Raw genomic sequence first — 56,264 nt, 5'->3', positions numbered from 1 at the left:
AACTAGATGTTGATTACGAGATTATCGAATAAATTTTCTTCAATATTTTATTTTTATTAAAGCTGATTATAAAGGGTTTTTAAATTAGGTGTGTTTATTTTTTATTTAATAGGTCAACGGTAATTTCTTTTTTGATACTATTGACAAATCAATTAATATGTGGTGTTTCTTTTAGAGAAACGCAACATAAAATGTAACGAATGAATCTTTTTCTACATGCATCATTTCTAATCTGGATCTTAGTTACCTTGCTCTGGATCTGGAGCGTGCTTATAAAAAATGTAAGTATTGTAGACATTTTTTGGGGTTTTGGTTTTGTGGTTGTAAACACCTTTTATGTTTTCAATTTAGAGAGTATCAATCTAAGAAATTTAGTGCTTTTAATTCTTGTCTCAATCTGGGGTTTGCGTTTAACAATTTATTTAGCAATCAGAAATATTGGGAAAGGTGAAGATTATAGATATCAACAATTCAGAAAAGAATATGGCGCTAAACGGTATTGGTGGTTTAGTTATTTCCAAGTTTTTTTATTACAAGGAGCTTTAATTTTGATTGTTTCTTTACCTTTATTAGGTGTGCATTTAAGTGCCGCTTCAGGTGATTTAATTTGGTTAGATTATGTGGCTATTTTGGTTTGGATTATTGGCTTTGGTTTTGAAGCTGGTGGCGATTATCAGCTATATAAATTTAATAAAAATCCAAATAATAGAGGAAAAGTACTAAACTCAGGTTTTTGGAAATATACTAGACATCCTAACTATTTTGGAGACGCAGCTGTTTGGTGGTCTTACGCATTGCTTAGCATTGCCGCAGGCGGTTATTGGCAAATTATCGGAGCTGTAATTATGACTTTATTAATTATAAAAGTATCAGGCGTTGCGTTACTTGAAAAAACATTAAATACCACAAAACCAAAGTACAAAGACTATATAGCAAGAACTAATTCCTTTTTTCCTTGGTTTCCTAAAAAATAAGTATGGTTGAGTTTCTAAAAGAACATAGTTGGTTTATTCTATTTGCCATTTGGGGTTTTCCTTTAAGTTTTTACAGAAGTAAATTCAGAAAAATTGTCTATCAAACAGATAGCTGGACAATCAATATAAAACCCTTTTTCATCAAAGAAATAAAAGGGCTGTTTGGTAATTTATATCCTGATAATAAAGAGTATTTAAAACAACGTAATTTCTATAGATTCTATCTGGGTATCTACACTATTTTATTGCTGCTTTATTTAAAATATAGCTAATTATACTTTACTTTTCTAATTATACGAATCGTCTCTTTATATTTGATATAGGTGGTTTTATCTTCTAAATTTCGCATATAATTCTTTGCTTTTTGTAGTTGTTCCGAGGCGTCTAAAAATCCATTTAAAAAACAGATTAAATAATTGGTGGGTAATCTAAAAACATCTTCATATTCTAAAACAGAAAGTGGTGTTTTATTTATAATTTTTGAAATAATTTTGTTGCTATTCGTATAAATATGATTGATAATTGTTTCATTATATTTTGGTGGCTGAAACAAAAATTCAGTAATAATGTCATGTTTGCCATTATCTTTAAAGTTGATGATCGTTTTTTCTAAAGGATAATACTTTTCGCTGGCTTCAATACCTAACAATATATATTCTGTAATAATAAAGGAATGACTGTTATAAGTGATTTGAACATCATCTAAAGCAGAAAAAAATAATCGAACTTGTTCGTTAATCAATTCAATATCCACTCTAGAAAAATATTCTTCTTGGTTGATAATTTTCTTCTCTCCTGCCCAACACAGCACAAACTGTTCATTAAAAACTTTGTATTGCGGATTATTCTCTGGTTTATGATTATTGATAAAGTCGAACACACCATCTAAAGTGAGTTCAATATTATTTCTTGCGTTATTTTCTACGGATTCTACTATTGATTTGTTAGTGTTTTTTAGTTCAAAAAGAGTACCCAAAAAAGGCATTGAATTACTTCCTTTTCTGTGAAAAATTGTTCCCTTTTTATATTTCCAAGTATTTTTTAAAAAGGAGGTTATTTGATTATTTGGATGAATAGTGACCAAACCAATGACTTTATGTCTTGGTAAACGTGGAAAAGGTACGTTTTCATATTGAATTTTTGGTGGATTAATCAAATACGCATTTACCAAATTTTGGATTTTACTATCATCATAGAAATCGACACCAAGAATTTTATTTTCTTCATCTTCCACACCAATTACGATATAAGAATTGTTTTCTGGGTTTGAGTTTGAAAGTGCACAAATATGTTTTAAAAACTTTGCTTTGCCTTCTTTATTACTTAGAGATAGTTTTTGCTTTTTATCATAAAAGCTATTCTCATCATTTTGAGAAAGTAAATTTTTGATTAAAAGTCTTTTGTTAATCACTAATTATTATTATTATTTATTGGCATCCGTTTCATTCAAACTTTGTATTTTTTTATCCAAATTTTTCAGGTAATTTATAAATTTAGATTGTTGATCTATTAATTTACTCGCATCCAAATCTAGTTTTTGAAAAAGTTCTTTGGAAATATGATTTCTATTTTAAGCTCTCAAAATCTGTGCCTTACTTTCACAATACGAACCTCTTGAATAACTTAAAAACAGGATAAATTCTTTTATTACCGTCGCTACCAAAATCTTCAATACTAGTATCCATTGCTGCACCATAAGAACCTATGGCTCTATCGGTTTATAATTTTTAGATAAAGTAGTATTTATAATAATTTCCCGTATTTTGTTACAAAAAATGACTATCTTCTTATATACTTTTAAACTTTCAAATGATGTATAATGGGCCATCATAAAAAATAAAAATAATTAATAGGTATCTTTTTTGATAATTGTCGCACTTGCTTGCGCCGAAGGATACACTACTAAATCTTCAATATTTACATGATAAGGCCTTGTGATTACAAAGTGAATAATATCTGCAATATCTTCTGGTTGTAAAGCTTTATAATCCGCATAAACTATTTTTGCTCTCTCTGTATCACCTTTAAAACGGACTTCGGAAAACTCGGTTTCTACTGCCCCAGGATGAATTGCCGAAACACGAATGTTGTGTTTGTTTAAATCAATCCTCATTGCTTTATTTAGAGCGTCTACAGCATGTTTTGACGCACAATATACATTTCCATTAGGATACACTTCTTTAGCGGCAATTGAACCAATATTTACAATAAATCCGTTGTTATTTTTAATCATTTTTGGAATGATTGCTTTTGAGACATAGAGCAAACCTTTTACATTAATGTCTAACATGGCATCCCAATCATCTAAATCGCCATCTTGAATGCTAGCTAATCCATGCGCGTTTCCCGCGTTGTTGATCAAAATATCTATGTTTTTAAAATTTTCTGGAAGTGATTCAATTGCAGCAGCTACTTCGTCTCTTTTGGATACATCAAACTGTAAAGTGGTTACTTCTGTTAGGTCACTCAGTAACTCTTGTAGTTTATCTAATCTTTCTGCTCTTCGGCCACAAAGAATCAATCGGATATTATTTTTAGCAAATAATTCTGCAGTTGCTTTGCCAATTCCCGAAGTTGCGCCCGTTATAAATGCTGTTTTCTTCATTTGTTTTTATTAATAATTTATGATGAATTTCCTTTTTCCTAAATCAGTTTAGTGTAAACTTTAGTGAAATGTCAATATTGTCATAAAAGTATAAAAACAACTTGTTTTATTTTAAGAAAGAGGATAGTATTTTCAACAAATAGTAACAAAGAAAAAACCGCCCTCCTCAGGGCGGTTCCTCTTTCAATTGGTTATTGAGAAATAACCAACCAAAAATCAACTAACCAAACTTATTTTAAATTTCTTCTATTCTTTATTTTTCTTACTACTTTAGTACGTTTTCTGTTGTTATTCCTTACAGTTGGTGTTGCGGTTTTAACATTTTTTTCACTTTTTAAATACTGTACAAATCCCTTTGCAGAAAAATCATACGTGGTGTTTGACTTTATATGATACAGACGAATGTTACTGTCATTGATAACGCTTAATTCGAATTCTTCTATCTCTCCAACGTCATAATTAAGTGTTAAAACTTTAAGGTCTTCATAACCCGTAACATCAAACACCTTATAACCCCCTGTATAGTTCCAATTAATATGTTCAATTTGTGTGCCAAAATAGTCTTTAGAACTATAAAATGTTGTTAAATTTTCTGGCGTAAAAGCTAAATAATTTTCATCATCAAAAGCATTTGGAGTTCCTCCAGAAGTAGTTGATTTTCCCCAAGCAATGTATTCTTGTAAAAAATATTCTATATTTTCGTAAAATAATTTATCATAATCAAAATTGTTAGTGCTATAGCCAATTAAATAGTAATTTACGTTTTGTCTGCGGTTATATAATCTAATTTCATTGTTAGATAAAATTGTAACTTCAAAGTCGTTGGCGCCATCTATATCGTGGTTGGTTTCTAGTAAACCATTAAAAGTATTATAAGTTCCAACAGCTATTCCTAAACCATTTCCTGTTCTGCCGATATCTACAATGTTGTTATTTGCATATAAAACGCCATTTATAAAAGATAAGGTAAAAGCTCTTGAAACATAAGGAATATCTCCATTTCCGAGTGTTCTATGATAATCTACATACCATAAATCGTACTCAGAAACTACTTCTTCTAAAGTTGGCTGATACTCATAAAAAGAATCTTGGTAAACTGTAGTGCAGGAATTTAGAAGAGTGCCTGCAATAATAATCGCGAAAAGTAATCTTAGAGTTTTCATAAGCTTTCAGGTTTAAGGCAATGCTTATGTATATTCAAATTATGTGCCAAAAAATAATCCCTTTCAAAATAGTATATAAACTATCTGATTTCTTTTTCTTTAGGTGCTTTAGGATAAAATACGGATTTCCCTTTTTTAATTGATTTTACTTTGAAGTATTTTGTCTTTCCTTTTAGGATGTAACTAATAATTGCATCATTTTGATTGAGTTTAAAAGGGAATTTTTTAATTTCAGGAACTGTATTATTTATTTCTTTGGATGAATTTAGGTCTAGGGTGATATCTTGTTTTACAGCGGAAACAAAATTAGCTATAATGATTTTTTCTCTTTTGTTTTTGTGTGCTCTAGTTTCATTATTTTTTAAAAAAATAGATGCTATCAAATTTTACGGGATACAAGGAGGTATAGTTGATAGTTACATTTATTCCGCTATTGCCAGGTTGTCCTCCAGACCAATTATTATAAATAGCTGATGTAATCGCAAATGGCGGATTCTCTTCGAACTTTGCACTTGCACATTGGGTAAGTAGTTGGATAGTTATGAGTATAGCAAAAATTTTTATGGTCTTCATTTTTTAAGGTTTCTATAAGAATTTCAATTGTTGTGACAAGATAAAAAAAAAGAGCTTATCAAATTTTGATAAGCTCTTTATACTTTGTAATATGCTGTAAATCGAAAATAATTTTTAATGCTTTTGTCTTTAAAATTTGACTTCGCTAAATGCTAAATCTAATTTTTTAGTGCTTCCGCACCACCAACAATTTCTAAAATTTCGTTTGTAATTGCTGCTTGACGTGCTTTGTTATATGTTAACAATAAACCGTCTCTTAAATCTTTTGCATTGTCTGTTGCTTTGTGCATTGCGGTCATACGAGCGCCATGTTCTGAAGCGAAACTATCTCTAATAGCTTTAAACAACTGTGTTTTTAAAGACTTAGGAATTAATGCTAAAACAATTTCTTCTTTTGATGGTTCAAAAATATAATCAGCGTCTGAAGTTTGTTCTCCTCCGTCAATTGGTTTTATAGGCAAAAACTGCTCTACTTGTGTAATTTGAGTAGCTGCGTTTTTAAATTGATTGTAGACTAATTCAATTTTATCATACGTTCTATTGGTATATAAAACCATTAGCTCTTCTGCAATGGCTGCAACATTATCAAAAGTTAAATCATCGTAAATATCGTTTCTTTTTTCTACAACGCTCACTTTCTTAGCTAAAACATCGCCTCCTTTTTTACCAATTGAAAATATATCAACTGTAACATCGCTATATTTTTCCTGAATAGTTCTCATTACACCTTTTGTAATTGATGAGTTAAAACCACCACATAAACCTCTATTAGAAGTTATTGCTACGATTAAAACTTTAGAAACTTCTCTTGGTTTAGAATATTCACTACTAGCATCACTATCTAAACTTGCACTTAAATTTTGCAACAATTCACTTAATTTAGATGAATACGGTCTCATTGCCGTAATTGCATCTTGCGCTTTTTTCAACTTTGCAGCAGATACCATTTTCATGGCAGATGTAATTTGCATTGTCGATTTAATAGAGGTTATTCTATTACGTATTTCTTTTAAATTTGCCATATTTTAGTTAATAGTTGTTAGTTATTAGTTATCAGTAGAAAGAAAAAAATCTTACTACTAAACACTAACTACTTCTAATTAAAATGAGTAGAAATTTCTTTAGCTGCCGCTTCTAATACAGCAATTGCTTCATCTGTTAATTTACCAGACTTTAAAGAATCTAAAGTATCTCTATGTTTTGCATTTAAATAATCTAAATAATCCTTTTCGAATTTCTTAACCATTTTTACAGGAACTTCCTTTAACAAGTTTTTTGAACCTGCATAAATAATGGCAACTTGATCTTCTACTGTAAAAGGATCGTTTTGAGCTTGTTTTAAGATTTCAACATTACGTTGTCCTTTAGAAATAACATTCATGGTAGCTGCGTCTAAATCAGATCCAAACTTAGCAAATGCTTCTAGTTCTCTATACTGAGCTTGATCTAATTTTAAAGTACCAGATACCTTTTTCATCGCTTTAATCTGTGCATTACCACCTACACGAGATACAGAAATACCTACGTTAATTGCGGGTCTTACACCTGAGTTAAATAAATCTCCATCTAAGAAAATCTGACCATCCGTAATCGAAATTACGTTTGTTGGTATATATGCTGATACGTCTCCTGCTTGTGTTTCAATAATTGGCAATGCAGTTAATGAGCCTCCACCTTTTACAATTTCTCTTAAAGAATCTGGTAAATCGTTCATTTCACTAGCAATTTTATCATCATTGATAATTTTTGCAGCTCGTTCTAGTAATCTTGAGTGTAAATAAAATACATCTCCAGGATATGCCTCACGTCCTGGTGGTCTTCTTAATAATAAAGAAATTTCACGGTAAGCAACTGCTTGTTTCGATAAATCATCAAAAACAATTAAAGCGGGTCTTCCAGAATCTCTAAAAAATTCTCCAATCGCAGCTCCAGCAAATGGTGCATACACTTGCATTGCTGCAGGATCTGATGCGTTTGCTGCTACGATGGTTGTATACGCCATCGCCCCTTTTTCTTCTAACATGTTTGCAATAGCTGCAACCGTAGAAGCTTTTTGACCAATAGCTACATATATACAGTATACTGGGTTACCAGCATCATAAAATTCTTTTTGATTTAAAATGGTATCAATAGCAACAGTAGATTTACCTGTTTGACGGTCTCCAATAATCAACTCACGTTGACCTCTACCAACAGGGATCATTGCATCAATAGATTTAATACCAGTTTGTAATGGCTCAGTTACAGGCTCTCTATAAATAACTCCAGGTGCTCTGCGCTCTAGAGGCATTTCATACGTTTTTCCTTCAATAGGTCCTTTTCCATCTATAGGGCTTCCTAAAGTATCTACAACTCTTCCTATAATCCCTTCACCCGCTCTTAAAGAAGCAATACGTTCTGTACGTTTTACGGTAGAACCTTCTCTAATTTCAGTTGAAGCGCCTAATAATACAACACCTACATTATCTTCTTCTAAGTTTAAAACGATACCTTCTAAGCCGTTATCGAATGCTACTAACTCACCATATTGTACGTTAGCTAATCCGTAAACACGAGCAATACCATCTCCTACTTGTAATACAGATCCTACTTCACTTAATGAAGCTTGTGCTTCAAAGTTCGTTAGTTGTGCCTTTAAAATTGCTGATACTTCAGCTGGTTTAATACTTGCCATCTTTTTAAAATTTACTTTAGGCTTTGTGCTTTAAGCTTTATGCGCATTGCATATTACTTATTGCTTAAAGCTACTTATATTTTTGGAATATAGTGACTATTGTCAAATTCCTTTCTTAATTCGTTTAAATAATTAGAGATACTTGCATCGTACTGAATATCTCCTACACGTAAAATAAATCCTCCTAAAATAGCAGGGTTTATTAAATTTTCTAAATTTGCTTTGTTACCAGTTAAGGACGCAATTTTAGCTAAAACTAAAGCTTCAACTTCTTTTGTTAAAGGAACAGCCGTGGTAACTTTAGCAACTTGAATATGCTTAAGAAAATCGTAAATTATAGCATACTGCTTCGTAACAGATGCTAACATCTCTATTCTTTTATTTTCTTGTAATAAATGAAATAAACCTAGAGTTAATTGGTTTACTTTACCTGTAAATATGGCATTTAATACCTTTATTTTATGAGATGATTTTATTACAGGACTCTTTAACATTACTTCAAATTCTGGATTTTCAGAAATAGTAGCCGCAATAAACTGCATGTCTTCATATACCGCAGATTCTTCTTTAGTATCTTTTGCAAGGTTTAAGATTGCTTTAGCGTAACGTAATGCTGCTCTTGCGTCTTTCATAAATATTAATTTAAAGTAACTTCTTTCAAAATTTCTTCAACTAATGCAAGTTGATCTTTTTTAGAAGATAATTCTTTTTTAATTACAGTTTCTGCAATACCGATTGATAATTCTGCAACGTACTTTTTAAGTTCTGCTAAAGCTGCTTGCTTTTCTTGTTGAATGGAAGCTTGCGCTTTTTCTATTAATGCAGAGGTAACTTCTTTTGCATCTTCTTTTGCTTCAGCTATAATACTATCACTTATATGTCTAGCATCTTTCATCATCGCTTCTCTTTCTGCTCTCGCTTCTTTAAGCAATCTTTCATTATCTGCATTTAAATTTTGCATTTCTTTACGTGCATTTTCTGCGGCAGCTAAAGCATTTTCAATACCAGTTTCTCTTTCTTCTAAAGATGTTAAAATTGGTTTCCAAGCAAATTTTACCATTAACGCAATAAGCATTAACAATAATATTGTTGATACTACAAATAATCCTGGTGAAAAATCGTTTAATAAAGTTTCCATTCTATAAGCTAATTATATACATATTACTTTTTATTTAATTTAAAAAAGCTTTTATTTTTTTTATTCTGATAAAAAAATGAAATTAAAATAGGTTCTGCAACCAACCGTTACAGAACGCTATCTTTTGATTTCGTTTGGATTATTTTCCTAAGAATAATGCACCAAATGCTAAACCTTCTAGTAATGCAGCGATAATAATCATTGCTGTTTGAATTTTCCCTGTCGCTTCTGGCTGACGAGCAATACCTTCCATTGCTTTTCCACCAATTTGACCTAATCCAATTCCTGCTCCGATTACAATTAATCCTGCGCCAATCATGTTGTACATAGTAAATAAATTTATAAATTAAATTAAAAAAAACTCTTATTAAATAAAATCAGCTCTCACATCTTCTGCATCAGGAATCTCATGTCCTTTCTTATCATGTTTGTGATCATGATCATGCTCTGCTACTGCCATACCAATAAATAATGCTGAAAGCATGGTAAAAATATACGCTTGTAGAAAAGCTACTAAAACCTCAATTAATGTTATAAAAAATGATAATACTAAAGATAATCCTGTTGCACCAACAACCCCTAAAGATTCTTTTAACGTGAACATAATTGCGATTAAACTCATTACCACAATGTGACCTGCTGAAATGTTTGCGAACAAACGTACTAATAATGAAAATGGCTTGATAATTAATGCACCCGCTAATTCTATAACCGCTAAAATTGGACGAATTAAAATAGGAACTCCTGGCATCCAAATCATGTGCATCCAGTATTCTTTGTTACCACTAACAGTATAAATTATTAAGGTAAATATTGCTAAACATGCCGTAACGGCTAATTGACCTGTTACATTAAAACCTAATGGCGTTAAGCCTGCTAAATTTAAAACCCAGATAAAAAAGAAAACCGTTAATAAATATCCCGTAAATCTTCTGTAATGTTTATCACCAATATTTGGTCTTGCTATTTCATCACGAACATATAAAACCAAAGGTTCTAAAACTCTTGCAAAACCTGTAGGAACTTGTTTTGTTTTGTATTGATTTGCCAATCTAGAAAACCAGAATAATAACAAGAAACCAATCAATAATATACCTACGACACTTTTAGTGATAGAAAAATCTAAAACTTTACGAGCGTTTGTAGCATGATGCGTTTCATCAAAAGAAACTGTAGAAGCATCAGTATCTAATTCTAATATTTTACTATGAACTTTTGCAAACTTCAACCCTTTCTTTTCAAAAATTACATGACCATCGTCATTATGATGAAATTCTGAAGACATAAAATTCACCAAACCTTCACTTGTCCAAAGAATTATAGGTAAAGGAAAACCAAAATGCTTTCTTTCTCCTGCATCTGAAGTATATGAAAATAATGAAAAATCGTGAGAATCTTTTATGTGATGCATAATGTAAGCATCTACTTCACTCTTCGTATTAACACGATCACCATCATTCTGATTGTCGTGTTTTTTATCTGTATTTGTAGCAAAAATTGTAGCCGAAGAAAAAGCTATTATTGCTACTGTAAGAAACTTGATTGTTTTTTGTGCAATCTTCATTGTTAGAATACGCTTTGTAAATTCCGTGCAAAGGTAGACAATAATTCAAAAGTATAAAACATTTTTTTATTGCTTTTTTTTATTCTTTTTTGTTTAGAATTTTAGCAACAAAAAATGCTTCTGTTGATAAAAAAATAAGCATTGGTATAAATAAAGATACTCGTGCTATTTGAGATAGGTTTTCTTCATTAAAGATAGATTGATAAAAGAGTGCGCAAAAAAGTACAATTTTTAAAAACAATGCAACTAAATAGATAAAACCAAGTTGAGGAAAAATCTTATCAACATTTGAAAACAACCTAAAATTTACACAAACTAACACCGAAAAACCAAGGTGAAATACATACACTTTCTGCAAAGAAAAAGGTAAAATAACTTCTTGTGTATCTATATAATTTTCATGCGTTGAAAAACTTAAAAAGAAAATACCAAAGAATATTAAAAAGTATATAAGAATATGCTTAATCATTAATTCTGTTGGCTTGTTTTATTAACGAATACATCGCTAAAAAGATAGCAAGAAGTGTAACTGTTTGTGTTAAAAAGGCTGTTTCAAAAACGGAATCTAGCCATTTGCCTAAGAGAAAACCAAGATAAATGGTGACTCCCATTTGTAAACCGGCTCCAGAAAGATGTATGGCCTTATTTAAAGATTTTTTTGGTTTGGGATTTTTTTCCATTGCTGTTTTCAACATTTTTTATAATTCCTGTCATAATGCAAGTGGCGTTAAAATCTGCACCGGGCTCAATAGAAAGTTTACCAACAACAACATCGCCAGAAATTTTTGCTATTGATTTTACGGTTAGCGTTTTTTCAACCTTTAGGCTTCCCGTACTTTCACCCTCAATATCTGCAATACCAGCTATAATGTTCCCTTTTACACTCCCTGTAGCACCAATAATAACTTTGCCTTTTATTGTTATATTGCCTTCTAAAGTTCCGTCAATTCTAAAATCTCCATCCGCTTTTATATCACCAATAATAAGAGTGTTTTTAGCAATCACATTTCTTTCCATAGTTTTCGGTTTGTTTTATTTAAAACTATTTTTCTATTTGTAGAATAATTTCTTTTGCTTTTTTGCCTTCTTCAGTGCTACCATAATTTACGCCAACAAACTCTAAAGCAATTTTATAAGCCTCGATATCTTTGTATTTACCAACAGCATACGCTTTTAAAAGCTCAAATTTAGGAATTAAATTGGAGCTTGGGACGGTTACAATAAACGCATCAATTTTTAAAACAACTTCTTCAAATTTGCCTTCTTTGTATAAATAGTACATTTTTTTGTACTCTTTTTCTACTTCATTTACAGTAACTTCTTCTTCTAAGATTACATTCGGATTTAAAATTATTTGTGCAAATTTGGTGTCTGGATATTGTGTAAGAATTACATTTTTATAGATTTCTGATTGATTTGCATCCCCTAAATTTTTATAAATTTGATACAAATGCCAATTTATAGGTAAAATTAACTCTTCCTTCGGATCTAAAGTTGCCAATCTTTCTAAGCGTGATTTTGCTAAATTTTGATTTTTAAATTGCTCTTTATAAATTAATCCTAGTTCGTACAAAGCCTGATTTCTATCAACTTTTAAGCTGTCTATGGTTTCTTTTCTATCCGGAATAGTGTGTAAATAGGAATCTAAATCATATCTTAAATTTACCGTGTTTACTTGTGCAGAATCTTTTGTTACTTTATTGCCAATTGTTGCTTTTTCAGACCATTTCCAATTATCTTCGAGCTTTCTGTTTCCCCAAATTTTTTGAAATTCTGTTTTACCAAAAGACGTCGATTGGTTGTTATAAAAATACCAACTGCCTTTCTTCCCAGATTGCAAACCAGCAACAGAATTGCCAAATGCCATTTGATTTAAACGCAATTGAGCAGTATCTTCATCTGCCTTTTTAAGCTTTTCTATATAGCTTTCAAAAAACAGTTTTTGTTCGTCTTTAGGTAAAGTTGCTATTCTTACAATACTATCGTTATTTGCAACAACTGCCTCAAACTTAATTAGAGACGCAAGATTTTTATATTTTCTTTTAATTCGTCTAATTCTAATATCTAAAGTGTCTTTAGAAACCTGTAAAACGCTATCATAATAAGCACTTGCATATTGATATTCTGAATCTTTAAAATACAAATCACCTAGTTTTTCGTAGGTAAAAGTCTTTTGTTTATCACTTCCGTTTTTAGCTCGTAAAGAATTATTATAATTATTTAAAGCTAATGTAATACTGTCATTATTTTGATGTAAAACACCCGTTTGATAATACAATTCGTCTAAATAAGGTCTATTATCTCTGTTTTTAATCAGCTTTTGCATTCTTTCTAACAAAGTTGTTGACAGAGAGTCTTTAGAGAAATTTTTTGCCAATTCTATATTTGCGTGAATCTTATATTTATAAGGTGCTTTTTTAAAGTTTACCAACTTTTCAAAAACGTAAAAAGCCGAATCTTTTTTATTTTCATCGCTATACATTTGCCCTAAAATAAATAAATTTCTAGCTCCTTGATCTCTGTTTTTCAAGGTTCTAGTTGCTAATTGCAAGTGTTTTTTAGCATTTTGTAGACTATCACTTTTTACATATGCCATCGCTAAAGCTGTGTGGCCTTGTTCCTTAATTTCATCTGGTAAATCAGCTTCTAAAGTGTCTCTAATAACCAATAATAATTTCATCGCTTCAATAGCCGTTTCTTCATTGTCAATTCTTGTATTGGCCTTTGCTCTCCAGATTTTAGTTTCTGCTATTAAATTCGCTTGCGGATAATTTGCAATTACATAATTGAAAGCGTCAATTGCAGGAATAAAACGTTGAGAATAATAACGAGATTTACCTAATAATAAATATGCGTTGTCTATCTGGCTATTATGCTCAGTTCCGTCGATATTCATGCCATGCTTTTGAATGGCTTTTACAGCTTTTTCTTCAGCTCTTTCAAAAGGGGTTAATTCTTTTTTTTCTTCTTCGGATGCTCCTCCAAAACCAGCTCCAGGATTCGAATTAAAAGATTCTAAGACAATTTTATCTTCTTCAAAAACAATTGGTTCAATGGGTAAACGACTAAACCAATCGTCTTTATAACCCGTATTTACTTCTTCAATACCTTTATTAAAGGCTTCTTGGCCGTTAAATAGAACATTAAATTTTGTGGTTATGGCATGAAAATTTCTGCTAATAATAGTATCTTTCTTTGTGCTACAAGAATATGCGGCAACAAAAAGAAGAAGAATCATAATTATTTTTTGAGTGTATTTTTTCACACGGATGCATCTAAATTAAAAAATCTTTTAAAGAAACTAAAAACTCTTATATAAAACTATTTTCTAAAGAAAAAAGTATACATAAGAGCGTAAAAATAGTAATAAAATAAGAATAGTCTCTTTAAACTGAAAAATAGCTTTCTAATTCTTTTAAAGTTTCTGTGGATGTTTGCAAATCTTTCACCACATTTCCATTATCTAAAACCACAATTCTCTCGCAAACTTCGGTTACGTGTGTTAAATCATGACTCGAAATTAAAACGGTAACTTCTTTGCTTGCAGTTAATTCCTTGATAATTATTTTTAATCTAATTTGTGTTGTCGGATCTAAATTCGCAAAAGGCTCGTCTAAAACAACCACTTTTGGATTCCCCATCATGGCAGCAACAATTCCTGCTTTTTTCTGATTTCCTTTGCTTAAATCTCTTAAATATTTTTTCTTTCCTGTAATTTCTCCGTTAAAAAATTCATCAAACTGACCTAAATATTTTGCAACATCAGCTTTGTTCATTCCTCTTAAATCGCCGATAAACTCAAAATATTCTTCTGGAGTTAAATACCCAATTAAAAATGATTCATCAATAAAAGAACCTGTAAATGTTTTCCATTCTTCGCTTTTATTTACTTGAATATCATGATTTATAATTGCGCCAGTAGTTGGTCTTACCAAATCTAGTAGTATGTTAAAATAGGTTGTTTTTCCTGCTCCGTTATTACCTACCAAACCAAAACTTTGACCTGTAGGAATCTCTAAAGAATCGATATGTAAAACTTCCGTTTTTCCGTATTTTTTTGAAAGTTGCGTAGTTTGTATCATTATTTTATGTCTTAGTTTTCTTGATTAAATGCGTGAATCATTACATATTTATTTGTAATGTATTTTTTGGTGATCAAAGCCATTAATTTTTGATGAAAAGCAATACCAATAAAGCCTAAACCAGCAATGACAACTACTGCTATTTCGAAACTTAACAACCAATCAATTAGTGCAAAAAGTCCCATTGGTAGCAACATTAATGGTAAACCAATTAGCCATTGTACAGCGCCTGTTCCTTGCAAATTAAAAGCAGCTTTTTCATCTAAATTTATTTTTTTTCTGTTAAAAGTTCCACCGTATAAAATTACATGTGTGTTTACGCCAATATTGTAAATCATGGCTGCAAAATGTACGAATAAAACTTTCCATCCAAAGTAAACATAGGGAATTCCCAATACAAAAAGAGCTACGACACTAATCGTCATGATTGTAAATTTAGATTCTAAATAACGATGGTATTTAAAATTCTGACTCATTAACATTTTATAATACCCAGAATCCCAAGCAGGAATAAATTGCCCAAAATTGATTAAAAAAGTTCCCGTGGAAAAAACACCAACCAAAACATACATAACGACCATGTCTTTATACATGGCTTGAGGATAGAAAAATAAACCATAACCTAAACTTATTAAAATCATCCAAGTAGAAGATTTTGTACGTTTATTACGCCAAATTAAACGCAAATCGTTTTTTATAAATGGTGCTAAATCGCCTAATTTATCTGCAAAAGATAAATCGGATGCGTTTGCTTCTTTTGTTTTTTCGGATATTAATGCATCTAAATAGACTTCGTTTCTTAATTGTTTATAATTTAACACGTAAAGAATTATCAGTAAAACTAAAAACGCAATTGCTGTGGTTGGGTTTTGGCATATAAAATCAAAACTTTCACCCACAAAACCAGCCAAATTAAAAATTTCATACTGTTGCACTAAATAACCACCAATTAACAAGGTTACTAATCCGCCAAGGGCCAGATTGTTTTTATTGATTAAAAAATTTAAAAAGTTAGCAGATTGAATCAATAAAATCATGGTTGCTAGCCAGCCTAAAATCCCAGCAACTTCATAACCTTCTTTGATTAAAACGACCGAAAACGGAATGTAAAAAAACAAACTCATGATATTAAAAAAGGAGAATGAAGATTTTATTAAAATAAAATGCACAATCTTATTTCTTGGGATGTTTAAAGTAAGGAGTGGTTTAATGTTCATTACGGGTAATTTTTGCATGATGTATCTAAAAATTAAATCGCCAACAATTGCAAAAAGTAAAAATGAATTGACTAAAATAAGTGGATCTTTATCAGGAAATTGTTCTTCAAGAATGTAAAATCCGCCAATACCAATTATTAAAAAGGAAGCTATAAAATAGAGCGCAAAGAGCACTAAAAGAATATTTAAAAAAATACTTTTTTGCCAATTTGCAGACCTAAAATATTGTTTCCATTCTAATTTTAAAAAGTGTGAAATCATAAGTTTAGTAAATTAGTTTGATTGCTAATAAGTAGTTGAAAAACGTGTTTTGTTACAGATTATTTACTAATTTATATTCTGGATACGTTTCGTGCAATAATTCTTCTGCTTTTTGAGGTATGATATAATTGGAAACATAAAAGAGAATACACAACAAAGTTAAAACAACCGAAATTATAAGTACCCAATACATATTTAATGAGCTAAAATCGGATCCTGTTAAATTAAAAGTATTAAATAAGTTGACAAAAGTAAAACCTGTAAAGCCGTTTTTGGTATCGCCAATCATAGATTCTAACAGAAAAATCTTCTCTTTTTTAGCTTCCTTTTTTTTATGTTGCTTTCTTACAAAATAAACAATTCTCATTTCTAAAGTAATTAAAATCAAAAGTGTTGCTAAGAATATATACTCAGAATATTGAATTTGCAGTAACATAAAAAAGATAAAAAATACACTAATAGTAATGACTATTTTAGGAACTGTAAACCATTCTTTTGCAAAACGTAAAATTATTTTCCAATACCGTTTATTCATTGCTTTTTGCTTGGCATCAATAACATCCATAAAACCAAAAATTCCGAATTTTTTGAATGATGTATCTCTTGCATCTTCAAAGGAAAGCTTTGGTTTATCTACCCAAATTTCTTCAATATCGTTTGCTAAATGATCTACTAACTCAGATTGTACATCGTAAAAATACACATAGTGTTCTCGGGTAAATTTATAGAGCTCATCTATTTGATTTTCTGTTAATTTCATTATTAAGTAATTTAAATAAATTTATATTCAGGGTAATTTTCTTGCAATAATTGGTTTGCTTTTTTAGGAATAACTATTAATGTGATGTACCCAAAAATAACCAAAAAAGTAAACAGGAATGCAGAAAATGCTTTTCTAAAATCGCCTATTATTAGAAAATCTTTGGTATTTGAAAAAGGGAAATTAAAAAAGTAAAATAAAATTAAAGTAGCACTTCCTAAACCTTGAATGTTTATAATGTTTTCAAATAACCATTTTTTATTAGTTGTTTTGAATTTCTTTTTTAGTTTTCTAGAATTTAGAATAATCAAGGTTATTTGAGCAAAAATAATACCCATAAATATGGCATTGTATACAATATCTGCATTCGGTACTTTTTGAAGTTGATAAAACCCGAAAAAAATCAATAGCGTGAATACAATTTTAAGAGGTTTAAACCATTCTTTTATAAACTTTAAAATGAGTTTAAAATACTTTTTTGTCATTTGTGATTCTTTTGATTGCACAACATCCATAAAACCAAAAATTCCGAATTTTTTAAATGATTTATCTCTTGCATCTTCAAAAGATAAATTTGGATTTTCTTCTGAAATTTGCTCAATATCATTGGCTAAATGATCTACTAATTCTGTTTGTACATCATAATATTCTACAAAATGCTGACGTGTAAATATGTAGAGTTCTTCTGTGTGTTTTTTAGTTAATTCCATCGTTATTAAATTTTAGATTTCTTGATCACTTCTTCGTGCTTTTTATAGAAATAATGACAGATATACGTTACTGCAAAACCACCACTTTGAAAACTAATTAAAAAAGGAATTAAACTTCCATCATCATTAAAATAATTACCCATCAATAAAGGAAGAATTAAGAAAATAACACCTAAATATTGCGTTTTTAAGATAAAACGATAGGTTGTTTTTACTTTGGCTTTTATAACTTTTAGGATGATATAGATTAAATAGCAGAAGAAAACAGCTGAAATTGAATTCAAAAATCCGTTTAAAAAATCTATTGTATTTTTTTGGAAAACAATAGAAATATTAGTGAAAATTATCATTGGTAAAATATAAGCTGTCAAATACAAAAAGTAAAATGGTTTAAACATTTTTACCGCTTTTTTCACCACAATTTTAGATTCTGAATATTGCAATCCAAAAAAGAAACTTGAAGTGTCTCTAAAATATGTTTCCCATCGAAGTTTAACTAAAGCAAACGCATTTTCGAAAGAGTAATTTTTATCCAGTAAACTTTCAACATCCGAAGTGATGTGATCTAAAATCTCGGCATTTAAATCGACGAAATCAAACTTTATTTTTGCAAGATAATTTTCTATTTCTTCCAGTTGTTGTGCTGTTATCTCCATGTTACTCCAAACTAAATTTAGGATTTACTAAATGTTGCATTGTTTTTAAAAACTCTTGCATTTCATCCAACTTGTTGGCAGTTTCTTTGGTGCCACTTTCTGTAAGTTTGTAATATTTTCTCAGTCGGTTACCAACTTTTGCAACTTCAACATCCAACAAACCATCGGCTTCTAATTTGTGCAAAGCTGGGTATAAAGCGCCTTCTGTAATTTTTAAATCGCCCTTGGTTAATTCTTTTACTTTTTGTGTAATTTCATACCCATACATTTTATCATGGGTTTCTAATAATTTTAAAATGATAGTTTGTAAAGAACCTTTGTATAATTTCTGATTTCCCATTTTTTTTTGTGTAATCGGTTATGTGTTTAATCGTGTAATTGTTTATGTGTTTAATATTAAAACTGAACCTAAACTATTTGGCTGTCACTTCCAGTGATTTCGATTTTTCAACGAAATTGTATCGAGAAGTTAATTTGTGATCGATTTAATATTAAAAATTATCTAATTGCTGTTTTCTAAAAAATCAAATATATACATAATTTTTTGATGCATAGGCTTCTTATGTATAAATATTTTTGGATTGGTTAGATTTCTAATAAATTTAAAAGAATCACAAAATTTTTAAAAACATGTAAAATTTGTATCTCATTTTGTAATTTCGGGAGATGGAATTGGAACCTCCTTTTCGTAAAATAATTCATGTAGATATGGATGCTTATTATGCATCTGTAGCGCAATTAGACAATCCTGAATTAAGAGGAAAGGCTATTGCAGTTGGCGGAAACGAAATAAGAGGTGTTATTTCTGCAGCCAGTTATGAAGCGCGTAAATTTGGTGTAAGATCAGCAATGAGCAGCAATTTAGCAAAGCAAAAATGTCCGCATTTAATTTTTGTAAAAACCGATTTTGCGCGTTACAAAGAAATATCAGCAAAAATTAGAGAAATTTTTTACGACTATACAGATTTAGTAGAACCTCTTTCTTTGGATGAAGCCTATTTGGATGTCACAGAAAATAAAAAAGGGAATCCGTCTGCAAGTTTGATTGCCAAAGAAATTAGACAGCGAATTTTTGATGAAGTTGGTTTGTATGCCTCTGCAGGGATTTCTATTAACAAATTTATTGCAAAAGTAGCTTCGGATATTAACAAACCAAACGGACAAAAAACAGTGAATCCGGAGGATGTAATTCAGTTTTTAGAAGAATTGCCCGTCAATAAGTTTTACGGAGTTGGCAAAGTTACTGCCGCAAAAATGTATAATTTAGGTATTTTTGTAGGGAATGATTTAAAGAAAAAATCGTTAGAAGAACTCGTTAAATTCTTCGGAAAATCAGGAACAAATTATTACAATATTGTTAGAGGAATTCATAATAGCAAAGTAAAACCGAATAGAATTCAGAAATCGATTGCTGCAGAAAGAACGTTTAATGAAAATATTTCTTCAGAAATTTTTATGATTGATAAATTAGAGAAAATTGCTGATGAACTAGAAAGGCGCATGAAAAAATCGGATACGAAAGGAAAAACGATTACGCTAAAAATTAAATATTCAGATTTTACACAACAAACCAGAAGCAAAACAAAAGGAGTTTTTATGCAAACGAAGCGCGATTTTTTTCCGATTGTAAAAGAATTATTATTTCAAGAAAAATTAAAAAATTCTGTACGGCTATTAGGAATTTCTTTCGGAAATTTAAACACAGAAAAAAAAGAACCAATTTGGGTGCAATTACAATTTGAGTTTTGACGCAATTAAAAAAGACCTCAAGAATTTTTAAAACCTTTGAGATCTTAAAAAGATAAAAATGACTATTTTAAGAACAAATTCAGAAAACCAAGACTTCGTTCTTTTGATACAGCACTTAGATTCGTATCTAAAAATTACGGATGGAGACGAACACGCTTTTTATAATCAGTTTAATAATATTGATGTCATTAAAAATGTGGTTGTAGTGTATGCTGATAAAAAACCAGTTGGTTGTGGAGCAATTAAAAAGTTTGATAAAAACACTGTAGAAGTAAAAAGAATGTTTGTTTCTTCGTATTTTAGAAACCAAGGATTCGCGCAAAAAGTATTGCAGGAATTAGAAATTTGGGCAAAAGAATTAGGCTATAAAAAATGTGTTTTAGAAACAGGAAAAAGACAACTTGAAGCCGTGAAATTTTATCACAAATGTGGCTATCATGTACTATCGAATTACGGCCAATACAAAGAAATGGAAAATAGTATTTGTTTTGAAAAAAAGATATAAATGAATTATAGTTATTGGGAATTAAAAGAGTGGTTTACAAACATCGATTTTACAATTGTTGGTAGTGGAATTGTGGGTTTAAATTGCGCTTTAGAATTGAAGAAAAACGATCCAAAAGCTAAAATTTTAATTCTTGAAAAGGGAATGTTACCACAAGGTGCGAGCACTAAAAATGCAGGTTTTGCTTGTTTTGGAAGTTTGTCAGAAATTATTGATGATTTAAATTCTCATACTAAAGAAGAGGTTTTTAATTTGGTAAATCAACGCTGGAAAGGAGTGCAATTATTGCGTACAAATTTAGGAGATGAGAACATCGATTTTCAACAAAACAAAGGCTTTGAATTATGCAAAGACCAAGCTTTTTTTGAGGAATGTATTTCTCAAAAAGAGGAAATTAATCAGCGTTTAAAACCTATTTTTAAAGCAGACGTTTTTTCTATTTCTGATAATAATTTTAGTTTTCAAAAAGTACATCAGCAATACATTGTAAATAATTTTGAAGGTCAGATTGATACCGGTAAAATGGCGGCTGAATTGTTATTGAAAGTCCAAAAGTTGGGTGTTAAAATAGTAAATAATATTTCTGTGGATGGTTTTGTCGAAACAGGAAATCAGATAGAAGTAAAAACGGATAAAATAACTTTTAAAACAACTAAACTATTTATCGCTACAAATGGTTTTGCGTCTCAGCTTTTACAAGAAAATGTGCAACCTGCAAGAGCGCAAGTTTTGATTACAAAACCCATTAAAAATTTACACATAAAAGGAACTTTTCATTTAGACAAAGGCTATTATTATTTTAGAAATATTGATAATAGAATTTTGTTTGGAGGCGGCAGAAATCTCGATTTTAGAACGGAAGAAACTACAGAATTTGGTGAAACAGCAATCATTCAAAATGAATTAGAAAAAATATTAAAAGAAACTATTTTACCAAATACTAATTTTGAAATTGAACACAGATGGAGCGGAATTATGGGTGTGGGGAATCAGAAAAAAGCAATTGTAAAACAAGTTTCTGAAAACGTTTTTTGCGGAGTTCGTTTAGGCGGAATGGGAATTGCAATTGGCAGTTTGGTTGGTAAAGAATTAGCGGAATTATTAAAATAAATGGAAAAAATTATTGAAACTAAAAATCAAATAAAGGGTAAATTCGCTGCTGATATTATTATAATTGGTGGCGGTTTGGCAGGTTTGTGTAATGCGATTCACTTGTCTAAATTTGGTAAAAAAGTAGTATTGATTGAGAAAAATGAATATCCAAAACACAAAGTTTGTGGCGAGTATATTTCGAATGAAGTGTTGCCTTATTTAGAGTTTTTGGATATCAACCCTTTTGATTTCGGCGCTGTAAAAATTGATAATTTTCAACTTTCAACAACTAAAAATAACTTGATTTCAGCCAAATTACCTTTGGGCGGGTTTGGTATTTCTCGGTACACTTTAGATTTGGAATTATCAAAAAAAGCAATAAAAAATGGTGTAAAAATTTTACAAGATTCTGTTGTAAATGTTGATTTTTCAGAAGAATTATTTCACGTTGAAACAAAAGAAAACAATACTTTTACTTCAAAAATTGCTATTGGGGCTTTTGGAAAACGTTCTTTATTAGATGTAAAAATGGATCGTGATTTTATTCAAAAAAAATCACCTTATTTAGGTGTAAAAATTCATGTAAAAGGAAATTTTCAGCAAGATTTAGTAGCGCTTCATAATTTTAAAGGAGGGTATTGTGGTGTTTCTAAAGTAGAAAATAACGCGATTAATTTGTGTTATATCACTAATTATTCCGCCTTTAAAAAGTATAAAAACATCGATGATTTTCAGGAAAATGTTGTTTTCAAAAATCAATTTTTAAAAGAAATTTTTAAGAATACAGAACCAATATTTGACAAACCACTTTCTATCAGTCAGATTTCTTTTGAAACTAAAAATCCGATTGAAAATCACATGATTATGTGTGGCGATTCTGCCGGCATGATTCATCCACTTTGTGGCAACGGAATGAGTATGGCAATTCAATCTGCACAAATAGCATCTAAATTGATTCTAAATTATTACAAAGGTGTTAATTCTTCAAGAAGTGAGCTCGAAAAGCAGTACCTTAGACAGTGGAATAAGCAATTTAAATGGAGGTTAAAAGCAGGTCATTTTATTGCAATGTTATTTAGAAAAAATACAATTGCTAATTTATTGTTGCAGGTTTTAAGAAGAGCCCCTTTTATAATTCCTATGATTATTAAACAAACGCACGGTAAACCGATGAAATTATAATGGAGTTTTTTATCAGCACTAAAAATAGAACTGACAAAGAAGAATTGATGGACGATTTTTCTATTGGTGGCGAATTGTTAAGAGATACTTTAGATAAATTAGAAAACATAAATCGTTGGTTAGGAGGTAATAAGTTAGCCGTAAACGGATTAAAAACGATTTTAATAGATAGCTCAAAAGAACAAGAAATCACAATTATAGATATTGGTTGTGGTCACGGAGATATTTTGCGAGATGTTGCCAAGTTTGGCAGAAAAAATGGGTATCAATTTAAGTTGATTGGTATTGATGCAAATCCTACTGCGATCGAATATGCGAATGAATTATCTATAGAATATCCAGAATTGAGTTTTGAAACCCAAGATATTTTTTCGGATGAATTTAAAAACAGAACCTTTGATGTTGTTTTAGCAACTTTATTTTTACACCATTTTAAACAGCCAGCGTTGGTTTCCTTTTTAAATAATACTTTAAAACAAACTAAAATAGGGATTGTTGTAAACGATTTACACAGAAATAAATTAGCGTATTATTTATTTATGTTGCTATCTATTTTTATCAAAAATAGAATGATTATTGAAGACGGATTAACTTCTGTTTTAAGAGGATTTAAAAGAAAAGATTTAATAGAACTGTCAGAAAAAATAAATGTAAAACCATTGATTTCTTGGAAATGGGCATTTCGATATTTATGGATTCTAAAGAGTTCAAAGTTTTAAGTTTAAGGTATAAAGTTAAAATAAATTAAAGCAATGTACGGTTTAATAACCATTGAAAATCAGTAAAATCCGTGTCAAAAAAGATATAATAAAATTCCGAGAATCTCTGCAAGAAAGCTTTGTGAATCTCTGCGTAACAAAAAATTATGAAAGTAAAAATAACAGCGGTTGCAAAGCAACTCCCAAAATATTACAGAGAAACAAAGGATATCATTCCATTTGTACAACTATGGATGCAAGATCAAGACACTCGTTTTCAACGAAAAGTAACCAAGCTTTTTGAAGGCGCTGGCGTTGATAGGCGGTACTCAATTATGGATCCTGAGGAAGTTTTTACAGCTACTTCTTTTGAAGATAAAAACAATATTTATGCAAGAGAAGTTGTGCAGTTGGCAGAACAATCGCTAAAAAAATCATTAGAAAAAGCAAATTTAAAAGCAACAGATTTAGACTACATTATTACCGTAAGTTGCACCGGAATTATGATTCCTTCAATGGATGCGTATTTGATAAATTCTCTAGGAATGAAGAAAGATATTGTACGTTTGCCAGTTACAGAAATGGGCTGTGCCGCAGGAGTCTCGGGCATTATTTACGCTAAGAATTTTTTAAAATCAAATCCTAATAAAAGAGCGGCAGTAGTTGCCGTTGAAGCGCCAACAGCAACATTTCAATTAGAAGATTATTCGATGGCAAATATTGTAAGCGCTGCTATTTTTGGTGATGGCGCATCCGCAGTAATTTTGTCTTCTTGTGAAGAAGATAAAGGTCCGGAAATAATTGACGAAGCCATGTATCATTTTTATGATGCAACGCATATGATGGGTTTTAATTTGGTAAATTCTGGGTTACAAATGATTTTGGATAAGGAAGTTCCGCAGAAAATATCAGATCATTTTCCGGCAATTGTACATCCATTTTTAGAACGAAATAATTTAACGATTGAAGATGTAAATCACTTGATTTTTCATCCGGGAGGAAAAAAAATTGTACAAACTGTAGAGGCTTTATTTGGTGTTTTAGGTAAAAACATAGACGATACAAAAGAGGTTTTAAGATTGTATGGCAATATGTCTAGCGCAACCGTTTTATATGTTTTAGAACGCTTTATGGATCGAAATCCTGCAAAAGGCGAACGCGGTTTAATGCTGAGTTTTGGTCCTGGTTTTTCTGCACAAAGAATTTTGTTAGAGTGGTAATTTTAGATGTAAACCTTAATGTTACACTTAGTTTGTCGAAGTGAAATAAATAAAGAATGAGAGAGTTTCAAGATAAAAATTATTGGGCAATTATTTTAGGAGGTTCTAGCGGATTAGGTTTGGCAACAGCAAAAAAGTTGGCGAAGCACGGCATGAATATTTGTGTTGTTCATAGAAATTCGAGAGCCCAAATTCAAGAAATTGAAAAACATTTTGATGAAATTAGGGAAGAAAATATAGCATTTACTTCTTTTAATGTAGACGCTTTGAATTCAGAAAAAAGAGAAAATGTTTTATCGGAAATAAAAGAGAAATTAGGCTTAAATGGCAAAGTGAAAACCTTGGTGCATTCTATTGCAAAAGGCAATTTAAAACCGATGATTTCTGATAATCTTCAAAGATTACAAAACGACGATTTTCAAATCACAATCAATGCAATGGCAATTAGTCTGTATGATTGGTTTCAGGCAATTTTTGATAAAAAATTATTTGCTGATGACGCAAGAATTATCGGTTTTACAAGTGAAGGAAACACAAAACCTTGGAAAAATTACGCAGCAGTTTCTGCGGCAAAAGTTACCTTAGAAGCAATCTCCAGAAACATTGCTTTAGAGTTTGCGCCCTTGGGAATTAGATCAAATTGTATTCAGGCTGGCGTTACAAATACCGCTTCTTTGAATATGATTCCAGATAGTGAAAGTATCAAAAATCATACTTTAAAAAGAAATCCGTTTGGTAAATTAACTATTCCGGAAGATGTGGCAAACGTGGTTTATTTATTGAATAAAGATGAAGCTTCGTGGATTAACGGAACGATTATTAAAGTTGATGGTGGCGAAAGTTTAAATTAGAATGGATACAAAAAATATCATACAATATTTACCCTATAGCAAACCTTTTTTGTTTGTGGATGAACTTTTAGAAGTTTCAGAAAATGGCGTTTCAGGCACATATACATTTAGTGAAAGTGAGTTTTTTTACAAAGGTCATTTTAAAGAAAATCCAATAACGCCAGGTGTGATTTTAACGGAAACGATGGCGCAAATTGGCTTGGTTTGTTTGGGTATTTATTTGTTAAAAGAGGATATTTCATCAAAAAAAAAACCTCAAATAGCCTTAACTTCCAATCAAGTCGATTTCTTTTTACCTGTGTATCCGAATGAAAAAGTAAGAGTTGTTTCAGAAAAAGAATATTTTAGATTTAACAAATTAAAATGTGCTGTAAAAATGTACAATATAAAGGGCGAATTGGTCTGTAGAGGAACTATTTCTGGAATGATTATCGCTAAATAAAAATTGTCAGTTCGAGTGATTCCGCTTTTGGGCGGGATTGTATCGAGAACAGATTAAAACGTATTAAAATTTGAAAAACAGAGTCGTAATTACAGGTTTAGGGGTTGTCGCACCAAACGGAGTAGGCCTAGAAGCGTTTACAAAAGCCCTAAAAACAGGAACATCAGGAATTACTTTTCATCAAGAATTACAAGACAAAGGTTTTTCTTGCTGTATTGGCGGAATTCCAGAAGTTTCCGAAGAAAAAAAGTTAGCATATTTAACACCTTTGCAACTCAGAGGGTTTAATAGTACCTCTATTTTATATGGTTGCATGGCAGGAATTGACGCTTGGAAAGATGCTGGTTTTTCTGTGGATGAAAACTCAAATTTAGACTACGATTCAGGTTTAATTTTCGGAACAGGAACTTCAGGAATTGAGAAATTTAGAGAATCCATTTACTTGATTGATGAACAAAAGGTAAGACGATTAGGAAGTACTTCTGTAGTGCAAACGATGGCAAGCGGAATTTCTGCATATTTAGGTGGAATTTTAGGTTTTGGTAATCAAGTAACGACAAATTCATCTGCTTGTACAACTGGTACAGAAGCACTTTTAGTAGGTTTTGAACGCATTAAAAACGGGAAAGCAAAACGAATGTTAGTGGGTAGTTCTAGCGATAGTAGTTTATATACTTGGGGTGGTTTTGATGCGATGCGAGTAATGACTTATAAACACAATGAAACACCAGAAAAAGGTTCTAGACCGATGAGCGAAACAGCATCAGGATTTGTACCTGGAAGTGGATCAGGGGCCTTGGTTTTAGAATCTTTAGAGAGTGCTTTAGCAAGAAACGCAACCATTTATGCAGAGGTTTTGGGAGGGAATGTCAATTCTGGCGGACAAAGAAATAGCGGAACATTAACTGCACCCAATCCAGAAGCAGTTCAAAAATGCATTACAGATGCATTGCTAGATTCAGAAATTGTAGCATCAGAAATTGATGTAATAAACGGACATTTAACAGCCACATCAAAAGATGGTTTAGAAATAGAAAACTGGACGAATGCTTTACAGAGAAAAGGAGCTGATTTTCCTTATATAAACTCCTTAAAATCTATGGTTGGGCATTGTTTGGCTGCAGCTGGTGCGATAGAATCTGTAGCTTCTGTGTTGCAAATTAAAGAACAGTTTGTTTTTCCGAATATTAATTGTGAAGACATTCATCCAGAAATAGTAGCATTGATTTCTTCGGATAAAATTCCGACTAAAATGATTGAAAAAAATATAAATATTGTAGCAAAAGCAAGTTTTGGTTTTGGTGATGTAAATGCATGTGTTATCTTTAAAAAATATATTCAATAAAATGACAAAAGAAGAATTAATTATAAAGTTAAAAGTGATTGTAAAACCATACATCCAAGATGAGGAAGCTTTTAAAAACTTAACGGAAGAAACAGATTTTATCAATGATTTAAAAATAAATTCTGCCAATTTAGTAGATGTTATTTTAGATGTAGAAGATGAGTTTAACATAGAAATTGACAACGATTCTATGGAGAAAATGCTTTCTGTAAAAGCAGCGATGCAAATTATTGAAGAAAAATTATCAGCATAATGATTGGTAATGATATTGTTGATTTAGAGGTAGCGAAAACCCAAAGTAATTGGCAGCGAAAAGGATTTTTAGAAAAACAATTTACAGCGGAAGAACAAAAAATTATTTTAAATTCAGAAAATCCTTTTTTGCAAGTTTGGTTGTTCTGGACTATGAAAGAAGCTGCTTATAAATGCTTTGTGCAAGAGTTTCAAAAACGTTTTTTCGCACCTAAAAAATTTAGGTGTAAAATATTTTCTGAATCAGAGGGGATAGTAGAAGTAGAAAATTCTTTTTATTACATAAAATACGTAATATCAGAAAACTATATCCACAGTTTTGCTGTAAAAAATAAAATAAGTAAAATGGTTTCAGAGTCTTTTTTTATAGAAAAAAAAGCTTTTCAAACCAAAACTACAAACCAGCAAATGTTGTCTTATTTTGCTGAAGATGTTGTTGTTCAAAAAAATGAATTTCAAGTTCCATTTTTATATCAGCAAGAAATAAAATTACCAGTTGCTGTTTCAACTTCTCATCATGGAAATTATGGTGGATTTGCTTTTTTAAATACCTAATGAATATCAAACAAGAACTTTTTAAACAATGTGAAGCGTTTGTAAATAAACGTGCACAAACGGTTGAGGAAATTATTTCATCCAACCAAAAAGCATTGCATTCTGAAACTAAGAGTTCTGCTGGAGATAAACACGAAACTGGCAGAGCGATGTTGCAATTAGAAATGGAAAAAGCGAGTCAGCAATTTGCTGGAATTCAAGAAATGAAAGAAATTTTATCAAAAATTAATACTACTAAAACTTTAAAAATTGCTCATTTAGGAAGCGTCATTTTTACAGATACAACCAATTACTTTTTAAGTATTTCTGCAGGTAAGCTAACATTTGGTGGAGATGATTTTTTTGCGATTTCCGTATCCTCTCCAATTGGGAAACTATTACTAGGAAGCAATGAAAATAAAGAGTTTTCTTTTAACGAAAATAAAATAAAAATTAAACAGATTCTATAAAAGAAAGTGCGATAGTTTCTCCCTTTTGTAACGCTACAGGATTGTTAAAAAATATATTTTGATTTTCAAATTCTGCTTCAATCAGCCAATAGGAACCTTTAAAATAAGTGTTCAAAACTATTGCAGGCAAGTTAGATTTTTCTACGACTTTTATGTGGTGAGGATATAATAAAACATTTTTACCATGAATAGTAATTTCATTTACATCGTCAAACAAAGCAGCAACATATTTTTCTTTTGGGTTTTTATAAATCTCTTTTGGCGCATCTTTTACTAGAATTTTATTATTTCTAATTACAATTAATTGATCAGCAAAAGAAAGTGCATCATTTTTATCGTGCGTAGCAACAATACAAGCTATGTTTTTTTCTTTTAAATAGGTAAATAAATTTCTTCTAAGAGCGTTTTTTTTAAAGTTGTCTATTTGGCTAAAAGGTTCATCTAGCAACAGTAATTCTGGCTCATTCGCTAAAGCTCGTGCAATGGCAACGCGTTGTTTTTGACCACCACTTAAATTTTTAACTTTTGTGTTGGCAAAAGGTTTCATTTCAATCACGTCCAATAATTCTTGTGTACGTTTTTCACTTTCTTCAGGATAAAAGCGCGACAAGAATTTTTTAATATTTTCAGATACAGAGGTGTATGGCATTAAATCAAAATCTTGCGCAACATATTTAAAAAAATCCATTCCCGGAACTAAATGAAATTTAGGTCCTAAAACCTTATTTTCCTTCCAAAAAATTGTTCCATTTTTTAAGTTAACTAAACCATAAATGGCTTTTAAAAGGGTAGATTTTCCACAACCACTTTCACCCATTACACAAAGGTGTTCCCCTTCATTTAAAGTGAAGTTAAAACTGTTTAAAACAATTTTCTTTTTAGAATATCCAAAAGTAATGTTGTTTACTTGCAGCATACAGTTTTATAAAAATCGATTATACCAGCTATTTTCTATGCTAATTTCCCAAAAATTTTCTAGATCTTCTTTGTTGTTTATCAAGTTATCAAAAATGATTGTTTTTCCTGTTACAGCCTTGTTTTTAACTAGCTTTTTGAAGTCTTTTAGTTCTTTATATTGTACAAATTCGCCTTGTTTAAAGCAAGCATTCATTTTGTCTAAAAGTTCAATTTTGTACGTTTCTTGAAGTTCTAAAATAAAGGAAACAGAAGCATCAATATCGGCATTTGTTACGGTAGTTTCAGAAACATCAGCCACAAAAATGATAAATCTATGGTATAAAAATTGATAAGAGGCTTTAAAATTTTCGTCATCAGCTTTCCAGTTTTCTACGAATGTTTTAATTTTTTGTTCAACTTCTTCAATTTCCGTTGGATAAAATTTTCTACTTGAAGGATAAACCCAAACTTTAGCATCTTCTGAAATTGTATTATAATCTACAAACATAACTTATATTTTATCCTGCAAATATACGCAAAGAAAAACCGCAAACTTAAAATTCAAATTTGCAGTTTTTACAAAGTATCCTCTAAAAGTTTAAGATGTATCCTTTTAATTTTTTTGCAATAATTTTATAAAGTCGTCCTGTGTACTTTTACCTTTGTCTTTGTTATACCAAACTTGCAAATCTTCTTTTAATTGAGCATCTAAAACACCGTGTTTGGTTTTGTAATCCGCAACCATTTTTGTGGCTACGGCTGGCCTAGGACCCCAAGTATCTAATAGATTGTTATCTTTATCTAAGGCGATTAATTTTGGAATTGCTCTTCCTCCGTTTGTTAAAAATAAATCCATTAAATCTAGGTTTTCATCGCGCAAAACTATTTTTAATGTAATGTTATCATTTAAATCTGCCATTTTATTGATTACAGGTAAATTTTGAGCGGCATCACCACACCAACCTTCTGTAAGCACTAACCACGTTGTTGGCTCCTTTATTTTTTGAATTTCTGCAGTAGTTTCATCAGAAATTTTAATGGTTTTGTCTAGTCGCTTCATTCTTGTTGAATTCAACAAACTGTAATTTGTTAGATCTTCGGATTGATTGGGTCCTGTTGATTTATGTTCAGCTAATAGTTTTTTAACGAGGTCTATATATTCTTGATAAGAAATGCTGTTTTTTAGATTGTTTTCTAAGGTATTTTTCATAATTGATAAAACTTAAATTCCAAACTTTAGACGCTTAAATGTGTCGAAACTTACACTATTTTATTGTTTCATATACTTTAACAAAAGATAAATATAAAAATGCTTATTTTTACAGATCAATTCTTAAAATTTGAAAAATAGTTTATTCTTTTTGGTTTTTGTTATTTTCTTTTCTTGTGATAAAAAGAAAGTGGAGCTAGTGCAAAAGCAAGAAATAAAATCACTCTTACGTGTGGTTAAAAATTATAATGTTGCAGAAAAAGTGAATCCACTTTTTATAAAAGATATAGAAGATTGGGAGGAATTAAAAGCGGTTGATAACTTTTTATCAAGGTTTAAAAAAGCATCACCAAACGAAATCTTAAGCAATGCTTTAGAATTAAAAGAACTAGTGAAATCTTTAAAAGATGGCATAAAAGCGCCATTATTTGAGAATGCTTCTTTTAATACAAGAGTAAATATTTTACAGAATGAAACGTTGCGTTTGTCAGATATGACATTTATTCCTTCGATTAAATCCGAAGAGGTTACGATGCAAACAGATAAAATTATGAATGCATTTTCTGCTGTTAACTCTAAAGTAAATTCAATTTTATTAAAAAAAGGCTTTGAAGACGATATTGATTTAGATATCGATTATATAGGATTAGATTCTACAAAAATTGATAGTGTTTCTAGAAAATCAATCAATACTAAATTGAAGGAGAACAAAATACCCAATAAAAATTTCTTAAAGAAAGCTAAGCAGTAACTTTTATAAATGCAATATAGAAATCTTTAGATAATTTTTGTAAGGTATTAACGGAAGTTTATCTGACCAAAATGTCAAGAAACCACCTCATTTACAGTTTTATAAATCAGGTCGTTTTCAAAGCCTTTACGCATTAAAAAATCAATGAGTTTTTTCTTTCTTTTGTAAATATTAGGTTCAGAAATCACGTCGTTTCTGTTTTCTGTAATTCTATAAATCGTTTTTAAATACTTTTCTTCATCAATTTCTTTAAGCGCAGTTTTAATATTGTAAGCAGAAATATCTCTAAATTTTAACTCTCTAACAATTCGCTGTTTTCCCCAGCTTTTAATTCTGAATTTACCGCGAGCATAACTTTTAGAAAAACGTTCTTCGTTTAAAAAGTTGTCTTTCATCAAACTTAAAAGAATGAGTTCTCTAGCTTCAGGAATTAATTGAAAATCGCGCATTTTTTGCTCAACTTCTTTATGGCAACGATCTTGATACACGCAATAGTTTTCTATTTTGTGTTTTATTTCATTTACGGTGTACGATTTCTTCTTTTCAAACATTATTTCGAAAATACAAAAAGAGGATGAAATCATCACGACTTCATCCTCTTTATCTCTAAAATTAAAGTTTTTTATCCTATTTCTTGAATCTGACTTTCCATTTTGGCAGCTTGACTATCCGCTTTTAACAGTCCTTTAATTCTCATTTTAAACTTGGTAACTAAAAAGAATAAAATAGGAACTACAATTAATGTTAGAAAGGTTGCAATAAGCAAACCATAAATAACTGTTTTTGCCAGCGGCCCCCAAAAAACAACATTGTCTCCACCCATATAAATATTTGCATCAAACTCACTAAACAAGGTAAAGAAGTTAATGTTTAAACCAATTGCCAGCGGAATTAATCCTAAAATAGTAGTAATTGCAGTTAACAAAACAGGTCTTAAACGGGCTTTACCAGCTTGTACAATAGTTTCAAATAACACATCTAAAGGTAAATAATTTTCTTCGGAAACACCATCTTGCTGTTTTCTTCTGTTAATTAATAACTCGGCATAATCTAATAAAACAACCCCGTTATTTACTACAATTCCGGCCAGTGATATAATACCAACCATCGTCATCATAATAACAAAAGGAGCGCCAGAAATTACTAATCCGCCAAAAACCCCAATAAAACTTAAAAAGATTGCCAACATAATAATTCCGGGTTTAGAAACCGAGTTAAATTGGAAAATCAAAATAAAGAAAATCAATAGTAATCCAGTAAAAAAAGCACCAACTAAAAACGTCATTTGCTTATTTTGTTCTTCAATTTGACCGGTATAATCAATTTCAATTCCTTTATGTAAGTCTTTAAAATTCTTCATCGAATTCTGAATTCTAGCAACTACCGCTCCAGCATCCGTCTCTCCAGGAGAAAGCGCAGAATATACGGTTACCACTCTTTTTACATCTTTATGTTTTATGGCGCTAAAACCAGAGCTATTACTTTGAGAAGCGACTGCAGAAACGGGTATTTCTTTAATTTTACCAGAAGCTTGATCTCTAAATGTTATTTTCTGATTAAAAATAGCACTTTTATTATATCGATCCTCTTTGTTAAAACGGACGTAAATATCATAATCTTCACCGTCTTTTTTATAAATTCCTGCTTTATTTCCAAAAAGAGAAGCTCTTAATTGTTGCCCAACTTGACCTGTTGTAACGCCTAATTCACCCGCTTTTTTACGATCAACCAGAACTTGCATTCCTGGTTTCGATTTGTTAACATCTATTTTTAATTCATCAATACCAGAAATACTTTGCGTGTTTAAATAATCGCGCATTCTTTCTGCAGTAAAAATCAATTCTTCATAATCTTCTCCCGTTAATTCGATGTTAATTGGTGATCCAGCTGGTGGGCCATTTACATCTTTTTCAACAGAAATTAAAACTCCAGGATAAATACCAACCAAAGCTGCTTGTACTTTTTGTCGTAAAAGCTCGCTATCTTTTCCTTTTCTGTACTTATACTCGCGCATAGAAGCCGTGATTTTCCCTCTGTGTGGCATTTCTGCGGATGAACCTCCATCCGTTTGCGGATTTCCTGCACCTTCACCAACTTGAGAAACCGTACTCTCTACCATGTAATTATAATCGCCGACAGTATATGTATCTTGATTTAGAACTGTATATACTTTTTGTTCAATTTCCGATGTAATTTGATTTGTTTTCTCAATATCTGTTCCCTCAGGATATTCGATATACACAATTATTTGATTCGGTTTGTTGTCTGGAAAAAATTCAACTTTCGTTCTTTGTTCTTTTAAAGACCAACCAAACGCAGCAAATGCTGCTATCAGTGTCGCAAAAGTCACGGTAACTAAAATATAAGGCCTCCAACCAGTAAGTGCACTTTTTAATTGCCTTTCGTACCAATTTTCTAACCAAACTAATGTGTTTTTTTGGAAGTAATTTGCGGCTTTTCTTAAAACCAATCGATACACCCACAACATAATTGCTGTGAAAATAATTAAGGTTCCTAAAGCATTGTAAGCGCCGCCAAAAAAGAAAATCAGTAAACCTACAACACCCATAATACTTGTTAATCGTATGATGTTTTTTATAGGCATGTCTTTATCTTCTATGCTCATAAATTGAGAGACCAGCACTGAGTTGAAGAAAATTGCTACGAATAAAGAGGAACCTAAAACGATGGATAATGTAATAGGTAAAATCACCATAAATTGTCCCATAATTCCTGGCCAAAGCCCTAATGGAATAAAAGCTGCAACTGTGGTAGCTGTAGAAATGATAATAGGAAAAGCAATTTCACTAATTCCTTTTTTAGCAGCTTCTTTTCTGCTCATTCCTTCTTCATCCATTAAACGATATACATTTTCAACAACTACAATTCCGTTATCTACGAGCATCCCAAGTCCCATAATTAGCCCAAAAAGAACCATTGTGTTTAACGTGTAGCCCATTGCGCCTAATATCATTAAAGACATAAACATAGACATCGGAATTGCAAAACCCACAAAAACGGCATTTTTAAATCCGAGGAAAAACATTAGAACGATCACTACTAAAATAACTCCGAAAATAATATTATTTACCAAATCATCTACTTGACCAATGGTTTTTGGAGATTGATCGTTGGTTATGGTAACTTCTAAATCTTGGGGAAAAGTACCTGTTTTTGCATTTTTTACAAGTACACCTATTTTGTCTGCTGCAGCAACCATGTTTTCTCCAGACCTTTTTTTAACATCTAACATTACAACAGGAGCGCCGTTTTCTCTAGCGTACGTTGTTTTGTCTTTGTCTTTAAAGTTTATTTCTGCAACATCTTTTAAGTAAATAGGATTATCATTTTCTGATTTAATTACAAAATCTCCTAAATCAGATGGTTTGTCAATTTCACCAATAATTCTAATGGTTCTTCTTTGTTTGCTTGTAATAAAGTTACCCGCAGACATGGTTACATTTCCGCGATTAATAGCATTTGTAATATCATCAAAACTAACTTTTGAAGCCATCATTTTGTAAATATCTACGGCAACTTCAACCTCTTTGTCTTGCGCACCACGAATATCTACTTTTTTAATTTCTGTTAAATCTTCAATTTTGTCTTGTAAATATTCTCCGAATTCTTTTAATTTAGCAACTGGGTAATTTCCAGAAATATTAATATTTAGAATAGGAACCTCTTCGGACATGCTTAATTCAAAAACATTAGGTGTTACTTTTGCACCATTAAATGTTGGCCAATCTTCGCCCGCTGTTTCTTGATCTATTTCGTCTTTTACTTTCTGTTTTGCTTTATTCGGATCAATTTGCTCATCAAATTCTACGGTAATAATCGAGTAATCTTCTTGAGAAGTTGAGGTTATTTTTACAACATTACTTACCGACTTTAATTTATCTTCTAAAGGATTTGTAATTAGTTTCTCTATATCTTCTGCAGTGTTTCCAGGGTATACAGAACTTATATAAATTTTGGTTTCATTTATCTCGGGAAAATTTTCTCTAGGCATTGAAAAATATGCCGAAATTCCTAAATAAAGAATCAGAAACATTAAAACATAAATAGTCGTTTTATTATTTATTGCCCAAGCAGAAAGTTTAAATTCTTTCTCTATTTTTTTGGTTTTTTTAGACATCTTTTCTTCTATTTATTTATCACTTTTACAACTTGCCCGTTATTCACACTTCTAGCGCCTTCTAAAATTATTTCTGTATCTGCAGTAAGATTTTTTATTACTTCAATAAAGTCTCCTTGGGTTTTTCCTGTTTCTATAATCAATCGTTCTGCAATTGCTTCGTTGTTCTCTTTTTTGTCTTTAATTATATAGATAAACTGTTCGCCTTTTGAGTTTTCTGAGATAATACTTTGCAGAATTAAAATGGCATTTTCATTTGTGTAATCGTTTAATTTTAATTTTGCGGTTAAGTTTGGTTTTATTGTTCCTTTTAAATTTGGTACATCAATCTCTATTTTAAAAGATCGATTACTTGGGTTGATATAATTACTAACTTGTCTTATTTTAGAATTTAAAGTTTCTCCCAGAACAGGGAAACTTACTTCTACAAACTTTCCTTCTGTGATGCTGCCAATGTATGTTTCTGGAACCTCAGTTTCTATATACATATTCGAAAGATTTACAATTCTAAAAATTTCTGCTCCTTGTCCTGGTGCAACAACAGTACCTCTTTCTTTAAAAATTGCATCTATAATTCCGGCAAAAGGTGCTCTAATTGTAGATTTTGATAACTGACTCTTTAATTGATTTACAGCACTCGCTTGCGCTTCAAAGGCTGTTTGTGTTTGTAAAAACTGAATTTCAGATCCAATTTTTTGTTCCCATAATCTTTTTTGACGCTCGTAAGTGGTTTTTGCTAATTGTGCATTCGCCTCTAATTGTGCTAATTGTTGAGACATTCCGCCATCATCAATAGTCGCTAAAATTTGACCTTTGCTTACTTTATCGCCTTCTTTAACAAAAACACTTTTTAAAATACCAGGCATTTCTGGATACACTAAAATATTTTGCTTCGTTTGTACATTTCCTTGTAACTCTATAGAGTGTTTAAAAACTGCTTCTTTAATAGTTAGCGTGGTAATTAATGGCGTATTTTTATCTTTATTTAAAGCGTCTAACTTTTCATTTAACTTTTTTAAATCATTATCTAATAGCTGTAGTTTTGCATCAATTTCTAGTTTTTTTGAATTAATTTGGGTTACATCATCCGTAGCTATAATTTCATCTATAGAAATTTCCTTTTTATTTCCGCAAGCGTTTAAAATAAGTGCAGTTACTAGTAATATATATATGTTTTTCATAATAATTTTAGTTATTTAATTGGTAGGTTTAATGCGTTTTCTAATGCTGCTTTTTTAGAAATTACATCTAACATCGATTGTATGTAATTCTGTTGTTGTGTGTATAATTGATTCTGCGCTATTAATAAATCAAAACTTGAGGAAATTCCTTCAAAAAATTTGATACGTTGTTTTTTCTCTATTCTTTCTGATAAACCAAGATTTTTTTGAGCCGTATTGTAATTTTCAATGCTTAACTTATAATCGCTTTTTCCTTTTTCTGCTAATAAATTTAAACGCTGTTTGGTTTCCTCTAAACGTACATCTGCGTTTTCTAAAGCTATTTTTGCTTGAGCCGTTTTAGATTTTCTGCTAAAACTACTAAATATGGGTACATTTAAACTTACACCTAAAAGCGAAGAATCAAACCATTGCTGACTGCCGTTGAAGAATGAGAAAGAATCAGAAAAACCCTGACTCCCGTAATTCACAAATGCGCTTAAACTTGGTAACGTTTTGCTCTGTTCTAACCTCATCATTAAACGTTTTGTTTCTCTATCGTTTTCCGAAATTCTAAAATCGATATGATTACTCACATTAAAATCCTCAGAAACTAAATCAAGTTCTAAATTACTCATTACTAATGAATCTAAAGTATCTGTTAAAATTAGACCAGTATTGATAGAATTACCTAGCGATAGATTCAACATTTGATAAGCGATTTTTTTCATTCTTACCACACTATTTAGTTGATTTTTTAAACTTCCTAAGGTAATTTCTAGCTGCTCAACATCCTCTTCTTCGTTCAATCCATTTTCATAGATTTTTTTTGCATCGTTATAGTTTTTTTGAAGAATTTTAATATTACTTTCTAAAATCGCGATGCTATTTTCTGTAACTAACACATTGCCATATGCATTTATTACTGCTTCTCTAGTAAGTAATTCTGTTTTTTCTTCCGCTTGTTTAGAGATCTTTAAAAAAGTTTTAGAAGCTTGTAACCCCACTAAATAAGAACCATCAAATAATAATTGTGTTAAGGTTACAGAAGCATTAATGTTTTGCTTTGTACCAAAAACTACAGGTATAAAGCCGTCTGGCGCATTTGGACTACTTTCTCTAGTGATATCAAAAAAATCTTCAACCGTTTGAACAACCGATTCTCTATTATCAAAAGCAGCGGCGGGTAATAAAGAAACAGGTTGCTTTAAAAAATTCTGATAATCTACTTTTCCGTTAATTTGAGGTAAACCAATAGCGGTTGTTTCCCAGACCGTTTCGTTCGCAGACTTTATGTCGTTTCTAGCTGCTTTTGTATTGTAACTATTCTCTAACGCATAATTTATTGCTTGTTTTAGAGAAAGTTCCATCGTTTTTTCTTGTGCTTCTATGGATATTGTAAAAGCAAAAAAAGAAATTATGTATATATACTTCTTCATTTATAGTTGATTATTTTTTAATTGTTGTTCTAATTGTTGCAAACCTTTTTCTGTTGATATTCCTCTGATGTGATATTCTAAATAGATACTCATTAAAGTGTTCATAGAATATTTTATTAACGGAAATAATTGTGGATCTTTAATACCTAACATGCCACTAAAATAAATTCTGCTGATAAAATCGATGTCGATTGTGGTTCTAAACAATCCAGATTCGACACCTCTTTTTAAATTATCCTGAATAGTTTCTTGCATTACATGAAATTGTTTCTGTGTTAAAGTTGCATAAATTCTAGGATAATATTTTTGAAGCTGATAAAAAGGGGAAGATTTTTCATCCTTCAAATGACTCATTACAACACGTTTAATGTGAAACATTTCATCAATAGGATTCATTTTTTCTTCACAAATAGCATCAATACTGCAACAAATAGTATCAAACATATAGTCTGTAACAGCACTTACCAAGGCGGTTTTATTGTTAAAATACTTGTAAAGTGTTTTTTTAGAAACCCCTAAAGCACTAGCAATTTCATCCATAGTAACACTTTTAAAACCTAGGTTTAAGAAGAGTTCGTTCGATTTTTCTAAAATTTCATCTTTCATAATTCGAGTGCAAATATACAAACGGAAACTTTAGATACAAAAATAGTTTCCAAAGTTTTAATGTTTTTTTAACATTTAGATTAAAAAGAAGAATTTCTTTACATTATTTTTACAAAAAATTATAGGTTTGAACATTATACACTATCAGCAAGAATTCTTACAATATTTAAAATCTAAAAATTGGATACATGAGCCTAAAAACTTGTATGAACCAATAGATTACATCCTACAACTAGGAGGTAAAAGAATACGTCCTGTGTTAACATTAATGGCTGCAGACATTTTTTCTTCGGATTATAAAAGAGCAATGCCAGCAGCATTGGCGGTTGAAGTTTTTCATAATTTTACGCTCATACACGACGATATTATGGATGATGCGCCTCTAAGAAGAGGTAAAGTTACCGTTCATGAAAAATGGAACATCAATACAGGCATACTTTCTGGAGACGCAATGTTAATTTTAGCGTATCAATATTTTGAAAATTATGAGCCTGTTATTTTCCAGAAATTGGCAAAGTTATTTAGTAAAACAGCTTTAGAAGTTTGTGATGGTCAGCAATTAGATGTTGACTTTGAAACTAGAGATGATGTTACTATTAACGAATATATACATATGATTTGTTTAAAAACATCCGTTTTAGTTGCTGCTGCATTAAAAATGGGTGCAATTGTTGCAGAAACAAATGAAGAAAATGCCAATTTAATTTATGATTTCGGATTAAATTTAGGTTTAGCTTTTCAGTTACAAGACGATTATTTAGACACTTTTGGAGATCCAGAAACCTTTGGGAAACAAGTTGGAGGTGATATCATCGTAAATAAAAAAACTTTTTTATATTTAAAATGTTTAGAGGTTTCTAGTGATGCAGATCAAAAGAAGTTAAAGCATTTTTACAAACGAAAATTAGACGACAATTCAATAAAAATAGCAGAAGTAACTAGAATTTTTGATTTAAATGACATTCCTGTTTTAATGAAAAACGAAATAGAAAATTATACAGAAAAAGCATTTGATACCTTAACAAAAATGGATATTACAGATGCGAATAAAGATAATTTAAAAACTTTTGGTTTATGGTTAATGAATAGAACGGTTTAATTATTCTTTAATTTTATTTGCAAATAATTTAAAATTAATAGTACATTTGCAGCCTAAATAATTGGTCCTATAGCTCAGTTGGTTAGAGCACCTGACTCATAATCAGGTGGTCCCTGGTTCGAGTCCAGGTGGGACCACAATTAAAAACCTTAGTCTATTGTTAATCAATTGATTGAGGTTTTTTTATTTAAGTATTTGTGCGGTTTATGTACGATTGTGACAAGATTTATAACTTCTATGTAAGTTCTCTAGAGATTTAAATTGTATAGTTGGGCATTTTAAAGCCATATTCCCTCTTGAGAGCGCTCGTTTGCCGTTTTAACTAATTTAAAATTTCATTACTAATATATTTTTCTAGCTTTTTACTTTCATTTTACAAATCTAATACCTTCTGTAAATTTTAATATTCCGTAATTTTAAGTCTCTAAACCTTTTGAATTTTGATTTTGATAAAAAGGAAGAAAAACTATTTTTTTATCAACTTTATTTTTTCCTTTCTTTTCTATTTTAGTGTCGATTGAGCTGCAAATCCATTTTTATTTGTAAACGATGTTTATCCTTATAGCCGTAACTTTTTCTAGATTAAAACTGGCTTTTTATAGTTCGGCCGATTGCTTATCCAGAAATTAGCATAATTCGAAAACTTTCTACTTTTTTTTGTGAAAGCACAAATTTATTTTCCATCTTTTACCAATGTGCTTTAATCTTTATATTAGATATTTCATTTTGCGCGATCTTTATGAAGTTAAGCATAAAGTTGGAAACTGTTATTTCACCTTCTTTTACAAGTGTTTTATTGTCCTTTTCATCCTTATTTGTAAATGTATTGAGGAGTGATTTCCCAAACGGAAAATATTGAGCGCAATAATAGTTCCAAACAATTGGTCTGCATGGACTTGGTCTATGCAACCTTGTTTGATTTGATCCGCATGTTACCTTGTTTGATTTTCTTAAAATTAGGAAATCTTGTATTCTTCCCTAATTTTAGTATTACATAGTTATTTCTATTTAACTGCTGAATGACGAAAATAGGCAATAGAGGGGCTTCCTCATAAAAGAAATGCAATCGTTTGTGAGATTCTTAATTTTATATTCAAGTGGAGCGTCATTATATAATAGCGCATTAAGTTATGTCCCTCATAAGTAGGTAGAATTTTTAAAAACGGTTTTAAAAAGGGGTTTTTTGCGGACATAATATTAATACGACATCACCTAATTAATGTTAACTTTTTCAGCTATTTCTTCAATACGAGCAACATTTATTCCCTTCGTGTACATATATTTTTAAGTGCATCGAATATTTTATGCGCTTTGTTTTCGTCTTTAGCTTTTTTCATTTTAACCAGATTGTTTAACCACTTGTTTAATAAGTACATAAAGAACTAACAAATAGTTATGTAATGACCTTTTAAGGTTTTTACAACTGCATTTTAAAATGATTAAATAAGCTGGCCTATAGATAGTGATATCAAACTAAAAATAGCTGAAAGGTTTAAAAAAATAAAGTATTTTTTTTATAAATACGATTAAACCAAAAAACTAGAGAATAGTAGAGTCTAGGGTATTAATTAAAATTACACCCATACAGCTGCCTTTAAAAATCCAGCATGTAAATAAAGCAATTTATTTAGATTTGGCAGCAAATTATAAACGATTTGGAGCCAGATAGTTTTAAAAATAATTATTGAAAACAGTTATTATTTACCTTCCGTATCAGCAATATTTCCTTTTTTAAACTTTGCTGTTTTAATTTCACCACCAAGCACTAATGCCGCTGAAATAATCATCAAATTTTTAATAATGTATTGTCCTTCTAGCGTAGGAAGAAGAAAATTATTCGCCTGAAAAGTTACTTCAGTAAGCACAATTAAAGGCATAAAAGTTCCTCCCATCTGCAAAAGTAAAAGTACAATTGCTATTCTTGTTGTTGCTTTAAACAAAAAGAAAACACCAATCGCAACCTCCCAAAAGCCAATAATTATTAACCAAATATCGGGTGAACCGAAAGGTAGCCATATTACCGTTGCTTTCAGTAAACCTTCCGCTGATGAGAGACCTAACGGTTTTAATAATCCAAACCAAATAAATATTACACCAAATGATAAACGAATAGCAGGTATGCTTACGTTCCTCATATTTTTTATAATTCCTCTATCTAATTTGTCAAGAATCCTTTTCATGATTTATTTTAAAGTTTTGAATTTTATAATTGGTTTTTTTTTAAAAAACTCCTCTTATAACCAATAACAAAGATATTGCTTTAATCTTATATAATTTAAAATGCACAATGGGTTAATAATTTAAAATATAAGGTTGATGTTGGTTTTAACAACTCAAAGTACATTCAAGAATTAAATAACAACATTCAAACCAACACCAATAATAATTACGATTATGAGGTGGGTATAGAAACGTTGTTTGATAAGTTCCCAAAGATAGAAATCGGCTTAAAAAGAATTATTGGTAATTTTACAGCAAGTACAAACACCTCAAAATTTGTAACTACAGAACCTTTTATAACAATAGATTATGATTTTTTAGACGGTTTCATTTTCAATTTCGATTATAGACAAAGTAATTATCAAAATAAAACAGTAGGTCAAAAAAACACCTACGAAATTGCGAACACTACCTTATCTTACAAAGGAGAAGATTCTGCTTGGAGTTATAAAATAACCGCTCAAAACTTATTGAATGCACAATTTAGACAAAGTAATAGTTTTTCAGATTTTTTAATTTCTGATAGCAAAACCTTTATTCTGCCAAGAATTGTGATGTTTAGTATTGGGTATAATTTGTAGGTTTTTAGGCTTTAGTTGTTAGGTTGTAGTCAGTTGCAAACTGTAAACTGCCACTGAACACTGCTGCTGCAAACTGCCACTGTAAACTGAACACTACACTATTTCCGTCCAAAATCTGCAGGAATTTCTCCCCAAGCTTTGGTTTCCCATTTTAAAATTGGGTTTTTAAACGTGTTTTCTTTCAGCCATTTTTCGGCTCTTTTTATCAAATCTAACAAGTCTTTATTAGAAGCATCAAAATGCATATTGGTTTTACATCGTTTCTGTTTTACCCAACTCATGGCGATTTTAGAATCAGAATAAATAGGAGTATTTTCTTTGTTTTTGCTTTTTAAAAGCGCAATGCCGTGCACTAAAGCTAAAAATTCACCAATATTATTTGTTCCTTTTTGAAAAGGTCCCATTAAAAAAAGTTGCTTTTTGTTATGAGTAAAAACACCTTTATATTCCATTTTTCCAGGATTGCCAGCACAAGCAGCATCCACAGAAATACTTTCTAGAATTGGTTTTCCAAACTTTTCTTTTTCAACGGATGTTAAGGTAACTGTTTTTGTGTTTTTGCCTTTATAATCATCGTAGCTTTTTTTGGATGCAATTTCAGCCTCCTCTAAATTGGCAAAAGATTTGTATTGTGCAGCTTCAAAACCATCAATTTGACGCTTACAAACATTCCAAGAAGTAAAAACGCCTGTTTTTCTTCCTTTCCAAACTACGTAAAACTTTTTTTTACTCATTAATTTCTAAAATTACACGCTCAATAATTCTAGGAAAATATTTTTCTTCCAGCAAATGAATCTTTCCGGCGATGGTTTCTGGCGTATCATTTTCGTTTAAAGTCGTTTTTGCCTGATAAATGATTGCTCCTTCATCATAATTTTCATTTACATAGTGAATTGTAATGCCCGTTTCTTTCTCATTATTTTCTTTTACAGCGCTGTGAACGTTCATCCCGTACATTCCTTTTCCACCATATTTTGGGAGCAATGCAGGGTGAATATTAATGATTTTTTTAGGGAAAGCTTCAATAATTTTTGTTGGAACTTTCCATAAAAAACCCGCTAAAACAACGAAATCTGCTTTCTCTTTTAACAGGTTGAAGATCGTATCTTCCTTTAAAAAATCGTTTTTATTAAATAGTAAGCAATTAACATTTAGGTTTTTACATCTTTCAAAAACCTTGCCTTGTTCATTGTTACAGAGTACTTGCGTAACTTTGGCGGTTTTAGAGTTATTAAAAAACTTTATAATATTTTCTGCGTTCGTTCCGGAACCAGAAGCAAAAACAACAATACGCCTCATAATTATATATCTAGAGTACAAAAAAAGAATAATTATTAACATTCTGGTTATTTTAATAGTAGATTAAACATTTTTATTTATCTTTAGTAATCATTTTACACGCAAAAAGTTAGTTAGAATTAATAAGATTTGTATTTTTGCGTCGATTTAAATTTTAAAAAAAACAGAATTATGTCAGACATTGCATCAAGAGTAAAAGCTATTATCGTAGACAAATTAGGCGTAGACGATAATGAAGTAACAACAGAAGCTAGCTTCACAAACGATTTAGGAGCAGATTCTTTGGATACTGTTGAGTTGATTATGGAATTCGAAAAAGAATTCGATATTCAAATTCCAGATGATCAAGCGGAAAATATTGGAACTGTTGGTCAGGCAGTTAGCTATATAGAAGCAGCAAAAAAGTAATTTTTATATGCAATTAAAACGAGCAGTAATTACTGGACTTGGCGCGTTAACGCCAATAGGAAATAATATTGAAGAGTATTGGAATAGCTTAATTAACGGAGTTAGTGGAGCAGCACCTGTAACGTATTATGATGCTGCCAAGTTCAAAACTCGTTTTGCATGTGAGTTAAAAAACTTTAATGTCACGGATTTTATCGACAGAAAAGAAGCTCGTAAAATGGATCGATTTACACAATATGCAATGGTTGCTTCGGATGAAGCGATTGCAGATTCTAAATTAGATTTAGACAAAATTAACAAATTACGCGTTGGTGTAATTTGGGGAGCAGGAATCGGTGGCTTGGAAACTTTTCAAAACGAAGTTTTAAACTTTGCAGCTGGAGATGGAACACCAAGATTTAATCCTTTCTTTATCCCAAAAATGATAGCAGACATTGCTCCTGGAAATATCTCCATTAAAAATGGATTTATGGGGCCAAATTATACAACAGTTTCTGCTTGTGCGTCATCTGCAAACGCAATGATTGATGCGCTAAATTATATACGATTAGGTTATTGTGATGTAATTGTTACTGGTGGCTCTGAAGCCGCTATAACTATTGCAGGAATGGGTGGTTTTAACGCTATGCATGCCTTATCTACAAGAAATGAAAGCCCAGAAACAGCTTCTAGACCTTTTGACGCAGAACGTGATGGTTTTGTTTTAGGAGAAGGAGCAGGTGCACTTATTTTAGAAGAATACGAACACGCGAAAGCAAGAGGTGCTAAAATCTATGCGGAAGTTATAGGTGGAGGAATGTCTTCTGATGCATATCACATGACAGCTCCTCATCCAGAAGGAATTGGTGTTATTGCAGTGATGCAAAACTGTTTAGAAAATTCTGGAATAAAAGCAGAAGATGTAGATCATATTAATACACATGGTACTTCTACTCCTTTAGGAGATGTTGCAGAACTAAAAGCAATTTCTAAAGTTTTTGGAGAGCATGCTAAGAATATCAATATAAATTCTACAAAATCTATGACAGGGCATTTATTGGGTGCTGCCGGTGCTATTGAGTCAATTGCTGTTCTTTTAGCAATGCAATATGGTATTGTGCCGCCAACAATAAATCATACAACGCTAGATGAGAATATTAATCCAGAATTAAACCTTACGCTTAATAAACCTCAAAAAAGAGATATTAAAATAGCATTGAGTAATACATTTGGTTTTGGAGGTCATAATGCTTGTGTAGCTTTTAAGAAATTAGACGAATAGTATATGAATTTTATTCGTAAAATAGTTACATCTACATCTAAAGAAGATCAAGAATTAAATAGCGAATTAAAAAAGTTACTCAATTACTCTCCAAGAAGCATTAATAATTATAAAAAAGCGTTTACCCATAGATCTTTTCAAATACAAGACAGTAAAGGAAATCCTATTAATTACGAACGTTTAGAGTTTTTAGGAGATTCTATTCTAGGCTCTGCAATAGCGGCTTATTTGTATAACAAGGTTCCAAAAGGTACAGAAGGTTATCTTACTCAAATGCGCTCTAAAATTGTAAGTAGAGAGCATTTAAACGAACTAGGAAAAGATTTAAACTTAATTCGTTTTGTTAAAAGTAATATAGATCAGGCTAATGTTGGCGATAATATTCATGGAAATATTTTTGAAGCTTTAATTGGTGCTATTTATTTAGATAAGGGATATAATTCTTGTCAAAAATTTATCTACCAAAATGTAATTGTGCCCTATGTTGATATTGCAAAACTAGAAGGCAAAATTACAAGTTATAAAGGGTTGATTATAGAGTGGTGTCAAAAACAAAAAAAGAAGTACAAATTTGATACATATGAAGACTCAGGTAATGAGACGATAAAACACTTTAGCGTTAAAATAAGTATTGATGGAGAACAAGTTGCTAAAGGCAGAGCAACCTCTAAAAAGAAAGCCGAAGAACAAGCATCAAAAAGAGTCTATTATACCCTTCAAAAGCAAATTTCTGTAGGCTAAACACGATAACGTTTTCGTTAATATCCCAAAAATATTCATAAAGTATTAGTAATTTAGCATCTTTAAGAAGAACTAAAACTAGTATTATTTATGCAAATTCATTCATTAGGTTTAGAAGATTTCTGTGAAGATGAATATTCCTTAATTGGTATTCATACAACATTAGAAGATTTTAAGTTGGCCTATTTATTGAATAAATATTTATGTACAAGTTTTTATAAATCTAGAGAAGACTTAAATTTTGAAGACTTGCAAAAAAAAGCCTCTTTTTCAATTTTTAATTATACAAGTAGTAAATATGATTTCGATTGGTTTTTAATAGCAAATAGCTCTAAAGCAGAAAATCAAAAAGAAACGAATGAACTTCTAATAACATCAGAAACAAAAACATATTTAATTCCGGAAAAGAAAAAAGTAGATTTCTTTATCAAAATTTCGGGAGATTTAGAAGATAGTTTTATGTCTGAGACACTAGACAAAATAAAAAAAATAGAGCAAGTAATAACTTCCTATTTAATAGATAAGAACACATTAAAGTCGAAAGATTTTTTAATTTTTTAGAAAATATGCCAAATCATAATAAAACCAAGATAGTTGCAACCCTAGGGCCAGCGACTGATACAAAAGAAATTTTAACAGAATTAGCCTCTAACGGAGTTAATGTTTTTAGAATTAATTTTTCTCATGCAGATTACGAAGATGTCGAGAGAAAAGTAAATATAATTAGAGAAATAAACAAAGAAAAAGGCTATAATGTAGCTATTCTTGCAGATTTACAAGGGCCTAAATTACGCGTGGGTGTAATGGAAGACGATGTAATTTTAGAAGATGGAGATACGTTTACTTTTACTACTGTAAAATGTATAGGAACTAAAGAAAAAGCATTTATGACCTATCAACGTTTTCCTAAAGACGTAAAAGTTGGGGAAGCGATTATGGTTGATGATGGTAAATTACGATTCGAAGTAATTTCTACCAATAAAGAAAATGAAGTTGTTGTAAAAGTGATTGTAGGTGGGCCTTTAAGATCTAAAAAAGGAGTAAACTTACCAAACACTGCTATTTCTTTACCTGCGTTAACCAAAAAAGACATGGAAGATGCTGTTTTTGCAATTGGTTTAGATGTAGATTGGTTTGCATTATCTTTTGTTAGAACTCCAGAAGACTTAAGAATGTTACGCGATTTGATTGCACAACACTCAGATTATAGAATTCCTATTATCGCCAAAATAGAGAAGCCGGAAGCAGTTGCAAATATTGATGCATTAATTCCTTATTGTGACGGATTAATGGTTGCTCGTGGAGATTTAGGTGTAGAAATACCAATGCAAGACGTTCCTTTAATTCAGAAAAAGTTAGTAAGACGTGCAAAAAGAGCAAGAATTCCTGTAATTATTGCAACGCAAATGATGGAAACAATGATTGATAACCCCGTGCCAACAAGAGCAGAGGTAAACGATGTTGCCAATTCTATTATGGATGGTGCAGATGCTGTAATGCTTTCTGGAGAAACATCTGTTGGTAAATTTCCGTTAAGAGTTATTCAAAAAATGTCTGAAATTATTAAAGCTGTAGAAAACTCTAAAATGATTAAAGTTCCTCAAGAACCGCCTCATATTAGAACCAATAGATTTGTTACAAAATCTATCTGTTACCACGCTGCTTTAATGGCAAACGACACAGATGCGGCAGCAATTTGTACCTTAACAAATAGTGGTTACACTGCTTTTCAAATCTCTTCTTGGAGACCAAGAACACACGTTTTAGCATTCTCTACAGACAAAAGAATTCTAGGTAAATTAAATTTACTTTGGGGAGTTAGAGCTTTTTATTACGATAAAAATCTTTCTACAGATGATACCGTTTTAGATATTAACAATATCGCTAAAGAAAAAGGTTTTGTAACTTCTGGAGACATTATTATTAATTTAGCTTCTATGCCTGTAGAGGCGAGAGGAATGGTAAATACGTTACGTGTTTCTGAAATTGACTAAAAATATATTCTTATATAAAAAAAGCGTTCTAAATTTTTTAGAACGCTTTTTTTACGCGATAAAATCTGATTATTAGAGTTTTAACTTCTTACTTATTATAAAAGTATCAGTGGTGATAAAGGGAATTGGCATTATTTCTTTAGATTTTGGGTTGATAGTGAAATTTGAATTCGTTAATAAATCATAAGAGATTTCATTTAAAATAAGGTCTAGATTTTCGTCTTTATTCAAACTGAAATAAAGTGTTAGATTTTCATTAGAATTTGACATAAAATAGATTGAAAGAGCCCCTTTTTCTGCCATATCATTTTTACCATTATTTACTACGGCATCATTTACCCTAAATTGTTGTAAAGTAACTTTGTTGTTTGCAATAAATTTGTATTTATTTAACGTTCTGTTCGGTGTAATTACCAATTCTAACAAACGCTTGTTATCGATAATAGTATCAAAATCTATTGCTATTTTTGATGAAGAAATATCTTTATAATCAGTTTTTGTATAATAGCTAAAAGGAGTATTGTATTTGCTTTTTGTGTTCTTCAGAACTTACATAATGTTCTTTTTTACTGATTTTTTTTACATGTTCTAGTGCATTGTAAACAGAGAACCCCGTTTTCGCTAATGATTCATCTTTGAGTAAAGATGGTTTTATATCAGAAAAACTCCAATAAATTACGCCTAAAATTATAAGGAGAGATATTATAGAGGATGCATTTTTCATTTGATGTAAAAGTTTGCATAAATATATGAAATAAAAAACTTTATATAAATGTGGATTCAAACAGAATTTTCTGTAGATTTAAAACAACTTAAAACAAACCTATTATGGGAATTAAAAGCTTTCAAGGAAAAAGAGATGAATCGCAAGGTAAAAATGACGAACAAATTTTGGTTTCTGACTATATGACTACAAAACTTGTTACTTTTAAAGCAGAGGACTCCTTAGATCATGTGATAAATATGCTCATTAAACATAAAATTTCTGGAGGTCCGGTTGTAAGTGATCAAAATGAGTTAATTGGTATCATTTCTGAAACAGATTGTATCAAACATATTTCTGAAAGCAAGTATTATAATATGCCTACAGATACCAATAATACTGTAGGAAAATATATGGTTAAAGATGTTGATACGATTGATAAAGATATGAATATTTTCGACGCTGCTTTTAAGTTTATTAGTTCTCACAGAAGAAGATTTCCTGTTGTTGAGAAAGGAAAATTAATAGGTCAACTAAGTCAAAAAGATGTTTTAAAAGCTGCTATTAAAGTGAAGGGAAATACCTGGAAATAAAGATTTAAAACAGGGAGCATGTTTTCTTTTTAAAATTTTTAATTACTCTCTTTTTATCAATAAAAAAATCTCGTTTTCTAGTGCTAAATATCCTTCATTATACACATAAAAATAGGCGTTTCCTGTTTTAGTGGTGTAGATGGATGTAAAAAACTGAAAATCAAAACCTTTATCATATAAATTAGTTCTGGTTACTTTTGTTTTACCGGAAGTGTTTAATTCTGATAAAATTTTATGATTTTTTCGCAGCCGATTATTAATATTTCTGATGAGGTTTTTACTGTCTTTATTTACGCTGTTATTGTAGGAATTTCTGCAATAATCAGAGCAGAATTTCTTATCGATTCTGCCCTTTACTGGATCTTCACATTCTAAGCAATTTCTTTTTTCCATAGCTATTTTTATTTTCTACACTTTAATGTCCCCCCAATTCTCTCCAGATTTTATCCTATGCAATTGCATTGTAGTTACTCCAAACTGACTTGCAATAATTCTTAATCTTGTTCTTCTATTAGGGTCTAATAATTTTTTCTTGATCACTCGAACCTTCGCTTCAGATAATTTAGCACGCGTTTTTAAACCTAATTTTTTTCTTCTTTCTGGGTTTGTCAATTGGTGCACCGTTAATTCTTTCTGATTCACCCATTTTAAATTATCGATGAAGTTATCTGTTAAATCATGGTTTTTATGAATCACAAATTTTGCGTCTTCCTTTTTTTCTAGAAATAAAAAGGCAATTGCTCTGTGTACATAAAAACTGCGCACTTTTTTTTTACTGTTGAGGTATGAAAGGGTTTCAAATTTGTTAATGATGCCGTTTTTCCACAATTTAAATTCTGCGGCTCCATTTTTCTTTTTTTGGACTCTTCCGTAATTAGATACTAGTATTTCTTCTTTTTCAAAATCGCAATCAACTAAATCAAAAGCTTTCCAGCTTTCATTTCTAAATGATTTCATATTAATGTTTTAATTTGCTCAAATATACTAATTAAACGTTTACAAACGACTACAAATAATTACAACCGAAAGTAATTGTTTTATAACCGAATAAAAATACTGTTGTGTTTCATCTTTGCAGTGTCAAAACGAATTGACAAAAAAATTATAAATAATCTAAAACCTTATCTTATGAGTACGTTAAGAAACAAAGTACAGTTAATTGGAAACTTAGGAAACAAACCAGAAATTATCACCTTAGAAAGTGGGAAAAAATTAGCAAAATTTTCTCTTGCTACGAATGAAAATTATAAAAATGCACAAGGAGAAAAAGTAACAGACACGCAATGGCACAACATTGTTGCTTGGAATAAAACTGCAGAAATTATAGAAAAATTTTTAGAAAAAGGAAATGAAGTTGCTATAGAAGGCAAACTAACTTCAAGAAGTTACGAAACCAAAGAAGGAGAAAAACGATACATTACCGAAATTGTTTGTAATGAATTGTTGATGTTGGGTGGAAAATAGTTTGAGAACTTTTTTGAACAAAAGAAGCATTGGTAATGAAACCAATGCTTTTTTTATGATCATTTTATTGAGTTAGTCATTTAATTTCTGTATATTATACCCTTTAAAACAAGAGATATGGAACAATTTGAAGGTCAAGATATACTAAACTTTATAAAAGAATTACCAAATGATGCTGCGTGTAAAGCGTATTTAGCCAAAATAAAATGGCAAGATGGATTTACTTGTATGAAATGTGGTCATACCAAAGGCTGTGAAAAAGTAGATTATAGATACCATTGTTATAACTGTCAACACGTAGAAAGCGCCACTGCAAACACCTTATTTCATAAAGTTAAATTTGGATTGCAAAAAGCCTTTTGTGTGGTTTTTGAAATGAGTACAAGTAGTAAAAGTATTTCAAGTATTCAAATGGGAAAACGTTTTAGCATTCGCCAAGGAACAGCGTGGTATTTCATGCAAAAAGTGCGTAAAGCAATGAAAAGCAGTCAAAAATATCCTTTAGAGAAATTAATCCATGTTGATGAATTTACTGTTGGAGGGAAAGAAGAAGGCAAACAAGGAAGAAGTTATGATACGAAAAAGAAAAAGGCTGTTATCGCAGTAGAATTAACAGATGGCAATAAAGTTAAAAGAGTTTATATCAGATCCATCAAAGACTATTCTGCAAAATCATTAACCCCGATATTTGAAGAGCATATAAGCACATCTGCTAAAATAGTAACTGATAAATGGAGAGGTTACCAACCTTTAAAAGAGATGTATGACATTGACCAAATATATAGTAATAATGGTGCTAATTTCAAACAATTACACATTGTGATTATGCAAGTTAAGTCATGGTTGAGAGCAATACCAACCCATGTAAGTAAATGGCATATTCAAGCATACTTTGATGAGTTTTGTTTTAGAATTAATCGCTCTCAATTTAAAACCAGCATATTTCATAAAACGATTAATAGAATGGTAGAAAGTAAACCAATATATCAAAATCAAATAAAACAGATGCTAAGCGTATAACTCAATCATTTTATTTTAAAATTATAATTATAGATGCCTCTTAAATAAATATTTTTTAACTAATTTTAGAGTAATGAACAGTTCCTTTTTTCCTCTCTTTAAAACCACTATTTTTTTGATTATGAACAAAAGAACTCTTTTTCTTTCATTGCATAATAGTCCGTATCCTTTAGTTTTTTAACTATCCATTCATTTGCTCTTACTCGAAGATGTTCTTAGGAATAGAACTAAATGCTATGAAATTGAAATTAGAGGAGAGACCAACTTTAAGTTGGTCTTTTTCTTTTGTAAAAGAGAAATAGTTTCAGGAGACTTTAATTTGTTTAATAAATACATTGAAGCTTATGTGTTTTAAAATATACAACAGTTTTCAGCAGGCGTTAATAAGGTCAATAAGTAAGAGTTTTTAATCAAAATGATTTATCAAATTATAAAAAAAGTTGATTTTTAGATGTAAAAAACTCAAAACTTTTTTTGTAACTTACAACATCAATTTAAAAATCGATTTTCTATGCTAAACTACACTTTACACATTAACGGAAAAGAGTGCTCTGTAACTGCAGATGCAGACACCCCTTTGTTGTGGGTTTTAAGAGATGAACTCAATTTAGTAGGGACAAAATTTGGTTGCGGAATAGCACAATGTGGCGCTTGTACTGTTCACATTAATGGTGTTGCAACAAGAAGTTGCCAAATGCAAGTTTCTTTTTTAGACGATGTAAAAATCACAACGATAGAAGGTTTATCCGAAGATGGTAAACATCCTGTTCAAGAGGCTTGGAAAGAGATTGATGTACCACAATGTGGCTACTGCCAAGCAGGACAAATTATGACCGCAACTGCATTTTTAGACGAAAATAAAAACCCTTCAAGAGACGAAATTAGAGCAGCAATGCATGGTAATATTTGCAGATGCGCTTCCTATAATAGAATTGAAAAGGCGGTAAAAGTTGCTGCAAAAAAAATGTCATAATTAAAAAAAATTCCTAGAAGTTTTACAAAGAGGAAACCTAAAAAATGTCTTTTCCATGAGAATGGAAATCTAAAAACTACTTAAAAATGAAATCTCAAAAAACAGATAATTTTAGCAGAAGAAATTTCTTAAAAACTTCGCTTTTAGCAAGTGGTGGGTTGTTAATTGGATTCAATTTACTTACAGCTTGCAAACCAGGGGCAATAATGCCTGTAGATATAGAAAGCTTAAACTTTAACGATTTTAACGCGTTTATTAAAATTTCTGATGATGGTTTTGTAACCATATTTTCTCCAAATCCAGAAATTGGTCAAGGTGTAAAAACATCGATGCCAATGATTATAGCAGAAGAATTAGAGGCAGATTGGAGTAAAGTAAATGTAGTACAAGGCGCGTTAGATTCTAAAAATTTTACAAGACAAGTAGCTGGCGGAAGTCAGTCTATACGTTCTAGTTGGGATGCATTTAGACAAACAGGTGCAACGGCGAAACAAATGTTGGTAAATGCAGCTGCTATAAAATGGAATGTAGATGCTTCAACTTGTAGCGTATCAAAAGGAGTTATTACAAATGTAAATGGCGATAAATTAGGATACGGAGAAGTTGTAAAAGCCGCCGCGCTATTAGAAGTACCTGAAAATATAAAATTAAAAGAAATTAAAGATTTTACGATTATTGGTCAAGAAATTGTAAACGTAGATATTGATAAAATTATTACAGGAAAACCACTTTTTGGGTTGGATTATAAAGCAGCAGGAATGCTACATGCATCGGTTTTAAGACCGCCAGCTTTTGGTCAAAAATTAGAAAGTTTTGACGACACTAAAGCCAAAGCTGTAAATGGGGTTTCTGACGTGTTTAAGTTTGGAGATAAAATTGCGGTTTTAGCAACTTCAACTTGGGCAGCCATGAAAGGAAAGAAAGCCCTTTCTGCTACTTGGATAAAAGATTCTGATTTTGAATCTACAGAAAAACACAATGAAGTTTTAACCAAAATTTTAGATGGTACTAAGTTTGAAACAAGGCGTGAAGATGGTAATATCAGTCATGCGTTTGCTACTGCTGATAAAATAATTGAGAGAACTTATCATTCGCCATTTTTACCGCACAATTGTTTAGAACCTATGAATTTTTATGCGGATGTTTCGGCAGAAAAAGTGCATTTAGTTGGGCCAATTCAAACTCCGCAATGGACGGTTAGTAGAGTTGCAGAATTATTAGAGAGAAAAGAAGAGGACGTTTTTTGCGAAATGACAAGAATGGGTGGTGGTTTTGGTAGAAGATTGTATGGAGACTTTGCTTTAGAAGCTGCAGAAATTTCTAGTTTAGCCAAAAAACCAATCAAAGTAATTTTCTCTCGAGAAGATGATATGACGGCAGGAACTTACAGACCATCTATAAAATACAGAATAAAAGCATCCATCAAAGATGGAAAAGTAACAGGATATTATTTAAAAGAAGCCGCAATTAACGGAAATATGTATGGCGCAATTCCTAACTTTTTTCCTGCGGGATGTATTCCAAATTTTAAAGTGGATACAGCAAATCATACTAGTAATATTACAACCGGTGCTTGGCGAGCACCTTACACTAACTTTTTAGCTTTTGCAGAACAAAGTTTCTTTGACGAATTAGCCTCAGAATTAAATGTAGACACGATTCAATTGCGTTTAGATTTACTTCAAAATATAAAAAATACTACGGATGAAAAAATAGAATATTCTGGAGAAAGAATGGAAGACACTATTAAACTCGTTAGAGAAAAAGCAAATTGGGGCAAAACTGAAGAAGGAGTTTTTCAAGGTTTTTCTGCATATTACAGTCATAATACACACGTTGCAGAAATTGCAGATATTGTTTTAGAGGATGGTTTTCCTGTAATTAAAAAAGTTACGGTTGCTGTAGATTGCGGCGTTGTGATAAATCCTTCAGGAGCTAGAAACCAGGTTGAAGGTGGTGTTATAGACGGAATAGGTCATGCCATGTTTGCTGATTTTTCTTTTAATGAAGGTAAACCAAATGCTCAAAATTTTGATACGTACAGATTAATTAGAATGTTAGAAACACCTAAAGTAGTCGTTCATTTTGTTGAAAACAACTTGTCGCCATCAGGTTTGGGAGAACCAGGTTTACCACCTGCAGGAGGCGCAGTTGCAAATGCAATTAATGCCGCTTTAGGAAAAAGAATATACAGCCAGCCTTTTGCAAAAGAACTTGAAAAGAATGCTGTTTTAGGATAAAGAATTGTTTTTTAAACAAAAAAAATGCCGCATTGTGCGGCATCTTTTTTGTTTAATTATAGTTGAATTTATTTTCTTCCAGATTCTATTTTTGCATCATTTACCATTTTATCATTTGGTACAATTGCAACATTTACTCTTCTGTTTTTTGCTCTTCCTTCTGCAGTAGCATTATCATATTTTGGTTGCGTTTCTCCATACCATAAAGTTTGGAATCTATTTTTAACCAAACCTTTAAACATTAAATAATCGGTAACAGATAAAGCTCTTTTTTCTGATAAAGTCGTGTTATACTCTTTTTTACCAGCACTATCTGTATGCCCAACAACTAAAATATTTGTATCAGCAAATTCTGAAAACACAGCAGCAAGTTTGTTTAAAGTTTCTTGAGACTTTGTGTTAATATTAGATTTGTTTGTGTCAAAATAAACACCGCTATTTTCATCAAAAGTAACTACAATTCCGTCATCAACTCTTTCTACTTTAGCTTCAGGGATTTCAGTTTCAATCTTTTTAGCTTGTTTGTCCATTTTGTTACCAATAAGTATACCTGCACCACCACCAACAACACTGCCAATTACAGCACCTAATTCTCCATTTCCTCCTTTGCCTACATTGTTTCCTAATATTGCGCCAATAAGTGCACCACCAGCAGTACCGATTACGGCACCTTTTTGTTTGTTATTTGCATTTTTTATTGCTTCACAGTTTGATAAACTTAACACTATTGTAAGTGCTAAAGTTGTCATT

General features: G+C 30.9%; 65 protein-coding genes and 1 tRNA gene (2 of these 66 running past the window's edge). 29 read left to right on the top strand and 37 right to left on the bottom strand.

From position 1 onward, the window contains the following. The 3 genes from BST83_RS16595 to BST83_RS16585 all read left to right on the top strand — a co-directional run. A protein-coding gene (locus tag BST83_RS16595) for a hypothetical protein (protein ID WP_104810743.1) crosses the window boundary here: on the top strand, positions 1 to 32 show its end. The gene continues 193 nt to the left of window position 1, outside the view; the window shows 32 of its 225 coding nt (coding positions 194-225); its start codon lies off the left edge, out of view; it ends in the stop codon at positions 30 to 32. 168 nt (positions 33 to 200) lie between these two features. Continuing rightward, complete coding sequence (locus BST83_RS16590; RefSeq protein WP_104810742.1) at positions 201 to 974, top strand: DUF1295 domain-containing protein; 774 nt, start codon at positions 201 to 203, stop codon at positions 972 to 974. A 2-nt stretch (positions 975 to 976) separates the two neighbouring features. Then, on the top strand, positions 977 to 1,246 hold the full coding sequence (locus tag BST83_RS16585) for a hypothetical protein (protein ID WP_104810741.1): 270 nt from the start codon (positions 977 to 979) through the stop codon (positions 1,244 to 1,246). Here BST83_RS16585 and BST83_RS16580 read toward each other — a convergent pair. The 21 genes from BST83_RS16580 to BST83_RS16480 all read right to left on the bottom strand — a co-directional run bounded on the left by BST83_RS16580 (position 1,243) and on the right by BST83_RS16480 (position 18,717). Beyond that, a complete protein-coding gene (locus BST83_RS16580; RefSeq protein ID WP_104810740.1) occupies positions 1,243 to 2,385 on the bottom strand; it encodes an ATP-binding protein in 1,143 nt (380 codons plus the stop codon). The genes BST83_RS16585 and BST83_RS16580 overlap by 4 nt on opposite strands. A 435-nt stretch (positions 2,386 to 2,820) precedes the next feature. After that, positions 2,821 to 3,579 (bottom strand): SDR family NAD(P)-dependent oxidoreductase, encoded by a 759-nt coding sequence (locus BST83_RS16575; RefSeq protein ID WP_104810739.1) that lies wholly within the window; start codon positions 3,577 to 3,579, stop codon positions 2,821 to 2,823. 230 nt (positions 3,580 to 3,809) lie between these two features. Then, the gene (locus tag BST83_RS16570) at positions 3,810 to 4,742 is read right to left on the bottom strand and encodes a hypothetical protein (protein ID WP_104810738.1); all 933 of its coding nucleotides are present in this window, start codon (positions 4,740 to 4,742) and stop codon (positions 3,810 to 3,812) included. Between the two features lie 80 nt (positions 4,743 to 4,822). Next, positions 4,823 to 5,125 (bottom strand): hypothetical protein, encoded by a 303-nt coding sequence (locus tag BST83_RS16565; protein WP_104810737.1) that lies wholly within the window; start codon positions 5,123 to 5,125, stop codon positions 4,823 to 4,825. Continuing rightward, positions 5,097 to 5,315, bottom strand: coding sequence for a hypothetical protein (locus BST83_RS16560; protein ID WP_104810736.1), 219 nt, complete (start codon positions 5,313 to 5,315; stop codon positions 5,097 to 5,099). Before BST83_RS16560 ends, BST83_RS16565 begins: the two co-directional genes overlap by 29 nt. A 158-nt stretch (positions 5,316 to 5,473) precedes the next feature. Beyond that, positions 5,474 to 6,337: an ATP synthase F1 subunit gamma gene (atpG, locus tag BST83_RS16555; protein WP_104810735.1), complete on the bottom strand. Its 864-nt coding sequence runs from the start codon at positions 6,335 to 6,337 to the stop codon at positions 5,474 to 5,476. Positions 6,338 to 6,411: 74 nt separating this feature from the next. Then, complete coding sequence (atpA, locus tag BST83_RS16550; protein ID WP_104810734.1) at positions 6,412 to 7,989, bottom strand: F0F1 ATP synthase subunit alpha; 1,578 nt, start codon at positions 7,987 to 7,989, stop codon at positions 6,412 to 6,414. A 74-nt stretch (positions 7,990 to 8,063) separates the two neighbouring features. Next, positions 8,064 to 8,621, bottom strand: coding sequence for an ATP synthase F1 subunit delta (gene atpH / locus BST83_RS16545; protein ID WP_104810733.1), 558 nt, complete (start codon positions 8,619 to 8,621; stop codon positions 8,064 to 8,066). Between the two features lie 5 nt (positions 8,622 to 8,626). Next, entirely contained in the window at positions 8,627 to 9,127 is a 501-nt protein-coding gene (locus BST83_RS16540; RefSeq protein WP_104810732.1) for a F0F1 ATP synthase subunit B, read from the bottom strand. Between the two features lie 139 nt (positions 9,128 to 9,266). After that, positions 9,267 to 9,455 carry an ATP synthase F0 subunit C gene (gene atpE, locus BST83_RS16535; RefSeq protein ID WP_027076586.1) on the bottom strand — a complete coding sequence of 63 codons (189 nt, stop codon included), beginning with the start codon at positions 9,453 to 9,455 and terminating at the stop codon, positions 9,267 to 9,269. Positions 9,456 to 9,494: 39 nt separating this feature from the next. After that, positions 9,495 to 10,691 carry a F0F1 ATP synthase subunit A gene (gene atpB / locus BST83_RS16530; protein ID WP_104810731.1) on the bottom strand — a complete coding sequence of 399 codons (1,197 nt, stop codon included), beginning with the start codon at positions 10,689 to 10,691 and terminating at the stop codon, positions 9,495 to 9,497. A 79-nt stretch (positions 10,692 to 10,770) separates the two neighbouring features. Further along, positions 10,771 to 11,160, bottom strand: coding sequence for a DUF6168 family protein (locus BST83_RS20840; protein ID WP_104810730.1), 390 nt, complete (start codon positions 11,158 to 11,160; stop codon positions 10,771 to 10,773). Continuing rightward, a complete protein-coding gene (locus BST83_RS16520) occupies positions 11,153 to 11,371 on the bottom strand; it encodes an AtpZ/AtpI family protein (protein ID WP_104810729.1) in 219 nt (72 codons plus the stop codon). The genes BST83_RS20840 and BST83_RS16520 overlap by 8 nt, the downstream gene beginning before the upstream one ends. Then, a complete protein-coding gene (locus BST83_RS16515) occupies positions 11,334 to 11,708 on the bottom strand; it encodes a bactofilin family protein (RefSeq protein WP_104810728.1) in 375 nt (124 codons plus the stop codon). Before BST83_RS16515 ends, BST83_RS16520 begins: the two co-directional genes overlap by 38 nt. 25 nt (positions 11,709 to 11,733) lie before the next feature. After that, positions 11,734 to 13,929: a type IX secretion system periplasmic lipoprotein PorW/SprE gene (gene porW / locus BST83_RS16510; protein ID WP_104810923.1), complete on the bottom strand. Its 2,196-nt coding sequence runs from the start codon at positions 13,927 to 13,929 to the stop codon at positions 11,734 to 11,736. Positions 13,930 to 14,077: 148 nt separating this feature from the next. After that, a complete protein-coding gene (locus tag BST83_RS16505; protein WP_104810727.1) occupies positions 14,078 to 14,773 on the bottom strand; it encodes an ABC transporter ATP-binding protein in 696 nt (231 codons plus the stop codon). A gap of 11 nt (positions 14,774 to 14,784) precedes the next feature. Continuing rightward, entirely contained in the window at positions 14,785 to 16,251 is a 1,467-nt protein-coding gene (locus BST83_RS16500; RefSeq protein WP_104810726.1) for a DUF5687 family protein, read from the bottom strand. 52 nt (positions 16,252 to 16,303) lie between these two features. Next, positions 16,304 to 17,011 (bottom strand): hypothetical protein, encoded by a 708-nt coding sequence (locus BST83_RS16495; RefSeq protein WP_104810725.1) that lies wholly within the window; start codon positions 17,009 to 17,011, stop codon positions 16,304 to 16,306. Between the two features lie 11 nt (positions 17,012 to 17,022). Next, positions 17,023 to 17,721, bottom strand: a complete 699-nt coding sequence (locus BST83_RS16490) for a hypothetical protein (protein ID WP_104810724.1) — start codon at positions 17,719 to 17,721, stop codon at positions 17,023 to 17,025. Between the two features lie 5 nt (positions 17,722 to 17,726). Beyond that, positions 17,727 to 18,377 carry a phosphatase PAP2 family protein gene (locus BST83_RS16485; protein ID WP_104810723.1) on the bottom strand — a complete coding sequence of 217 codons (651 nt, stop codon included), beginning with the start codon at positions 18,375 to 18,377 and terminating at the stop codon, positions 17,727 to 17,729. 1 nt (position 18,378) lies between these two features. After that, positions 18,379 to 18,717 carry a PadR family transcriptional regulator gene (locus BST83_RS16480; protein ID WP_104810722.1) on the bottom strand — a complete coding sequence of 113 codons (339 nt, stop codon included), beginning with the start codon at positions 18,715 to 18,717 and terminating at the stop codon, positions 18,379 to 18,381. A gap of 326 nt (positions 18,718 to 19,043) precedes the next feature. Between BST83_RS16480 and dinB the strand changes: the two genes are divergently transcribed. The 12 genes from dinB to BST83_RS16420 all read left to right on the top strand — a co-directional run bounded on the left by dinB (position 19,044) and on the right by BST83_RS16420 (position 28,717). Continuing rightward, positions 19,044 to 20,126 carry a DNA polymerase IV gene (gene dinB, locus BST83_RS16475; RefSeq protein WP_104810721.1) on the top strand — a complete coding sequence of 361 codons (1,083 nt, stop codon included), beginning with the start codon at positions 19,044 to 19,046 and terminating at the stop codon, positions 20,124 to 20,126. A 58-nt stretch (positions 20,127 to 20,184) separates the two neighbouring features. Continuing rightward, positions 20,185 to 20,631, top strand: coding sequence for a GNAT family N-acetyltransferase (locus BST83_RS16470; protein WP_205853598.1), 447 nt, complete (start codon positions 20,185 to 20,187; stop codon positions 20,629 to 20,631). Continuing rightward, on the top strand, positions 20,632 to 21,741 hold the full coding sequence (locus tag BST83_RS16465; protein WP_104810719.1) for an NAD(P)/FAD-dependent oxidoreductase: 1,110 nt from the start codon (positions 20,632 to 20,634) through the stop codon (positions 21,739 to 21,741). Then, positions 21,742 to 22,905 carry an NAD(P)/FAD-dependent oxidoreductase gene (locus BST83_RS16460; RefSeq protein WP_104810718.1) on the top strand — a complete coding sequence of 388 codons (1,164 nt, stop codon included), beginning with the start codon at positions 21,742 to 21,744 and terminating at the stop codon, positions 22,903 to 22,905. It abuts the gene before it with no gap. Next, positions 22,905 to 23,624 carry a methyltransferase domain-containing protein gene (locus BST83_RS16455; RefSeq protein WP_104810717.1) on the top strand — a complete coding sequence of 240 codons (720 nt, stop codon included), beginning with the start codon at positions 22,905 to 22,907 and terminating at the stop codon, positions 23,622 to 23,624. The genes BST83_RS16460 and BST83_RS16455 overlap by 1 nt, the downstream gene beginning before the upstream one ends. 146 nt (positions 23,625 to 23,770) lie before the next feature. Next, positions 23,771 to 24,823 (top strand): type III polyketide synthase, encoded by a 1,053-nt coding sequence (locus tag BST83_RS16450; protein ID WP_104810716.1) that lies wholly within the window; start codon positions 23,771 to 23,773, stop codon positions 24,821 to 24,823. A 56-nt stretch (positions 24,824 to 24,879) separates the two neighbouring features. Next, positions 24,880 to 25,674 carry an SDR family oxidoreductase gene (locus BST83_RS16445; protein ID WP_104810715.1) on the top strand — a complete coding sequence of 265 codons (795 nt, stop codon included), beginning with the start codon at positions 24,880 to 24,882 and terminating at the stop codon, positions 25,672 to 25,674. A 1-nt stretch (position 25,675) separates the two neighbouring features. Then, the gene (locus BST83_RS16440) at positions 25,676 to 26,116 is read left to right on the top strand and encodes a 3-hydroxyacyl-ACP dehydratase FabZ family protein (protein WP_104810714.1); all 441 of its coding nucleotides are present in this window, start codon (positions 25,676 to 25,678) and stop codon (positions 26,114 to 26,116) included. 70 nt (positions 26,117 to 26,186) lie between these two features. Then, positions 26,187 to 27,461 carry a beta-ketoacyl-[acyl-carrier-protein] synthase family protein gene (locus BST83_RS16435; protein WP_104810713.1) on the top strand — a complete coding sequence of 425 codons (1,275 nt, stop codon included), beginning with the start codon at positions 26,187 to 26,189 and terminating at the stop codon, positions 27,459 to 27,461. A 1-nt stretch (position 27,462) separates the two neighbouring features. Next, a complete protein-coding gene (locus tag BST83_RS16430) occupies positions 27,463 to 27,714 on the top strand; it encodes an acyl carrier protein (RefSeq protein WP_104810922.1) in 252 nt (83 codons plus the stop codon). Continuing rightward, positions 27,714 to 28,268, top strand: coding sequence for a 4'-phosphopantetheinyl transferase family protein (locus BST83_RS16425; RefSeq protein WP_104810712.1), 555 nt, complete (start codon positions 27,714 to 27,716; stop codon positions 28,266 to 28,268). The genes BST83_RS16430 and BST83_RS16425 overlap by 1 nt, the downstream gene beginning before the upstream one ends. Beyond that, entirely contained in the window at positions 28,268 to 28,717 is a 450-nt protein-coding gene (locus BST83_RS16420) for a 3-oxoacyl-ACP synthase (RefSeq protein WP_104810711.1), read from the top strand. The genes BST83_RS16425 and BST83_RS16420 overlap by 1 nt, the downstream gene beginning before the upstream one ends. On the opposite strand, the gene BST83_RS16415 is transcribed toward BST83_RS16420, so the two are convergent. From BST83_RS16415 to BST83_RS16405, 3 genes are all read right to left on the bottom strand, one after another. Further along, the gene (locus BST83_RS16415; protein ID WP_104810710.1) at positions 28,701 to 29,633 is read right to left on the bottom strand and encodes an ABC transporter ATP-binding protein; all 933 of its coding nucleotides are present in this window, start codon (positions 29,631 to 29,633) and stop codon (positions 28,701 to 28,703) included. The two genes, BST83_RS16420 and BST83_RS16415, sit on opposite strands and share 17 nt — an antisense overlap. A 6-nt stretch (positions 29,634 to 29,639) precedes the next feature. After that, positions 29,640 to 30,122 (bottom strand): ABC transporter ATPase, encoded by a 483-nt coding sequence (locus BST83_RS16410; protein WP_104810709.1) that lies wholly within the window; start codon positions 30,120 to 30,122, stop codon positions 29,640 to 29,642. 105 nt (positions 30,123 to 30,227) lie between these two features. Continuing rightward, the gene (locus tag BST83_RS16405) at positions 30,228 to 30,824 is read right to left on the bottom strand and encodes a thioredoxin family protein (RefSeq protein WP_104810708.1); all 597 of its coding nucleotides are present in this window, start codon (positions 30,822 to 30,824) and stop codon (positions 30,228 to 30,230) included. 130 nt (positions 30,825 to 30,954) lie between these two features. Between BST83_RS16405 and BST83_RS16400 the strand changes: the two genes are divergently transcribed. Further along, the gene (locus BST83_RS16400) at positions 30,955 to 31,575 is read left to right on the top strand and encodes a hypothetical protein (protein ID WP_104810707.1); all 621 of its coding nucleotides are present in this window, start codon (positions 30,955 to 30,957) and stop codon (positions 31,573 to 31,575) included. A gap of 74 nt (positions 31,576 to 31,649) precedes the next feature. Here the strand turns inward: BST83_RS16400 and BST83_RS16395 are convergent, their stop codons facing one another. The 5 genes from BST83_RS16395 to BST83_RS16375 all read right to left on the bottom strand — a co-directional run bounded on the left by BST83_RS16395 (position 31,650) and on the right by BST83_RS16375 (position 38,918). Then, positions 31,650 to 32,126: a regulatory protein RecX gene (locus BST83_RS16395; protein WP_104810706.1), complete on the bottom strand. Its 477-nt coding sequence runs from the start codon at positions 32,124 to 32,126 to the stop codon at positions 31,650 to 31,652. A 71-nt stretch (positions 32,127 to 32,197) separates the two neighbouring features. Beyond that, on the bottom strand, positions 32,198 to 35,713 hold the full coding sequence (locus BST83_RS16390) for an efflux RND transporter permease subunit (RefSeq protein ID WP_104810705.1): 3,516 nt from the start codon (positions 35,711 to 35,713) through the stop codon (positions 32,198 to 32,200). A gap of 8 nt (positions 35,714 to 35,721) precedes the next feature. After that, entirely contained in the window at positions 35,722 to 36,894 is a 1,173-nt protein-coding gene (locus BST83_RS16385; RefSeq protein WP_104810704.1) for an efflux RND transporter periplasmic adaptor subunit, read from the bottom strand. Positions 36,895 to 36,905: 11 nt separating this feature from the next. After that, positions 36,906 to 38,312 carry a TolC family protein gene (locus tag BST83_RS16380; protein WP_104810703.1) on the bottom strand — a complete coding sequence of 469 codons (1,407 nt, stop codon included), beginning with the start codon at positions 38,310 to 38,312 and terminating at the stop codon, positions 36,906 to 36,908. After that, on the bottom strand, positions 38,313 to 38,918 hold the full coding sequence (locus tag BST83_RS16375; protein ID WP_104810702.1) for a TetR/AcrR family transcriptional regulator: 606 nt from the start codon (positions 38,916 to 38,918) through the stop codon (positions 38,313 to 38,315). A 127-nt stretch (positions 38,919 to 39,045) separates the two neighbouring features. Here BST83_RS16375 and BST83_RS16370 point away from each other — a divergent pair, with 127 nt between their 5' ends. Further along, positions 39,046 to 40,017, top strand: coding sequence for a polyprenyl synthetase family protein (locus tag BST83_RS16370; protein WP_104810701.1), 972 nt, complete (start codon positions 39,046 to 39,048; stop codon positions 40,015 to 40,017). Between the two features lie 63 nt (positions 40,018 to 40,080). Then, positions 40,081 to 40,154, top strand: a tRNA-Ile gene (locus BST83_RS16365). A 1,560-nt stretch (positions 40,155 to 41,714) separates the two neighbouring features. On the opposite strand, the gene BST83_RS16360 is transcribed toward BST83_RS16365, so the two are convergent. Continuing rightward, positions 41,715 to 42,197, bottom strand: coding sequence for a DoxX family protein (locus BST83_RS16360; RefSeq protein ID WP_104810700.1), 483 nt, complete (start codon positions 42,195 to 42,197; stop codon positions 41,715 to 41,717). Between the two features lie 234 nt (positions 42,198 to 42,431). Here BST83_RS16360 and BST83_RS16355 point away from each other — a divergent pair, with 234 nt between their 5' ends. After that, positions 42,432 to 42,818, top strand: coding sequence for a hypothetical protein (locus BST83_RS16355; RefSeq protein ID WP_240614797.1), 387 nt, complete (start codon positions 42,432 to 42,434; stop codon positions 42,816 to 42,818). 98 nt (positions 42,819 to 42,916) lie between these two features. Here BST83_RS16355 and BST83_RS16350 read toward each other — a convergent pair whose 3' ends face one another. Further along, positions 42,917 to 43,552, bottom strand: a complete 636-nt coding sequence (locus BST83_RS16350) for a ribonuclease H1 domain-containing protein (RefSeq protein WP_104810699.1) — start codon at positions 43,550 to 43,552, stop codon at positions 42,917 to 42,919. Further along, a complete protein-coding gene (gene purN / locus BST83_RS16345; RefSeq protein ID WP_104810698.1) occupies positions 43,545 to 44,117 on the bottom strand; it encodes a phosphoribosylglycinamide formyltransferase in 573 nt (190 codons plus the stop codon). Before purN ends, BST83_RS16350 begins: the two co-directional genes overlap by 8 nt. Positions 44,118 to 44,288: 171 nt before the next feature. On the opposite strand from purN, the gene BST83_RS16340 reads away from it, so the two are divergent. The 5 genes from BST83_RS16340 to pyk all read left to right on the top strand — a co-directional run bounded on the left by BST83_RS16340 (position 44,289) and on the right by pyk (position 48,521). Continuing rightward, positions 44,289 to 44,525, top strand: a complete 237-nt coding sequence (locus tag BST83_RS16340) for an acyl carrier protein (RefSeq protein WP_091896995.1) — start codon at positions 44,289 to 44,291, stop codon at positions 44,523 to 44,525. Between the two features lie 7 nt (positions 44,526 to 44,532). Further along, on the top strand, positions 44,533 to 45,786 hold the full coding sequence (gene fabF, locus BST83_RS16335) for a beta-ketoacyl-ACP synthase II (RefSeq protein ID WP_104810697.1): 1,254 nt from the start codon (positions 44,533 to 44,535) through the stop codon (positions 45,784 to 45,786). Between the two features lie 3 nt (positions 45,787 to 45,789). Next, the gene (rnc, locus tag BST83_RS16330) at positions 45,790 to 46,527 is read left to right on the top strand and encodes a ribonuclease III (protein ID WP_104810696.1); all 738 of its coding nucleotides are present in this window, start codon (positions 45,790 to 45,792) and stop codon (positions 46,525 to 46,527) included. A 90-nt stretch (positions 46,528 to 46,617) separates the two neighbouring features. Further along, positions 46,618 to 47,088 carry an IPExxxVDY family protein gene (locus BST83_RS16325; RefSeq protein ID WP_104810695.1) on the top strand — a complete coding sequence of 157 codons (471 nt, stop codon included), beginning with the start codon at positions 46,618 to 46,620 and terminating at the stop codon, positions 47,086 to 47,088. 5 nt (positions 47,089 to 47,093) lie between these two features. Beyond that, on the top strand, positions 47,094 to 48,521 hold the full coding sequence (gene pyk / locus BST83_RS16320) for a pyruvate kinase (protein ID WP_104810694.1): 1,428 nt from the start codon (positions 47,094 to 47,096) through the stop codon (positions 48,519 to 48,521). Between the two features lie 72 nt (positions 48,522 to 48,593). Here pyk and BST83_RS16315 read toward each other — a convergent pair whose 3' ends face one another. Both BST83_RS16315 and BST83_RS19960 read right to left on the bottom strand, forming a co-directional pair. Next, on the bottom strand, positions 48,594 to 48,938 hold the full coding sequence (locus BST83_RS16315; RefSeq protein ID WP_146092187.1) for a hypothetical protein: 345 nt from the start codon (positions 48,936 to 48,938) through the stop codon (positions 48,594 to 48,596). Between the two features lie 91 nt (positions 48,939 to 49,029). Beyond that, positions 49,030 to 49,245 carry a hypothetical protein gene (locus tag BST83_RS19960; RefSeq protein ID WP_104810692.1) on the bottom strand — a complete coding sequence of 72 codons (216 nt, stop codon included), beginning with the start codon at positions 49,243 to 49,245 and terminating at the stop codon, positions 49,030 to 49,032. Between the two features lie 104 nt (positions 49,246 to 49,349). Here BST83_RS19960 and BST83_RS16305 point away from each other — a divergent pair, with 104 nt between their 5' ends. Further along, positions 49,350 to 49,817, top strand: coding sequence for a CBS domain-containing protein (locus BST83_RS16305; protein ID WP_104810691.1), 468 nt, complete (start codon positions 49,350 to 49,352; stop codon positions 49,815 to 49,817). A 42-nt stretch (positions 49,818 to 49,859) separates the two neighbouring features. On the opposite strand, the gene BST83_RS16300 is transcribed toward BST83_RS16305, so the two are convergent. Both BST83_RS16300 and BST83_RS16295 read right to left on the bottom strand, forming a co-directional pair. After that, positions 49,860 to 50,210 carry a hypothetical protein gene (locus BST83_RS16300; RefSeq protein ID WP_104810690.1) on the bottom strand — a complete coding sequence of 117 codons (351 nt, stop codon included), beginning with the start codon at positions 50,208 to 50,210 and terminating at the stop codon, positions 49,860 to 49,862. Between the two features lie 15 nt (positions 50,211 to 50,225). Then, positions 50,226 to 50,774, bottom strand: a complete 549-nt coding sequence (locus BST83_RS16295; protein WP_146092186.1) for an HNH endonuclease family protein — start codon at positions 50,772 to 50,774, stop codon at positions 50,226 to 50,228. A 171-nt stretch (positions 50,775 to 50,945) separates the two neighbouring features. On the opposite strand from BST83_RS16295, the gene BST83_RS16290 reads away from it, so the two are divergent. From BST83_RS16290 to BST83_RS16275, 4 genes are all read left to right on the top strand, one after another. Next, the gene (locus BST83_RS16290) at positions 50,946 to 51,281 is read left to right on the top strand and encodes a single-stranded DNA-binding protein (protein ID WP_104810920.1); all 336 of its coding nucleotides are present in this window, start codon (positions 50,946 to 50,948) and stop codon (positions 51,279 to 51,281) included. A gap of 117 nt (positions 51,282 to 51,398) precedes the next feature. After that, complete coding sequence (locus BST83_RS16285) at positions 51,399 to 52,301, top strand: IS1595 family transposase (protein ID WP_104808311.1); 903 nt, start codon at positions 51,399 to 51,401, stop codon at positions 52,299 to 52,301. Between the two features lie 511 nt (positions 52,302 to 52,812). Then, the gene (locus BST83_RS16280; RefSeq protein WP_104810689.1) at positions 52,813 to 53,274 is read left to right on the top strand and encodes a (2Fe-2S)-binding protein; all 462 of its coding nucleotides are present in this window, start codon (positions 52,813 to 52,815) and stop codon (positions 53,272 to 53,274) included. An 86-nt stretch (positions 53,275 to 53,360) separates the two neighbouring features. Continuing rightward, the gene (locus tag BST83_RS16275; RefSeq protein WP_104810688.1) at positions 53,361 to 55,514 is read left to right on the top strand and encodes a xanthine dehydrogenase family protein molybdopterin-binding subunit; all 2,154 of its coding nucleotides are present in this window, start codon (positions 53,361 to 53,363) and stop codon (positions 55,512 to 55,514) included. A 68-nt stretch (positions 55,515 to 55,582) separates the two neighbouring features. On the opposite strand, the gene BST83_RS16270 is transcribed toward BST83_RS16275, so the two are convergent. After that, a protein-coding gene (locus BST83_RS16270) for a YiaD family glycine zipper/OmpA-like lipoprotein (RefSeq protein WP_104810687.1) crosses the window boundary here: on the bottom strand, positions 55,583 to 56,264 show its 3' portion. It continues 26 nt past the right edge of the window; only the last 682 of its 708 coding nucleotides appear in the window; its start codon lies off the right edge, out of view — the gene reads right to left on this strand; the stop codon is at positions 55,583 to 55,585.

Origin of the sequence: Polaribacter filamentus (genome assembly GCF_002943715.1) — a bacterium.
Classification (GTDB): domain Bacteria; phylum Bacteroidota; class Bacteroidia; order Flavobacteriales; family Flavobacteriaceae; genus Polaribacter; species Polaribacter filamentus.
Note: the sequence above shows the minus strand (reverse complement) of the source record. Positions and strands in the feature narration are given on the sequence as shown.

Excerpts from the sequence above, each read along its gene's own strand:
- BST83_RS16500 (WP_104810726.1), bottom strand. The coding sequence starts at position 16,251 with ATGATTTCACACTTTTTAAAATTAGAATGGAAACAATATTTTAGGTCT.
- atpA (WP_104810734.1), bottom strand. The coding sequence starts at position 7,989 with ATGGCAAGTATTAAACCAGCTGAAGTATCAGCAATTTTAAAGGCACAA.
- BST83_RS16340 (WP_091896995.1), top strand. The coding sequence starts at position 44,289 with ATGTCAGACATTGCATCAAGAGTAAAAGCTATTATCGTAGACAAATTA.
- BST83_RS16495 (WP_104810725.1), bottom strand. The coding sequence starts at position 17,011 with ATGAAATTAACAGAAAATCAAATAGATGAGCTCTATAAATTTACCCGA.
- BST83_RS16480 (WP_104810722.1), bottom strand. The coding sequence starts at position 18,717 with ATGGGAAATCAGAAATTATACAAAGGTTCTTTACAAACTATCATTTTA.
- BST83_RS16280 (WP_104810689.1), top strand. The coding sequence starts at position 52,813 with ATGCTAAACTACACTTTACACATTAACGGAAAAGAGTGCTCTGTAACT.
- BST83_RS16430 (WP_104810922.1), top strand. The coding sequence starts at position 27,463 with ATGACAAAAGAAGAATTAATTATAAAGTTAAAAGTGATTGTAAAACCA.
- BST83_RS16405 (WP_104810708.1), bottom strand. The coding sequence starts at position 30,824 with ATGAAAAATACCTTAGAAAACAATCTAAAAAACAGCATTTCTTATCAA.
- BST83_RS16410 (WP_104810709.1), bottom strand. The coding sequence starts at position 30,122 with ATGTTTGTAGATTATAATACAATTTCAGAAGATGCTAAAGTTTGGGTT.
- BST83_RS16540 (WP_104810732.1), bottom strand. The coding sequence starts at position 9,127 with ATGGAAACTTTATTAAACGATTTTTCACCAGGATTATTTGTAGTATCA.
- BST83_RS16425 (WP_104810712.1), top strand. The coding sequence starts at position 27,714 with ATGATTGGTAATGATATTGTTGATTTAGAGGTAGCGAAAACCCAAAGT.
- BST83_RS16570 (WP_104810738.1), bottom strand. The coding sequence starts at position 4,742 with ATGAAAACTCTAAGATTACTTTTCGCGATTATTATTGCAGGCACTCTT.
- BST83_RS16575 (WP_104810739.1), bottom strand. The coding sequence starts at position 3,579 with ATGAAGAAAACAGCATTTATAACGGGCGCAACTTCGGGAATTGGCAAA.
- BST83_RS16380 (WP_104810703.1), bottom strand. The coding sequence starts at position 38,312 with ATGAAGAAGTATATATACATAATTTCTTTTTTTGCTTTTACAATATCC.
- rnc (WP_104810696.1), top strand. The coding sequence starts at position 45,790 with ATGAATTTTATTCGTAAAATAGTTACATCTACATCTAAAGAAGATCAA.
- porW (WP_104810923.1), bottom strand. The coding sequence starts at position 13,929 with ATGATTCTTCTTCTTTTTGTTGCCGCATATTCTTGTAGCACAAAGAAA.
- BST83_RS16375 (WP_104810702.1), bottom strand. The coding sequence starts at position 38,918 with ATGAAAGATGAAATTTTAGAAAAATCGAACGAACTCTTCTTAAACCTA.
- BST83_RS16395 (WP_104810706.1), bottom strand. The coding sequence starts at position 32,126 with ATGTTTGAAAAGAAGAAATCGTACACCGTAAATGAAATAAAACACAAA.
- BST83_RS20840 (WP_104810730.1), bottom strand. The coding sequence starts at position 11,160 with ATGATTAAGCATATTCTTATATACTTTTTAATATTCTTTGGTATTTTC.
- BST83_RS16485 (WP_104810723.1), bottom strand. The coding sequence starts at position 18,377 with ATGGAGATAACAGCACAACAACTGGAAGAAATAGAAAATTATCTTGCA.
- BST83_RS19960 (WP_104810692.1), bottom strand. The coding sequence starts at position 49,245 with ATGAAAAATGCATCCTCTATAATATCTCTCCTTATAATTTTAGGCGTA.
- purN (WP_104810698.1), bottom strand. The coding sequence starts at position 44,117 with ATGAGGCGTATTGTTGTTTTTGCTTCTGGTTCCGGAACGAACGCAGAA.
- BST83_RS16350 (WP_104810699.1), bottom strand. The coding sequence starts at position 43,552 with ATGAGTAAAAAAAAGTTTTACGTAGTTTGGAAAGGAAGAAAAACAGGC.
- BST83_RS16440 (WP_104810714.1), top strand. The coding sequence starts at position 25,676 with ATGGATACAAAAAATATCATACAATATTTACCCTATAGCAAACCTTTT.
- atpG (WP_104810735.1), bottom strand. The coding sequence starts at position 6,337 with ATGGCAAATTTAAAAGAAATACGTAATAGAATAACCTCTATTAAATCG.
- dinB (WP_104810721.1), top strand. The coding sequence starts at position 19,044 with ATGGAATTGGAACCTCCTTTTCGTAAAATAATTCATGTAGATATGGAT.
- BST83_RS16490 (WP_104810724.1), bottom strand. The coding sequence starts at position 17,721 with ATGGAATTAACTAAAAAACACACAGAAGAACTCTACATATTTACACGT.
- BST83_RS16325 (WP_104810695.1), top strand. The coding sequence starts at position 46,618 with ATGCAAATTCATTCATTAGGTTTAGAAGATTTCTGTGAAGATGAATAT.
- BST83_RS16590 (WP_104810742.1), top strand. The coding sequence starts at position 201 with ATGAATCTTTTTCTACATGCATCATTTCTAATCTGGATCTTAGTTACC.
- BST83_RS16285 (WP_104808311.1), top strand. The coding sequence starts at position 51,399 with ATGGAACAATTTGAAGGTCAAGATATACTAAACTTTATAAAAGAATTA.
- BST83_RS16290 (WP_104810920.1), top strand. The coding sequence starts at position 50,946 with ATGAGTACGTTAAGAAACAAAGTACAGTTAATTGGAAACTTAGGAAAC.
- BST83_RS16390 (WP_104810705.1), bottom strand. The coding sequence starts at position 35,713 with ATGTCTAAAAAAACCAAAAAAATAGAGAAAGAATTTAAACTTTCTGCT.
- BST83_RS16520 (WP_104810729.1), bottom strand. The coding sequence starts at position 11,371 with ATGGAAAAAAATCCCAAACCAAAAAAATCTTTAAATAAGGCCATACAT.
- BST83_RS16385 (WP_104810704.1), bottom strand. The coding sequence starts at position 36,894 with ATGAAAAACATATATATATTACTAGTAACTGCACTTATTTTAAACGCT.
- BST83_RS16470 (WP_205853598.1), top strand. The coding sequence starts at position 20,185 with ATGACTATTTTAAGAACAAATTCAGAAAACCAAGACTTCGTTCTTTTG.
- BST83_RS16460 (WP_104810718.1), top strand. The coding sequence starts at position 21,742 with ATGGAAAAAATTATTGAAACTAAAAATCAAATAAAGGGTAAATTCGCT.
- atpE (WP_027076586.1), bottom strand. The coding sequence starts at position 9,455 with ATGTACAACATGATTGGCGCAGGATTAATTGTAATCGGAGCAGGAATT.
- pyk (WP_104810694.1), top strand. The coding sequence starts at position 47,094 with ATGCCAAATCATAATAAAACCAAGATAGTTGCAACCCTAGGGCCAGCG.
- BST83_RS16445 (WP_104810715.1), top strand. The coding sequence starts at position 24,880 with ATGAGAGAGTTTCAAGATAAAAATTATTGGGCAATTATTTTAGGAGGT.
- BST83_RS16300 (WP_104810690.1), bottom strand. The coding sequence starts at position 50,210 with ATGGAAAAAAGAAATTGCTTAGAATGTGAAGATCCAGTAAAGGGCAGA.
- BST83_RS16450 (WP_104810716.1), top strand. The coding sequence starts at position 23,771 with ATGAAAGTAAAAATAACAGCGGTTGCAAAGCAACTCCCAAAATATTAC.
- BST83_RS16305 (WP_104810691.1), top strand. The coding sequence starts at position 49,350 with ATGGGAATTAAAAGCTTTCAAGGAAAAAGAGATGAATCGCAAGGTAAA.
- BST83_RS16455 (WP_104810717.1), top strand. The coding sequence starts at position 22,905 with ATGGAGTTTTTTATCAGCACTAAAAATAGAACTGACAAAGAAGAATTG.
- atpH (WP_104810733.1), bottom strand. The coding sequence starts at position 8,621 with ATGAAAGACGCAAGAGCAGCATTACGTTACGCTAAAGCAATCTTAAAC.
- BST83_RS16415 (WP_104810710.1), bottom strand. The coding sequence starts at position 29,633 with ATGCTGCAAGTAAACAACATTACTTTTGGATATTCTAAAAAGAAAATT.
- fabF (WP_104810697.1), top strand. The coding sequence starts at position 44,533 with ATGCAATTAAAACGAGCAGTAATTACTGGACTTGGCGCGTTAACGCCA.
- BST83_RS16505 (WP_104810727.1), bottom strand. The coding sequence starts at position 14,773 with ATGATACAAACTACGCAACTTTCAAAAAAATACGGAAAAACGGAAGTT.
- BST83_RS16560 (WP_104810736.1), bottom strand. The coding sequence starts at position 5,315 with ATGAAGACCATAAAAATTTTTGCTATACTCATAACTATCCAACTACTT.
- BST83_RS16515 (WP_104810728.1), bottom strand. The coding sequence starts at position 11,708 with ATGGAAAGAAATGTGATTGCTAAAAACACTCTTATTATTGGTGATATA.
- BST83_RS16295 (WP_146092186.1), bottom strand. The coding sequence starts at position 50,774 with ATGAAATCATTTAGAAATGAAAGCTGGAAAGCTTTTGATTTAGTTGAT.
- BST83_RS16585 (WP_104810741.1), top strand. The coding sequence starts at position 977 with ATGGTTGAGTTTCTAAAAGAACATAGTTGGTTTATTCTATTTGCCATT.
- BST83_RS16275 (WP_104810688.1), top strand. The coding sequence starts at position 53,361 with ATGAAATCTCAAAAAACAGATAATTTTAGCAGAAGAAATTTCTTAAAA.
- BST83_RS16420 (WP_104810711.1), top strand. The coding sequence starts at position 28,268 with ATGAATATCAAACAAGAACTTTTTAAACAATGTGAAGCGTTTGTAAAT.
- BST83_RS16360 (WP_104810700.1), bottom strand. The coding sequence starts at position 42,197 with ATGAAAAGGATTCTTGACAAATTAGATAGAGGAATTATAAAAAATATG.
- atpB (WP_104810731.1), bottom strand. The coding sequence starts at position 10,691 with ATGAAGATTGCACAAAAAACAATCAAGTTTCTTACAGTAGCAATAATA.
- BST83_RS16465 (WP_104810719.1), top strand. The coding sequence starts at position 20,632 with ATGAATTATAGTTATTGGGAATTAAAAGAGTGGTTTACAAACATCGAT.